Annotated in this window: 53 protein-coding genes, 2 tRNA genes and 1 pseudogene (2 of these 56 cut by a window edge); 42 read left to right on the forward strand and 14 right to left on the reverse strand. The window is 63.2% G+C overall.

Annotated elements, in window-relative coordinates:
* The 9 genes from MTHMO_RS03005 to MTHMO_RS03045 form a co-directional block, all read left to right on the forward strand.
* Positions 1-396 carry the 3' portion of a 1-acyl-sn-glycerol-3-phosphate acyltransferase gene (locus MTHMO_RS03005; protein WP_202213468.1) on the forward strand. Its footprint begins 207 nt before the window's first position, so the window shows 396 of its 603 coding nt (coding positions 208-603); the start codon falls outside the window, past its left edge; the stop codon is at positions 394-396.
* A 109-nt stretch (positions 397-505) separates the two neighbouring features.
* Entirely contained in the window at positions 506-892 is a 387-nt protein-coding gene (locus MTHMO_RS03010; protein WP_202213469.1) for a FeoA family protein, read from the forward strand.
* A 3-nt stretch (positions 893-895) separates the two neighbouring features.
* The gene (gene feoB, locus MTHMO_RS03015) at positions 896-3004 is read left to right on the forward strand and encodes a ferrous iron transport protein B (RefSeq protein ID WP_202213470.1); all 2109 of its coding nucleotides are present in this window, start codon (positions 896-898) and stop codon (positions 3002-3004) included.
* A 39-nt stretch (positions 3005-3043) separates the two neighbouring features.
* Positions 3044-3208 carry a hypothetical protein gene (locus MTHMO_RS03020; protein ID WP_202213471.1) on the forward strand — a complete coding sequence of 55 codons (165 nt, stop codon included), beginning with the start codon at positions 3044-3046 and terminating at the stop codon, positions 3206-3208.
* Between the two features lie 84 nt (positions 3209-3292).
* Positions 3293-4969: a 30S ribosomal protein S1 gene (locus MTHMO_RS03025; RefSeq protein ID WP_202213472.1), complete on the forward strand. Its 1677-nt coding sequence runs from the start codon at positions 3293-3295 to the stop codon at positions 4967-4969.
* A gap of 188 nt (positions 4970-5157) precedes the next feature.
* The gene (locus MTHMO_RS03030) at positions 5158-5421 is read left to right on the forward strand and encodes a hypothetical protein (protein WP_202213473.1); all 264 of its coding nucleotides are present in this window, start codon (positions 5158-5160) and stop codon (positions 5419-5421) included.
* A gap of 126 nt (positions 5422-5547) precedes the next feature.
* Positions 5548-6042 (forward strand): cytochrome c oxidase subunit II, encoded by a 495-nt coding sequence (locus MTHMO_RS03035; protein ID WP_202213474.1) that lies wholly within the window; start codon positions 5548-5550, stop codon positions 6040-6042.
* A gap of 12 nt (positions 6043-6054) precedes the next feature.
* Positions 6055-7737: a cbb3-type cytochrome c oxidase subunit I gene (locus tag MTHMO_RS03040; protein ID WP_202213475.1), complete on the forward strand. Its 1683-nt coding sequence runs from the start codon at positions 6055-6057 to the stop codon at positions 7735-7737.
* A gap of 558 nt (positions 7738-8295) precedes the next feature.
* Entirely contained in the window at positions 8296-8988 is a 693-nt protein-coding gene (locus MTHMO_RS03045; protein WP_202213476.1) for a hypothetical protein, read from the forward strand.
* A gap of 70 nt (positions 8989-9058) precedes the next feature.
* Here the strand turns inward: MTHMO_RS03045 and MTHMO_RS03050 are convergent, their stop codons facing one another.
* Together MTHMO_RS03050 and MTHMO_RS03055 are read right to left on the reverse strand one after the other, a co-directional pair.
* The gene (locus MTHMO_RS03050; RefSeq protein ID WP_202213477.1) at positions 9059-10345 is read right to left on the reverse strand and encodes a sorbosone dehydrogenase family protein; all 1287 of its coding nucleotides are present in this window, start codon (positions 10343-10345) and stop codon (positions 9059-9061) included.
* Positions 10346-10387: 42 nt separating this feature from the next.
* Positions 10388-10834, reverse strand: coding sequence for a YbhB/YbcL family Raf kinase inhibitor-like protein (locus MTHMO_RS03055; protein ID WP_202213478.1), 447 nt, complete (start codon positions 10832-10834; stop codon positions 10388-10390).
* Between MTHMO_RS03055 and MTHMO_RS03060 the strand changes: the two genes are divergently transcribed.
* The 3 genes from MTHMO_RS03060 to MTHMO_RS03070 all read left to right on the forward strand — a co-directional run bounded on the left by MTHMO_RS03060 (position 10833) and on the right by MTHMO_RS03070 (position 11834).
* Positions 10833-10991: a hypothetical protein gene (locus MTHMO_RS03060; RefSeq protein WP_202213479.1), complete on the forward strand. Its 159-nt coding sequence runs from the start codon at positions 10833-10835 to the stop codon at positions 10989-10991. The two genes, MTHMO_RS03055 and MTHMO_RS03060, sit on opposite strands and share 2 nt — an antisense overlap.
* Positions 10992-11112: 121 nt before the next feature.
* Complete coding sequence (locus MTHMO_RS03065) at positions 11113-11394, forward strand: hypothetical protein (protein ID WP_202213480.1); 282 nt, start codon at positions 11113-11115, stop codon at positions 11392-11394.
* A 146-nt stretch (positions 11395-11540) separates the two neighbouring features.
* Positions 11541-11834 carry a hypothetical protein gene (locus tag MTHMO_RS03070; RefSeq protein WP_202213481.1) on the forward strand — a complete coding sequence of 98 codons (294 nt, stop codon included), beginning with the start codon at positions 11541-11543 and terminating at the stop codon, positions 11832-11834.
* Here the strand turns inward: MTHMO_RS03070 and MTHMO_RS03075 are convergent.
* Positions 11806-12084 carry a DUF4242 domain-containing protein gene (locus MTHMO_RS03075; RefSeq protein ID WP_202213482.1) on the reverse strand — a complete coding sequence of 93 codons (279 nt, stop codon included), beginning with the start codon at positions 12082-12084 and terminating at the stop codon, positions 11806-11808. The two genes, MTHMO_RS03070 and MTHMO_RS03075, sit on opposite strands and share 29 nt — an antisense overlap.
* A gap of 646 nt (positions 12085-12730) precedes the next feature.
* Here MTHMO_RS03075 and MTHMO_RS03080 point away from each other — a divergent pair.
* The 5 genes and pseudogenes from MTHMO_RS03080 (at position 12731) to MTHMO_RS03100 (ending at position 20393) form a co-directional block, all read left to right on the forward strand.
* A pseudogene (locus MTHMO_RS03080) lies at positions 12731-14163 on the forward strand (ammonium transporter).
* A 313-nt stretch (positions 14164-14476) separates the two neighbouring features.
* Positions 14477-17335 carry a ribonucleoside-diphosphate reductase subunit alpha gene (locus MTHMO_RS03085; RefSeq protein WP_370568198.1) on the forward strand — a complete coding sequence of 953 codons (2859 nt, stop codon included), beginning with the start codon at positions 14477-14479 and terminating at the stop codon, positions 17333-17335.
* A gap of 131 nt (positions 17336-17466) precedes the next feature.
* Positions 17467-18528 carry a ribonucleotide-diphosphate reductase subunit beta gene (locus tag MTHMO_RS03090; protein ID WP_202213483.1) on the forward strand — a complete coding sequence of 354 codons (1062 nt, stop codon included), beginning with the start codon at positions 17467-17469 and terminating at the stop codon, positions 18526-18528.
* A 4-nt stretch (positions 18529-18532) separates the two neighbouring features.
* A complete protein-coding gene (gene lysA, locus MTHMO_RS03095; protein WP_202213484.1) occupies positions 18533-19879 on the forward strand; it encodes a diaminopimelate decarboxylase in 1347 nt (448 codons plus the stop codon).
* A complete protein-coding gene (locus tag MTHMO_RS03100; protein WP_202213485.1) occupies positions 19860-20393 on the forward strand; it encodes an isochorismatase family protein in 534 nt (177 codons plus the stop codon). The genes lysA and MTHMO_RS03100 overlap by 20 nt, the downstream gene beginning before the upstream one ends.
* Here MTHMO_RS03100 and MTHMO_RS03105 read toward each other — a convergent pair.
* The gene (locus tag MTHMO_RS03105; RefSeq protein WP_202213486.1) at positions 20385-20828 is read right to left on the reverse strand and encodes a P-II family nitrogen regulator; all 444 of its coding nucleotides are present in this window, start codon (positions 20826-20828) and stop codon (positions 20385-20387) included. The two genes, MTHMO_RS03100 and MTHMO_RS03105, sit on opposite strands and share 9 nt — an antisense overlap.
* Before the next feature lie 135 nt (positions 20829-20963).
* Between MTHMO_RS03105 and MTHMO_RS03110 the strand changes: the two genes are divergently transcribed.
* Complete coding sequence (locus MTHMO_RS03110; protein ID WP_202213487.1) at positions 20964-21194, forward strand: zinc ribbon domain-containing protein; 231 nt, start codon at positions 20964-20966, stop codon at positions 21192-21194.
* Between the two features lie 32 nt (positions 21195-21226).
* Here the strand turns inward: MTHMO_RS03110 and MTHMO_RS03115 are convergent, their stop codons facing one another.
* Positions 21227-21688: an OsmC family protein gene (locus tag MTHMO_RS03115; protein WP_237394731.1), complete on the reverse strand. Its 462-nt coding sequence runs from the start codon at positions 21686-21688 to the stop codon at positions 21227-21229.
* Positions 21689-21764: 76 nt separating this feature from the next.
* Positions 21765-22820 (reverse strand): UDP-N-acetylmuramate dehydrogenase, encoded by a 1056-nt coding sequence (locus tag MTHMO_RS03120; RefSeq protein WP_202213488.1) that lies wholly within the window; start codon positions 22818-22820, stop codon positions 21765-21767.
* Positions 22821-23033: 213 nt separating this feature from the next.
* On the opposite strand from MTHMO_RS03120, the gene MTHMO_RS03125 reads away from it, so the two are divergent.
* From MTHMO_RS03125 to ispD, 4 genes are read left to right on the forward strand one after another with little or no spacing between them, the layout of a single operon-like run.
* Complete coding sequence (locus MTHMO_RS03125; RefSeq protein ID WP_237394733.1) at positions 23034-23816, forward strand: ABC transporter permease; 783 nt, start codon at positions 23034-23036, stop codon at positions 23814-23816.
* A complete protein-coding gene (locus MTHMO_RS03130; protein ID WP_202214823.1) occupies positions 23816-24565 on the forward strand; it encodes an ABC transporter ATP-binding protein in 750 nt (249 codons plus the stop codon). The genes MTHMO_RS03125 and MTHMO_RS03130 overlap by 1 nt, the downstream gene beginning before the upstream one ends.
* A gap of 3 nt (positions 24566-24568) precedes the next feature.
* Positions 24569-25384 (forward strand): MlaD family protein, encoded by an 816-nt coding sequence (locus tag MTHMO_RS03135; RefSeq protein ID WP_202213489.1) that lies wholly within the window; start codon positions 24569-24571, stop codon positions 25382-25384.
* Positions 25385-25386: 2 nt separating this feature from the next.
* Positions 25387-26106: a 2-C-methyl-D-erythritol 4-phosphate cytidylyltransferase gene (ispD, locus tag MTHMO_RS03140; RefSeq protein WP_202213490.1), complete on the forward strand. Its 720-nt coding sequence runs from the start codon at positions 25387-25389 to the stop codon at positions 26104-26106.
* Between the two features lie 40 nt (positions 26107-26146).
* Here ispD and rpmG read toward each other — a convergent pair whose 3' ends face one another.
* Positions 26147-26314 carry a 50S ribosomal protein L33 gene (gene rpmG / locus MTHMO_RS03145; RefSeq protein WP_202213491.1) on the reverse strand — a complete coding sequence of 56 codons (168 nt, stop codon included), beginning with the start codon at positions 26312-26314 and terminating at the stop codon, positions 26147-26149.
* 31 nt (positions 26315-26345) lie between these two features.
* Between rpmG and MTHMO_RS03150 the strand changes: the two genes are divergently transcribed.
* Positions 26346-27224, forward strand: coding sequence for a CHAD domain-containing protein (locus tag MTHMO_RS03150; RefSeq protein ID WP_202213492.1), 879 nt, complete (start codon positions 26346-26348; stop codon positions 27222-27224).
* A 60-nt stretch (positions 27225-27284) separates the two neighbouring features.
* Here MTHMO_RS03150 and MTHMO_RS03155 read toward each other — a convergent pair whose 3' ends face one another.
* The gene (locus MTHMO_RS03155) at positions 27285-28637 is read right to left on the reverse strand and encodes an exo-beta-N-acetylmuramidase NamZ domain-containing protein (RefSeq protein WP_202213493.1); all 1353 of its coding nucleotides are present in this window, start codon (positions 28635-28637) and stop codon (positions 27285-27287) included.
* A 448-nt stretch (positions 28638-29085) separates the two neighbouring features.
* Between MTHMO_RS03155 and MTHMO_RS03160 the strand changes: the two genes are divergently transcribed.
* From MTHMO_RS03160 to rpoC, 16 genes are all read left to right on the forward strand, one after another.
* Positions 29086-29958: a PPK2 family polyphosphate kinase gene (locus MTHMO_RS03160; protein ID WP_202213494.1), complete on the forward strand. Its 873-nt coding sequence runs from the start codon at positions 29086-29088 to the stop codon at positions 29956-29958.
* On the forward strand, positions 29942-31372 hold the full coding sequence (fumC, locus tag MTHMO_RS03165; protein WP_202213495.1) for a class II fumarate hydratase: 1431 nt from the start codon (positions 29942-29944) through the stop codon (positions 31370-31372). Before MTHMO_RS03160 ends, fumC begins: the two co-directional genes overlap by 17 nt.
* Complete coding sequence (locus tag MTHMO_RS03170; RefSeq protein ID WP_370568199.1) at positions 31369-31851, forward strand: adenylyltransferase/cytidyltransferase family protein; 483 nt, start codon at positions 31369-31371, stop codon at positions 31849-31851. Before fumC ends, MTHMO_RS03170 begins: the two co-directional genes overlap by 4 nt.
* Entirely contained in the window at positions 31848-32459 is a 612-nt protein-coding gene (gene purN / locus MTHMO_RS03175) for a phosphoribosylglycinamide formyltransferase (protein WP_202213496.1), read from the forward strand. The genes MTHMO_RS03170 and purN overlap by 4 nt, the downstream gene beginning before the upstream one ends.
* Complete coding sequence (xseA, locus tag MTHMO_RS03180; protein WP_202213497.1) at positions 32438-33871, forward strand: exodeoxyribonuclease VII large subunit; 1434 nt, start codon at positions 32438-32440, stop codon at positions 33869-33871. The genes purN and xseA overlap by 22 nt, the downstream gene beginning before the upstream one ends.
* Positions 33872-33951: 80 nt before the next feature.
* Positions 33952-34024: transfer RNA gene (locus MTHMO_RS03185), tRNA-Thr, on the forward strand.
* A 63-nt stretch (positions 34025-34087) separates the two neighbouring features.
* A complete protein-coding gene (gene tuf, locus MTHMO_RS03190) occupies positions 34088-35272 on the forward strand; it encodes an elongation factor Tu (RefSeq protein ID WP_202213498.1) in 1185 nt (394 codons plus the stop codon).
* 65 nt (positions 35273-35337) lie between these two features.
* Positions 35338-35410 (forward strand) — tRNA-Trp (locus MTHMO_RS03195).
* A gap of 5 nt (positions 35411-35415) precedes the next feature.
* The gene (locus MTHMO_RS03200; RefSeq protein WP_237394734.1) at positions 35416-35721 is read left to right on the forward strand and encodes a preprotein translocase subunit SecE; all 306 of its coding nucleotides are present in this window, start codon (positions 35416-35418) and stop codon (positions 35719-35721) included.
* An 8-nt stretch (positions 35722-35729) separates the two neighbouring features.
* A complete protein-coding gene (nusG, locus tag MTHMO_RS03205; protein WP_202213499.1) occupies positions 35730-36356 on the forward strand; it encodes a transcription termination/antitermination protein NusG in 627 nt (208 codons plus the stop codon).
* A gap of 63 nt (positions 36357-36419) precedes the next feature.
* Positions 36420-36845 (forward strand): 50S ribosomal protein L11, encoded by a 426-nt coding sequence (gene rplK / locus MTHMO_RS03210; protein WP_202213500.1) that lies wholly within the window; start codon positions 36420-36422, stop codon positions 36843-36845.
* A 54-nt stretch (positions 36846-36899) separates the two neighbouring features.
* Positions 36900-37601 (forward strand): 50S ribosomal protein L1, encoded by a 702-nt coding sequence (rplA, locus tag MTHMO_RS03215; protein ID WP_202213501.1) that lies wholly within the window; start codon positions 36900-36902, stop codon positions 37599-37601.
* A gap of 18 nt (positions 37602-37619) precedes the next feature.
* Positions 37620-38147: a 50S ribosomal protein L10 gene (gene rplJ, locus MTHMO_RS03220; protein WP_202213502.1), complete on the forward strand. Its 528-nt coding sequence runs from the start codon at positions 37620-37622 to the stop codon at positions 38145-38147.
* Positions 38148-38327: 180 nt separating this feature from the next.
* A complete protein-coding gene (gene rplL / locus MTHMO_RS03225; protein WP_202213503.1) occupies positions 38328-38723 on the forward strand; it encodes a 50S ribosomal protein L7/L12 in 396 nt (131 codons plus the stop codon).
* 90 nt (positions 38724-38813) lie between these two features.
* On the forward strand, positions 38814-42656 hold the full coding sequence (gene rpoB, locus MTHMO_RS03230) for a DNA-directed RNA polymerase subunit beta (RefSeq protein ID WP_202213504.1): 3843 nt from the start codon (positions 38814-38816) through the stop codon (positions 42654-42656).
* A gap of 72 nt (positions 42657-42728) precedes the next feature.
* A complete protein-coding gene (gene rpoC, locus MTHMO_RS03235) occupies positions 42729-46913 on the forward strand; it encodes a DNA-directed RNA polymerase subunit beta' (protein WP_202213505.1) in 4185 nt (1394 codons plus the stop codon).
* 65 nt (positions 46914-46978) lie between these two features.
* On the opposite strand, the gene MTHMO_RS03240 is transcribed toward rpoC, so the two are convergent.
* A complete protein-coding gene (locus MTHMO_RS03240; protein ID WP_202213506.1) occupies positions 46979-47866 on the reverse strand; it encodes a bifunctional 5,10-methylenetetrahydrofolate dehydrogenase/5,10-methenyltetrahydrofolate cyclohydrolase in 888 nt (295 codons plus the stop codon).
* A gap of 11 nt (positions 47867-47877) precedes the next feature.
* Positions 47878-48759 carry an NAD-dependent epimerase/dehydratase family protein gene (locus MTHMO_RS03245; RefSeq protein ID WP_202213507.1) on the reverse strand — a complete coding sequence of 294 codons (882 nt, stop codon included), beginning with the start codon at positions 48757-48759 and terminating at the stop codon, positions 47878-47880.
* A gap of 278 nt (positions 48760-49037) precedes the next feature.
* Between MTHMO_RS03245 and proB the strand changes: the two genes are divergently transcribed.
* Complete coding sequence (gene proB / locus MTHMO_RS03250; protein WP_237394735.1) at positions 49038-49850, forward strand: glutamate 5-kinase; 813 nt, start codon at positions 49038-49040, stop codon at positions 49848-49850.
* The gene (locus MTHMO_RS03255; RefSeq protein ID WP_202213508.1) at positions 49847-51109 is read left to right on the forward strand and encodes a glutamate-5-semialdehyde dehydrogenase; all 1263 of its coding nucleotides are present in this window, start codon (positions 49847-49849) and stop codon (positions 51107-51109) included. The genes proB and MTHMO_RS03255 overlap by 4 nt, the downstream gene beginning before the upstream one ends.
* A gap of 24 nt (positions 51110-51133) precedes the next feature.
* On the opposite strand, the gene MTHMO_RS03260 is transcribed toward MTHMO_RS03255, so the two are convergent.
* Together MTHMO_RS03260 and MTHMO_RS03265 are read right to left on the reverse strand one after the other, a co-directional pair.
* The gene (locus MTHMO_RS03260) at positions 51134-51754 is read right to left on the reverse strand and encodes a YrhA family protein (RefSeq protein ID WP_202213509.1); all 621 of its coding nucleotides are present in this window, start codon (positions 51752-51754) and stop codon (positions 51134-51136) included.
* Between the two features lie 46 nt (positions 51755-51800).
* Positions 51801-52925 carry a hypothetical protein gene (locus MTHMO_RS03265; RefSeq protein ID WP_202213510.1) on the reverse strand — a complete coding sequence of 375 codons (1125 nt, stop codon included), beginning with the start codon at positions 52923-52925 and terminating at the stop codon, positions 51801-51803.
* A 187-nt stretch (positions 52926-53112) separates the two neighbouring features.
* Here MTHMO_RS03265 and MTHMO_RS03270 point away from each other — a divergent pair, with 187 nt between their 5' ends.
* The gene (locus tag MTHMO_RS03270) at positions 53113-53886 is read left to right on the forward strand and encodes a DUF502 domain-containing protein (protein WP_202213511.1); all 774 of its coding nucleotides are present in this window, start codon (positions 53113-53115) and stop codon (positions 53884-53886) included.
* Here the strand turns inward: MTHMO_RS03270 and MTHMO_RS03275 are convergent.
* Both MTHMO_RS03275 and MTHMO_RS03280 read right to left on the reverse strand, forming a co-directional pair.
* Complete coding sequence (locus tag MTHMO_RS03275) at positions 53810-54610, reverse strand: undecaprenyl-diphosphate phosphatase (protein WP_202213512.1); 801 nt, start codon at positions 54608-54610, stop codon at positions 53810-53812. The genes MTHMO_RS03270 and MTHMO_RS03275 overlap by 77 nt on opposite strands.
* Positions 54611-54656: 46 nt before the next feature.
* Positions 54657-54961 carry the 3' portion of a D-alanyl-D-alanine carboxypeptidase family protein gene (locus MTHMO_RS03280; protein WP_237394736.1) on the reverse strand. 484 nt of this gene lie beyond the right edge of the window, so only the last 305 of its 789 coding nucleotides appear in the window; its start codon lies beyond the right edge, outside the window; its stop codon occupies positions 54657-54659.

A 54961-nucleotide genomic window follows, 5' to 3' on the forward strand; every position in this document is an offset into this window, starting at 1 on the left:
CCGATGGCCGTGTTGCTCGCCAGCGTGAACACGATACCCACCGCCCGAGATCAGCCGGAGCCGTCGGCATTGCGCAAGATTCTCGGTCTTCTGGCCGCCGGCCACGGCGTGCTGATCTTTCCGGAGGGAACCAGGAGCGCCGACGGAAAATTGCAGCGGGCGCAGCCGGGGGCCGGCTTCCTGGCGGCCCAAGCCCGGGTCCCGATTTTGCCCGTGCGCGTCTTCGGTTCCTTCGAGGCCTTGCCCCGCTCCGCCCGATTTCCTCGGTGTGTCCCGATTCGTGTCGTGATCGGATCCCCTTATCTACCCCGGCCGATCCGGGAGGGAGAGAGCAAAAAGGACTACTATCGCTCGCTGGCCGATGAGATGATCCGGCGAATCGGAGAGCTTCGCTAGAAGCCGGCGAAGGAGGTCTCCTTCGCGGCCGGAGGATCGGAACCGGACGCGGGAGCGGGAGTGGAATTTGACTTTGAGAAGTCAAGAGCCAGAGCATAGATTGGCAACAATGCACGTGCGCCCGGAACAGCCCATCGGCACCGCTCCGCGAGCCTTTCCTTTATCGGAAGCCTCGGTCGGGGCGCAGCTCCGGATTCATTCGGTTGCGGGCAACCCGTGCGAGTCCCATCGGCTCCACGAAATGGGCTTTTGCCGGCGGGCCGAGCTCGTGAAGCTATGCCACGGAGCGATGACCGTCTGCTTGGTTTGCGGAGCGCGCGTCGGCTTAAGCGCTTCGGTCGCGCAGCGGATCCTCGTCACCGCGTCTCCGGATGAATCGGGGAAGGAGGAAGGCCCCTCCGAGGTTGGTTCCCTTCGCTCTTTTTCCGGCGAAGGGACTTTCTTTTGCCGCATCCTGGACCGCTTTCGCCGAAACAAAGGCGGCCGAGCCGGATAGGAGATGAAGCCTGCGCCCGGGGCCCGAGAGCCTCCTCGACTCGCAGTGCCGAAGAACATCGCCCTGGTCGGCAATCCGAACAGCGGCAAGACCACGATCTTCAACGCGCTGACCGGGTTGAGGCAGAAGGTCGCCAATTATCCCGGCGTCACGATCGAGAAGAAGATCGGATTTTTCTTCGACCTGCACGGCCGGAAGTGCCAGCTGATCGACCTTCCGGGCACCTACTCCCTGCTGCCGAGCGCTCCGGACGAAGAAATCACCTGCGAAGTCCTCTTCGGAGCGCGGCCCGACACCCCGGCGCCCGACGCGGTGATCTGCGTGATCGACGCGACCCATCTGGAGAGGAGCCTTTATCTTGTCGCTCAGGTTCTCGACTTGGGCCTTCCCGCGATCGTCGCGCTCAACATGATGGACCTTCTCGAGGAGGGCGGGAGCCATGTGGACGTTGCTGCTCTCTCGGCGAGGCTGGGCTGCCCCGTGATTCCTTGCCAGGCATCCAAGCGCAAGGGATTGACCGAGCTTCGCGCCGCCCTCTCGCTCCAGACTTCCTGGGCGGGCCCGATCTGCCGGCGGTTGCCGGAGGCGGTCGAGGAAGCCCTCTCCCGCATCACGGCCGACTTTCCCGAAGCGAAGGTAGAGAGAAGGGCGCTTTGCTCGCTTGTCCTGGGGGCTCCGGATCCGCGGCGGCTGGCGGAGCTGCTGGCCGTCACGCACCTGCTGCCTTCTCTGGAAAGAGAGCAGCAAAGGCTCGAAAAAGAGCTTCCGGATTGGCGCCAGCAGACCATCGCCATGCGGCAGGGGCAGATCCGGGCGCTCCTAGCGGGCGTGTTTCGAGAGCCTCGGGTCATGACCGGGAGCGCAACAGACTGGCTCGACCGGTGGGTGACCCATCCTTTCTGGGGCTGGGTGATCTTTCTCGGGATCATGGGGGCGATGTTCCTCGCCGTCTTTCAAATGGGCGCGGGTCCGAAGGATGCGATCAACGGCCTATTCTCGGCGCTGGCGGCGAAGATCGACAAGCTGCTTCCCGCCGGCGATCTTCGGGACTTGCTGACCCATGGAGTGATCGGCGGAGCCGGGAACGTCATCGTCTTTTTGCCGCAAATTCTCGTTCTCTTCTTTTTCTTGGGGTTGTTGGAAGAAAGCGGCTACATGGCGCGGGCCGCCTTTCTCATGGACAAGCTGATGAGCCGGGTCGGGCTGCAAGGCAGGGCGTTTATCCCCCTGCTGGCCAGCCATGCGTGCGCTATCCCCGGCATCCTCTCCGCACGAACGCTTTCCGATCCGCGGGATCGGATGGTCACGATCCTGGTGGCTCCCTTCGCCAGCTGCTCCGCGCGGCTGCCCGTCTACGTGCTCATGATCGCCGCCTTCTTCGGCGGCGGCCGGAGTGCCGGAATCGCCGAGGCGGGGATCGTAATGGCCCTCTATCTGCTGGGTTTGGCGGCCGCATTCGGGTTCGCCTGGATTTTTAAGAGGAGCCTTTTCCGGGGCAGGCCGGCGCCGCTGGTGCTCGAGCTGCCTCCGTACCGGCGGCCTTCGCTCCGTGTGATCGCGACGCAGATGCTCTTCCGGGCAGGAGCCTTTCTCCGCCGGGCGGGGACCACGATTGTCGCCATCTCGGTGATCCTCTGGTGGCTGACCGCCTATCCGAAAACGACCGGCGGAGATCGGGCGGCGCAGCTGGCGGGGAGCTTCGCCGGACAAATCGGCCATTGGATCGAACCGGTCATCCGGCCGCTCGGGTTCAATTGGAAGATCGGCATAGGCTTGCTCAGCGCGCAGGCCGCGCGGGAAAACTTCGTCAGCACCATGGGGGTACTCTATGCGGGCCAGCCGGATCCCGAAGGAAAAGCCGGGCCGGTATCTCTTTCTCGGGCGCTGCTGGCCGATCGCTGGCCCGACGGGCGCCCCGTCTTCACGCCGCTTGTCTGCGTGACCATCCTCCTCTTCTTCGTCTTTTCACTGCAGTGCGTCAGCACCGTGGTCACCGTCCGCCGGGAGACCGGCTCCTGGAGGTGGGCGTTTTTTCAATTTGGCTATATGACTCTCTTTGCTTATACTATTTCGCTGGCTGTGTATCAGGCGGGCCGGGCGTTTGGCTTTTGAACGGAAGCCGCGGCGACGGCTGGTGCGCAGGAAAGAAAGATGGGCGGAAACTGGCAACAGTGGGTGGCGCTGCTCCTGGTCGGAGCCAGCCTCCTATACATCGCTCGGGATCTTGTGCGCGGCGTGCGGGGGCGGAAGAGCTGCTGCAGCGCCTGCTCTTCCCCGGTCCATCCCGCGAAGAAACCGGCTGCGGAAAAGACATAGCCCGACCGATCCCGGCTCCCCGCCGATCGGCGGCGCCGTTCGGATTCGCGGGAATCGTTTCTGAAAAGAAGGAAATTGAAAGGCATGGAGCAAGGATTGTTGGCATCCCTTCCGGTGTTTACGGAAGGCAGTCTGGTAAAGGGCCGGGTGGTCGAAAAGAACCCGAAGACGGTCCTGATCGATATCGGCTACAAATCGGAGGGGCTCGTCCCGCTGGAGGAGTTCGAGGACCCGGAGGCGGTTCAGGTCGGCGACGAAGTGGAGGTGCTGCTCGAGCAGCTCGAAGATGAAGAGGGCAACGTCGTCCTTTCCAAGCAGAAGGCAGCGCAGAAGCAGAACTGGGACAAGGTCGTCAAGATCTTCCAATCGGGTGGCACCGTCGAAGGGAAAGTTCGGGGAATCGTCAAGGGCGGCCTGATGCTCAACATCGGCGTGGAGGCCTTCCTTCCGTCCTCGCAGATCGATATCACTCCTCCGAAGAACCTGCGCGATTTCGAAGGGAAGACTTTGACGTGCAAGATCGTTAAGCTCAACGAAGAGCGGCGCAACGCCGTCCTTTCCCGGCGCGAGCTGGTGGAAGCGGAGAGGGCCGAAAAGCGCGCCCGGTTTCTCGAAACGGCGAAAAAGGGGCAGATGGTCAAGGGAATCGTCAAGAACCTCACCGACTTCGGGGCGTTCATCGACTTGGACGGGATCGACGGGCTCCTGCATATCACCGACATGAGCTGGCGGCGCCTCTCCCATCCGTCGGAGATGTTGTCCGTAGGGCAGGAAGTCGAGGTGATGGTGATCGAAGTCGATCGGGAGAAGGAAAGAATATCCTTGGGCCTCAAGCAGAAGTCCGAAAATCCCTGGGAGAGGATCGCCGAAAAGTTTCCGATTCAATCGAGGGTGAAAGGGAAGGTGACGAATTTGACGGCCTACGGAGCCTTCGTGGAGCTTGAGCCGGGAATCGAGGGGCTGGTCCACGTTTCGGAAATGTCCTGGACAAAACGGATCACCCGTCCGGCGGAGCTGCTATCCGTGGGGCAGGAGGTCGAGGTTGTCGTTCTCGACATCAATCGGGAGGAGCAGAAGATTTCCTTAAGCCTCCGGGCACTGGAGCCGAATCCCTGGGAGAAGGTCGCCGAGCAATATCCGGTCGGCTCGATCGTCAAGGGAACGGTACGCACCTTTACCGCCTACGGAATCTTCGTCGAGCTGCAAGAGGGGATCGATGGCTTTGTCCACATCAACGATCTGTCTTGGACGCGAAAGATCAGCCATCCTTCCGAGGTGTACAAGAAGGGGGACCCGGTCGAGGCGAAAGTGCTGGAGATCGACTGGCCGAATCAAAAGATCCTCCTGGGGATCAAGCAGCTTTCCGAAGACCCCTGGAAAAGCCTCGTCTCCCGATATAAGGTCGGCGAGATCGTGACCGGGAAGGTGAGCAAGATCGCCAGCTTCGGTGCCTTCGTCCAGTTGGACGGAGAGATCGACGGGCTGGTGCACATTTCGCAGATCAGCAACGATCGGGTGACGAAGGTGAAGGACGTGCTGAAGCTCGGCCAGGAGGTTCGGGCGCGGATCATCAAGATCGAGCAGGAGGAGAGGCGCATCGGCCTATCCATCAAGGCGCTGGCCTATTCGGACGAGCAGCTCGAGAAGGAGCGGGAGCGGATGGACCTCTCTTCCCATTCGGGCGAGGAGCTCGGCTCGATGGAGGACGCCTTCTCGCGCGCCGAGGAAGATTACCGCCCCGGCGACTCCCGGCGCGGCTGAAGCCTTCCGGGGCCTACATCTCGACGAAGCCGGCCTGGATCGGACGAACGGACCGCCGCAAAGGGTGGGCGCCGCTCCGGCGCGCGCGGGCTCCGTGTGCAGCTTGTGTCCGGATGGATCGAGAGCGCGGAACGGTGAGAGAATCTTTCTGCTTGTCCGCTTTTCCTAGTTGTAGCTACAATGTGGACATGAACGTGCAGCCGGTGCGCGAGGAGCAATCGGAAGGCCGGCTGCTGGGAATTTTAGCCGTTTTTTTAATCCTTACGGCGTCCGTCGTCTTCTCGGGATGGGGATATCTCAATGCCTGCCTGGAAGCCAGCGGGGGGATCGGCGACGGGATCGGCTCTCTGGTCTGCCTTGGGCTTTTTCTCTTACTGGCGCAGCTTTTCGGGCAGTTTCTTCTTCGATATGCGGAGGCTGGCGATGAATTCCGACGAAGGCAAGAAGGGTAAGGAGATGCCGGAGGCGGTTCCGCCTCCTCTGGGCACCATGTTCGTTCTTATCCTCTTTCTGTCTGTGCTCGCCGGGATGTGGGCCTACCTCTACAAGGAAATGGTGACACGCTAGCTGGGGACCGGATGGAGACGCTGGCCGAGAAGCTGGAGAAGGGATACGTCTGGCTGTCGGTGATCGTGCTTGTCGCGTTCCTCGCGGCCCTGGTCTATTCGGCCATCGTCCTGGCAATCGTGGTTCCGGGCAACGACGGGCAGATCGTCCCCAGGAAAGGCGAGACGCTTTTCGCCGCCGTCGCCCGCACCAAGCCCTTCGATCAGCCGGGCGTGCACCGGACCGGGCCGAACCGTTTCGATGTCGTAGTGCTCGGCCAGGCCTGGATGTTCAATCCGCCCGCGATCGAGCTGCCGGTGGGGGCCGAGGTCACCTTTTGGGGCACGTCGATCGATATCGACCACGGGCTGGAAATCCCCGGCACGACCGTGAACCTCATGCTGCTGCCCGGACAAATCGGGAAGCAGCAGTACCGGTTCACCCGCCCGGGCGAGTACCGGATGATCTGCCATGAGTATTGCGGAATGCTCCATCACCAGATGACCGGGACGCTCACGGTCAAGTAGGGAGGGCTCGCCATGCCGACAGCCGAGGCCAGGGTTTCGATCGTCGAGGATCCTTCCGGATTCGCCTTGCCGGAGAGCCACCGGCGCTACATCCTCTGGAGCATCCTCCTCGGGTTCGCGGCGCTCGCCGTTGGTGTCTTCCAAGGCTTCGTCCAGGGCCTGAATTACGGCGGGATCAATATCTTCAGCAACCTCCCCGGGATGCGCACCTATTATCAGGGGCTCACCCTGCATGCGGTGTTCAACGTCTTCGTCTTCCCCTTCGCGGCGGCCAACGGCTGGCTGGCCTTGACGGTGGCCCGCAGCTTGGGAAGACCTCTGAGCGGCTTCCTGCTGGCCCTCTCCTTTTGGCTGCTGGTCGGCGGAACCTTGCTGAGCGGGTATTCGATCGCCGCCGGAAAGGCGAGCGTCCTCTACACCTTCTATCCGCCGCTCCGGGCGGAATGGACCTTCTACGCGGGAGCGGTGCTGCTCGTCTTGAGCACCTGGACGATCTCGGTCGCGCAGCTGCTGGCCCTTTCGGCCTGGAAGAAGGAGCACCGCGGCGAGAGGATTCCCTTGCTGGCCTTCGTCTCGATCGCCACCTACGTGATGTGGGACATCGCCTCCATGGGGGTGGCGATCGAAGTCCTGACGCTCCTTCTTCCGTGGTCGCTCAACCTTCTGCCGGGCTCCGACCCCCTGCTGAGCCGAGTCCTCTTCTGGTACACCGGCCACCAGATCGTCTACTACTGGCTTCTCCCGATCTATGTCTCCTGGTACACGATGATTCCCCGGCAGGTGGGGGGGAAGCTCTTCAGCGACACGCTGGCGCGGATCGCCTTCATTCTCTTCATCGTGCTGATGCCGGTCGGCTTCCACCACCAGTACGTCGATCCGGGGATTTCCGGGTATTTCAAATGGAGCGCCGGAATTCTCACCTTCGCGATCTTTTTCCCGAGCCTCCTCACGGCGTTTTCGGTCATGTACGCCCTTGAGATGGGGGGGCGGGCGCGCGGAGGAAAGGGGATGCTCGGCTGGCTTTGGCGTCTGCCTTGGGGCGATCCCTCGGTAAGCGCCCAGGTGCTGGCGATGATCACCTTCCTGCCGGGAGGGATCACCGGACTCATGAACGCAAGCATCGAGATGAACCGGATCATCCACAACACGACCTTCGTCCCCGGCCATTTCCATCTAACCGTCGGGAGCGCTGTCGCTCTCTCTTATTTCGGGCTCGCCTACTGGCTCATCCCTTATCTGACGGGACGGGAGCTCTGGGGAAGGCGTTTGGCGGTCTGGCAATCTTGGCTCTATTTCGTCGGAGTGCTGATTTTCGCCCGCGGGGAGATATCCGGAGGGTTGCTGGGGATGCCGCGGCGGACCGCAATCTCCCTCATCAACTACGCGCCGTTGCCCGGCTGGAAGCTCGCGGGGGCGTTGACGGCGATCGGCGGCACGTTGATGTTCGCGGCCGCCCTGCTCTTCTTCCTGGTTCTGATCATGACCCTGCTGGCGGGCCGGAAGACCCGGCCGGTAGCCGATCTCCCTTTCTCCACCACCGTCCAAGGGGCGGCTCCGAGCGGGAATCAGCTCATTCTTGACCGGATCTCCTATTGGGTGGTTCTCTCGCTGGTTCTCGTGGGGCTCGTCTACGGGCCGTTCCTCTTGACCCATTTCCCGCCGACGCTCAGCGCGCCGCCCTTCATGGGCTATTGACCGGCGGCTCGCCGCCTCGCAGCAAGCTGGGACCAGGGAAGAAAATTGTCACCAAAATGTCACAGAGTTCCCGCTTGTCTTACTCGACGCCGGCTGGGTAAAGTCCGCTTGCTGAGCATCGGTCAGTCCGTAGCCGCGGGCAAGGGGAGGCAACAGGTGAGGCGAGGAGGTCATATGACGCAAGTGCGCGAAAACCGAACCGCGAGCGCTCCTGACGGCGCGAACCGGAACAATGCTTGGATGGCATCGCTGGCTTTATTTTGCTTTTGGGCGCTCGCGCTAAACGGGGCGACGACCGCTCGGGCGGAAGAGTCTTCATCGGCTGCTCCGGAAGCGACGCCGGCGGGGTCGCCCGGGAGCGCCACGGAGCAAGGGGAACAGGCTTCCGGCTCCTCTCCGTCGGAGGCGACCGTATCGGGATCTTCGTCCGGCGCCGAGCCCGCGGCGGCACCGTCATCCGCTGCGGCTCCGGCAGGCAGAGGAGAGGCCGCCGCCCCGTCAAGCGAGGGAACGACGGGAGCGGCGACGGCAGTCGGCGCGCAGGGGCCGAAGGAGGCCATGGCTCCGCAGGAGGCTTTCGGTCCCAAGACCGGGCTCTATTTCGGCATCTTCGGGGGCGCGGCCTTCGGCATGAGCAACGGGGTGAGCGCGCTCGACTCGCCTCCGCTTTTCTCCGCAGGCGGACGGGCGACGCCCGGAACCGCTGCGGTGGGCGGCGTGGAAGTGGGCTATAACTTTCGGAGCTTCGCCCTGGACAGCGCCAAGAGCTATTGGCTCCAGCCGGCGGCCCAGTTCGAGGCGTTCTACCTCGGACAAGCGACGGAAAGAGGTACCTTAACCGGGGGAGTGGCGGGAACACCCGCCATTGCACCCTACCAGTTCGGATCGAACTTGAACATGGGCGTCTTCCTCGTGGACGGAGTGGCGAAGTTTGTGACTCCGATCGGATTGGTCCCCTACATCGGGGGAGGGATAGGCGGAGCCTACCTTGCCTCCTCCGGAACGAGCTTCACGGGACCCACCGGCAACCTCCTCACGACCGGCGGGTATGAACAAGGAGCCTTTGCGGGCCAGGGACTGGTCGGGCTTCAGTACAACATCAGCGAACACTGGAGCATCTTTGCGGAATATAAGATCCTCTACATCAAGGAGACGCAGTTTTCCTACCTGATGACCAGCGGCAACACGATGTTGATCAAGTATCCCGAGTACTACAACATCGCGATTGCGGGGCTCCGCTTCAATTTTTAACATCCGGCCGGGGATCGGTCGGCGCCGTGCTGTGCATTGGGGGGGAAGTCCGACCCCGCCGACCGACGGCTTACGAGTCGGCATCCTTTTCATAAGTAATTCGGTAGATAACGCCGTTGGCGTCGTCGGAGAAGAGGAGGCTGCCGTCGGGGAGGAAGAGAAGGCCGACCGGCCTTCCCCAGGTCTTGGGGTGCTCGCCTTCGGTTAAAAATCCGGTAAGAAAGTCTTCGTAAAAGCCCAGCGGCCGATAATTCTGTCCGAACGGAACGAAGACGATCTTGTAGCCTGTGGGCGCGCTGCGATTCCAGGAGCCGTGCAGGGCCACGAAGGCGCCGTGAAGATATCGCTCCGGAAATTGCGCTTTGCCCGAGGGAAACGCTAAGCCGAGCGGCGCCGAGTGCGCTTGGAAGAGCACGTCCGGGGTGCGGGTGGTATCAACTAGGTTCGGCTTCTGCACGCGGTGGTGGACGAGCAGCCGGGGATCGAGGAGACGGGGGGAAAGATAGGCATAAGGCCAACCGAAAAAATCCCCTTGCCGAATCCGCGTCAAATAGTCGGGCACGAGATCATCCCCGAGTTCGTCCCGTTCGTTGACGACCGTATAGAGCGTGCCGGTGTTCGGCTCGAAAGCGAGGCCGACCGGGTTGCGCAGGCCCGAAGCGAAGAGCTCCGGCTTCCCTTTGGGCAGAGGAATCCTCATTACCGAAGCCCGTGGAGGCGGCTCCACGTCGACGTTGCTGCGAGAGCCGATGGAGACATACAGCCAACGCTCGTCCGGGGAGAGGGCGAGCGCCCGGGTCCAATGCCCGCCTCCCGGAAAGGAAGCGATGCGCTCGCCACGGCCTCCCAGCCGCCGTTGGCCCCGCCGGTAGGGGAAGGAGAGGATCGAGTCGGTGTTGGCCACGAGGAACCGGTCGCCGACGAAAACCATTCCGAACGGGAGATGCAGGCCGTTTTCCGGAGTGGCGAAAACCGAGCTGTGCTCCGCACCCCCGTCTTCCCCCGGTCCTTCGAAGAGGCGGATTCGGCCTGCGTCGGATTCGGCCACGAGGACCCCACCCTCCGGGGTGAGCGCCAGCCATCGGGGGCCCTCGAGGTCGCGGGCGAAGACGGATACCTGAAAGCCGGCCGGCAGCCGGAGGGAAGGCCGTCTGGGCGGAGGCACGATCGGAGGCTCATAGGCGGCGCTCGGCGTGGCGAAGGGCTTGGGAAGATCGGCCAGGCGGATGGAAATCGGGGTAGGCGTGAACGGTTCGGTAAAGATCTCTGCGGCGCGGGCGGAAAGGACGGCGGCGATAGGAAGGGCTAGCGCTGCCGAAAATAGCGAGCGGAAGCGACGTGGGGACCAGAGGTTCATCGGAAGGTCGGCATGCGCCCGTGAGGGAAAGGCCTGCGGCCTTCAGCTGCCGCCCGCCGCGAACGTTCCCATCAAGGAGGCTTCGTCAAGGACGTGTCCTCTCATGGCTTCTTCCAGCTCCCGGCGGCCGGCGCCCGGAGCCAGCGCGAGACGTTCGTCGAGCGCAAAGAGCCGAAAGAAGTAGCGGTGAGTTCCGCTCGGGGGGGCCGGCCCGTCGTAACGGTCGTTTCCGAAGTCGTTGCGTCCGGTGCGGGCTTCAGAAGGCAGCTTGCCCGGAAGAAGCTTGACTGTGGTCGGAGGCAGATTCCAGACGAGCCAGTGGACGAAGGTGCCGCCGGGGGCGTCGGGATCCTCCATGATAAGGGCGAGCGACCGCGTGCCGCCGGGGACACGGGAGATCCGAAGCTCGGGATTTTGATTTTCTTCCCGATAACCGCAGGCGCGGGGCAGCGGATGACCGTCGGAAAAGGAGGGAGAGCTAAGTTTCATGGCAAAAGCACCGGATGCGCAGAGGAAAACCAGCACGAAAGGGGCGATGAGAAGCCTGCCGGACATCGCACCGGCGATTGTGGGCAAAACCATCCCGGAAGGCAATGCGCGGGCGATGCCGGCCGCCGCGGTCCCGCTTCGGTCTGATTGTTTATGAGTCAATTGGAAGGGGGAAGAGCAATCGATCTTCATCCTTGCGCCGGTCCCTCCGCCGGCGATAAGCTTTTGCTCCTTCACCAAGCAGCAACATGCGATGCCGAGGGTTGGCGGTTCTTCTGATGGCTCTGGCCTGGGTGCCGGAGCTTTTCGCCGGACTGGTTCAGACGTCCAAGGGGCTCCGCTTATCCATCCTCTCTCCGCCTGAGGCTTCCGCCGCCGCGGGACGGGTGCCCGCCGATCCGGTCGCGGAGAAGGGTGGCCAGGACAAGCGGAGACCGCGTCTGGTCGCCACGAAAGGCGCTCCGAAGGGAAGGGTCAAGATTCAACCCATCGCTAGCGGCAGGGCTAGGAAAGCGCATCGGGCGGCGTCGGAGGCGAATCCGGTGGCCGCTCGGAAATAATCGGCAATCCGGTCATCGGAGCAAAAAAGCCGTTCTTCTCGTGAGAATCCGCTTACCGGAAAAGGGAGCAGGCGGGCGCAAACCTCGATTGCTTTCTTCACGGTCTATGCGTAGACTGAAATCAACGGCCGAAGAGGAAGGGAAAAATGAAAAGACAGCTTATGGCGCTTGGCCTTGCCTTGGCGATCGGGTTTCCGGCCGCCTTCGCGGAGGTGTCGGTGATGAACACCACGAAAGGCTTGCGGTTGACCATCCTTCCGGTGATGGGGGCAACGCGGGAAGAGAAGCCGGCGCCGACCGGCAGGGTGCGAGTCGCGCCGGTCGCTGTGAATAAGGCGGTTTCCGGACGACAGGTGGCGCATGGCGCCAAGCGTTCGAAGACGCGGCAGGTGTCCGCGCCGCGCAAGCCGCCTAAGCCGAACGTGCGGAATAAGGGCTGATCAGGTCCCGGATCTCGGAGATCCGATCGGCGGGGAATCCGCCTTTCTGGGCATGCTCGCGGATGGCTTGCTCGCTGGGAGCCAGGTAGACACAGTAGATCTTGTCGTCGGTGACGTAGCTGTGTAGCCACTGGATCTGCGAGCCCATCTCGTTCAGAATCGAACACGACTTGGCGGAAATTCCCGCGAGCTCCTGGGGAGAGAGTTTTCCGGCGCCGGGGATTTCTCGTTCAATAAGGTAGCGTGGCATGGTCTCCTAGTTCTCGGTTTTCGTTTCCCCTCCCTTCTTCCGACGGTCGGGCCCCTGTTATATAACGCCGCCGCGCTCCTGCTTGCCAAGCCTATTCGAGCGGGGCCGAAAGCGGCCGAGGTCCCGGCGGCCGACCGGCCCACCACTCCCTCATCGCCCGGGTCCGCCGCAGCCCTTTTCGCGCACCGCTTCCTTTCCTTTGCCTTCGAAAGGAGCGACGGACGCCCGAAGGAGGGGAGGAGCGAAAAAACGCGGCATTTCTGGCACGCCGCCTGCTTTAAAAGGAGCCGCAGGAGGAAACGCGATGAGAAATGCGAATGCTGGGGAGGGATCGGAGACTGTCTTGGCCGGATCGACCGCGGTTGCCGGCGGAGCCCCCGGGGCGGCCGAACGGGAAGGCCGAAGAGCAGTTGCCGCCGGTAAGGAGGGGATCAGGCTTCGTACGTTCCCCTACGCTCCGCGCGGGAACGGCAGGCCGGATGCGGTCGGACTCGCGGAGCCGCGTCACAGAAAGCATTGGTTCGGGAACCAAAGGAGAATCAGAATGGCGGGCGATTGGTTCCGGCGCTGCTGGCTCATGCCCGTTCTTTGCTTCCTGGCGGGCGGCGTGCTTCCGTCCCGAGCCGAAGCGGCGGGGGCATTCGGGATGGGTGACGGAATTCTTGGTCCGATAGGATGGCAGGGAATAGCCTTCTTCGCGGCGGAAGCGCCAAGCCTGGAAGCGCGGGTGAACGGGCTCGAGGCCTATATCCTCAACGCGGATCCTTCCGGGAGCAAGGTGAGCGGGGTGCCGGGACCGGGACACAACGCTTGGCTGATGACCTCTGCGGCCCTGGTGCTCTTCATGACACTGCCGGGCCTCGCTCTTTTTTACGGCGGCCTGGTCCGATCCCGGAACGTCCTGTCGGTCTTGGCGCAATGCCTGGGGATTGCGGGGCTCGTGACGATTCTCTGGTGGGCGGTGGGCTACAGCCTGGTCTTCGGGACCAACTTCAGCCAGAGCCCGATAGGCCCGTTTCTGGGCGGCACCGAGTTCTTTTTTCTCAAGGGCGTCGATTCGGTTCCCAACACCGGATACTCGATCTGGGTGTCGCAGAACGTCTTCTGCATGTTCCAGCTCATGTTCGCGATCATCACGCCGGCCCTGATCCTGGGCGCGATCGCCGAAAGGATGAACTACGGGGCATTGCTCCTCTTCATCGCCTTTTGGATGCTGGGGGTCTACTTTCCGCTCGCCCACATGGTCTGGGGAGCCACCGGCCTGATGAACGGCGCGTTCAACGCGGCGGCCCGAATTCCCGCGATCGATTTCGCCGGAGGGACCGTCGTGCACATGTCCTCGGGCTGGTCGGGACTGGTTCTCTGCCTGCTGCTCGGGCGGAGGAACGGCTATGATAAGGAGCCGATCGTGCCGCACAGCATAGTTCTCTGCATGGCGGGAGCGGCGATGCTCTGGGTCGGATGGTACGGCTTCAATGCGGGAAGCGCCGGAGCGGCGGACGTAATTGCAGCCAATGCCTTCACCACGACGACCCTGGCCACCGCGGTGGCGTCGTTCACCTGGGGAATGCTCGAATATGCCTTGAAAGGAAAGCCAAGCGTCCTCGGGTTCAGCACCGGGGCCGTGGCCGGCTTGGTCTGCATTACGCCGGCCTGCGGGTATGTCGATTCGACTGGAGCGGTGATCATCGGAGTGGCGGCCGCGGTGGTTCCCTACCTAGCTTGCGTCAAGCTCAAGAAGGCCTTGGGATATGACGATGCGCTCGATGCGTTCGGAGTGCATGGGGTGGGGGGACGCTTGGGGCATTCCTGACCGGGGTCCTGGCGACGGCCAAGGTCAACGGCAACCTGAGCAACGAAGCCGTAGCGGGGAAGAACGGGCTGGCCGCCCTCGTCAGCCATCACGCGCTTTATTGGGCGCAGCTCAAGGCGATAGTGATCACGATCGGGCTGTCGGTGGGCATGAGCTTGGTCTTGGCGCTGCTGGTGAGGCTCTTCGTAAGCCTGCGCGTGCCGGCCGAGATCGAGACGCAGGGCCTCGACATCGTGCAGCACGGCGAGCAGGGCTACGCGATGTAGAGCGTGGCGGGATCGTTTTCGGCGGATTCTTCGAGCGAGGTGCCGGGATCGGCCGGCGGTGTCGCCGCGCCGCTCCGGATTTGGCCGGCAGCCGGCTAAAAGATAGCTTTCTTCGCGGCCGCCATCCCGATAGAAAAGGGTAGCCAAAAATCCTGGAAATTACGTTATACTTCTGACTAATATTCGTTCCGCCCGTTGTAAAAAAAACGGGAAAAGAGATTGACTCGGCGGGGGTACGATCGCCTGTAATTGCCCAATATTTTGTGGTATAGGACCGACATAGGCACAATATCTTGAACATCTGGAGGCAGCCATGATTTCCCTGGAAGACCCCTGGCAGATGGAGTTGATCGGCATCGATCCTCTCCCGAAGAAGACCTTCACGGTTCGGAAGCGGAACGGCACGGTCGTCGCGTTCGAGCCCGAGCGCATCTCTTGGGCCATCGAACGAGCGTTTCGCGCCGAACAGGGAGTGCCGGCGGAAAAAGGCCTCTCGGAAGAGACAAGACAGGCGGTGGAGAAGGTGGCGCGGGCCGTGGTGCGGCGCGCCGTCGCCGCGGCCGTCGCCGGAGAGACGCTCGAAGTCGAATTGATCCAAGATTGGGTGGAGGCGGCTCTCATGGAAGCGGGCTACCACTCGGTGGCCCGGCGCTACATCCTTTACCGGGCGGAACGCCGGAGGGCCCGCACGTTGCGCGCGGCGACCCTATCCGGCACGGCTCCGCTTACCTTCGTGCTGCGATGCGGCGAACGGGTTCCCTTGGATCCGGAAGGCCTCAGGAGGGAGCTCGAGGATGCCTGTCGGGGCCTAGAGGATCGCTGCTCGTGGGAGAGCTTGGCCGAAGAAACGCTGCGGAGCCTGTACGATGGAGTAACCGAAGAAGAGATCGACCAGGCGATGATTCTGGCCGCCCGCTCCCGAGTGGAGCGGGAGCCGGCCTATACCTATGTCGCGGCACGGCTCCTGTTGGCCAAGATCTATCGGGAAGTCTTGCCCGAGATCCGCGCACGCGAAGAGCTGGAGGCGGTGCACAGGAAGTTCTTCCCGATCTCCGTCCGCCACGGCGTCGACGTCGGCCGACTTTCGCCCGATCTATTGGGCTTCGATCTCGAAAAGTTGGCCGGTGCCCTCCGGTTCGAGCGCGACCGGAACTTTACGTACATGGGCCTGCAGACCGTATACGATCGCTACCTGCTCCACCACGAGGAGCGGAGGATCGAGACTCCGCAATACTTCTGGATGCGTGTGGCGATGGGGCTCGCCCTTGCCGAGAAGGAGAATCGCGAAGAGCGCGCTATCGAGTTCTACGAGCTGCTCTCCTCCTTTTTGTTCCTTTCTTCGACGCCGACCCTATTCAATGCGGGGACAAGGCATCCTCAGCTTTCGTCCTGCTACCTGCTCACCGTCTCCGACGATCTGGACGGAATCTTTCAAGTGATCTCCGACAACGCCCGGCTTTCGAAGTGGGCGGGAGGCTTGGGCAATGACTGGACCAATGTCCGGGCCACCGGCTCCTTGATCCGGGGGACCAATGGGCGGAGCCAGGGAGTCATTCCCTTTCTCAAGGTCGCCAACGACACCGCTGTCGCCGTCAATCAGGGAGGGAAGAGGAAGGGCGCCCTCTGCGCCTACCTGGAAACCTGGCACCTCGACATCGAGGACTTCCTCGAGCTGCGGAGGAATACGGGGGACGAGCGGCGCCGGACCCCGGACATGAATACGGCCAACTGGATTCCCGACCTCTTCATGAAGAGAGTCGCCGAAGGAGGGAATTGGACGCTCTTCAGCCCCAGCGACGTCCCGGATCTTCACGATCTCTACGGAAAGGCCTTCGAGCGGCGGTATTGCGAGTATGAGGCGATGGCGGATCGCGGGGAGATTCGCAACTTCCGGCGCGTCGCAGCCGTCGCTCTTTGGAGGAAGATGCTCACGATGCTCTTTGAGACGGGCCATCCGTGGATCACCTTCAAGGATCCGTGCAACATCCGATCTCCCCAGGATCATGTTGGGGTGATTCACAATTCCAATCTCTGCACCGAGATCACGCTGAATACTTCGGCGGACGAAACCGCGGTCTGCAACTTGGGCTCGATCAATCTGGCCGCCCATGTGAAGGACGGCGAACTCGACGAGGATCGGCTGGCCAAAACGATTCGCGTGGCGGTCCGGATGCTCGACAACGTCATCGATATCAATTTCTATCCGACCCCGGCGGCCAGGAACTCCAATCTGCGCCATCGGCCGGTGGGCCTCGGCTTGATGGGCTTCCAGGATGCGCTCTACCGCCTGAAGATCCCCTATGGGAGCCAAGAGGCGGTGGAATTTGCGGATCGGACGATGGAATCCATCGCCTACCATGCGCTTCTCGCATCGTCGGACTTGGCGAAGGAACGAGGAGCCTATGCCACCTTCCGGGGCTCGAAATGGGACCGCGGCCTCTTGCCTATTGATACGCTCTCTCTGCTGGAAGAGGAGCGCGGCGGGTATCTTGAAGTGGACCGAACGGTGCGGAAAGATTGGGAGAAGGTCCGGGCGGCGATTCGGCGGAATGGCTTGAGGAACAGCAATCTGCTCGCGATCGCGCCGACCGCGACGATTTCGAACATCTGCGGGGTCTCCCAATCGATCGAGCCGACCTATAAGAATCTTTTCGTGAAGTCGAACCTCTCCGGGGATTTCACGACGATCAACAGCTATCTCGTCGAGGAGCTGAAGCAGGCGGGGCTGTGGGATCAGGAGATGGTGGACGATCTCAAGTTTTACGACGGGTCGGTTCTGCCTATCGAACGCATTCCCCGAGAGATCAAGGAAAGGTACCTCACGGCCTTCGAGCTCGATCCCTATTGGCTGATCGAGTGTGCCAGCCGGCGCCAGAAGTGGATCGACATGGCGCAGTCGCTCAATCTCTACATCGCCGAGCCCAATGGGAAGAAGCTTTCCGACATGTACCTCCTGGCTTGGCGGAAGGGTCTCAAGACGACCTACTACTTGCGGGCTGTGGCAGCGACCTCCGTGGAAAAATCGACCCTGGATATCAATGCTCGAGGGCTGCAACCACGGTGGATGAAGAGCGTCAGCCCCTCGTCCCGTGTCCGCATCGAGCGGGCGGCGGAGGAGCGCAACGGGAGGGCCTGCTCTCTCGATAATCCCGAATGCGAGAGTTGCCAATGACCGGCAACGGGACCCGGCCCGCTCGGCGGCGCACTTGAGCCCGCTCGATCCGAGCTCGGGAAGCGGGCATCGTCAGGTGGAGGAACGAAGAGAAAAAAGAGAACGGAAGGAAAGGAAGGAAAGGAGAAACCATGTCCTGCTGCTACTCGTCGGAGAGAGGTCGGGAGCCCTACGACCTCACCAGGAGATTCAACGCGGAGGAAAAGCGGCTGATCAACTGCCGGACGGTGGACGTGAATCAGCTCATGCCCTTGAAATACAAATGGGCCTGGGAGCACTACCTGAACGGGTGCGCAAACAACTGGCTGCCCTCCGAGGTGCCGATGCAGAGGGACATCGAACTCTGGAGGTCCGATAAGCTGAGCGCGGCGGAGAGGCGTGTGATCATGAGAAACCTCGGCTTTTTCGCCACCGGCGAGAGCCTTGTCGGCAACAATATCGTGCTGGCGATCTTCAAGCACATCACCAATCCGGAAGCGCGCCAGTACCTGCTGCGCCAAGCCTTCGAGGAGGCGGTCCATACTCATGCTTTCCTCTACATCGTCGAAAGTCTCGGCCTCGACGAGCGCGAGGTGTTCAACATGTACCACGAGATCAACTCGATCCGGAACAAGGACAGCTTCGAGATGGCCTTGACGGAGGACATCCTGCGCGAAGGCTTTTCGACCGAAACCGAGGCCGGGATTCGGCAATTTCTCAAGAACCTGGTGGGATTTTACGTGATCATGGAGGGAATTTTTTTCTACAGCGGGTTTGTCATGATTCTCTCCTTCCACCGGCAAAATCGAATGACCGGAATCGGCGAGCAGTTTCAGTACATTCTCCGGGACGAGACGATCCACTTGAACTTCGGCATCGACTTGATCAACGGAATCAAGGAGGAAAACCCGGAGGTCTGGACCCCGGATTTTCAAGAGGAAATCAGCGAAATGATCGCGCAGGCGGTCGAGCTCGAGGCGCTCTATGCGCAGGACTGCCTGCCCAACGGGATTCTCGGATTGAACGCCGGCTTGTTTCGTGACTACGTCCAGTATATCGGAGATCGGCGATTGGAGCGGATCGGCTTGAAGGCCCGATACGGTTCGCGCAATCCTTTCCCGTGGATGAGCGAAGCCATGGATCTCCTTAAGGAGAAGAACTTCTTCGAGACCCGCGTCACCGAGTACCAGCACGGAGCGCTGCTTCAGTGGTGAATAGATGCATCGCTTCCGTTATCAAGGGGACGTTCTTTTCGTAGAGGAGGTCTCGACCGCCGTCCTTGCCGAGAAGTACGGCACTCCGCTCTACGTGTATTCGGCCGGCACGGTTCTCGATCACTACGACCGGCTCGTCGCCTCCCTGCGCGCGCTCGATCCGCTGGTCTGCTACGCGGTCAAGGCCAATTCCAATCTGGCGCTGCTGCGCCTGCTCGCAGCTCGCGGTTCCGGTTTCGACCTAGTCAGCGGCGGAGAACTGTACCGTGTCCTTCAGGCCGGCGGGGATCCCGCCCGGTGCACGTTCGCCGGCGTCGGCAAGACGGACCGGGAGATCGAAGAAGCTTTGGAAGCCGGCATCTACAGCTTTATCGTGGAGAGCCGGGAAGAGCTGAGCGCTATCAATAGGGCGGCCGTGCGCTTGCGGAAGAAGGCCCCGGTCGCTCTGCGGGTCAACCCCGATGTGGGCGCCAGGACTCACGCCAAGATCAAGACCGGGGTGGCGGAGAGCAAGTTCGGCATCCCGGCCGAAGAGATCGAAGAGGTCTATCGGGAACTGCCCCGTTTCTCCCATCTTCGGTTGCGCGGGATGCAAATCCATATCGGCTCGCAGATCCGCGACGTTGAGCCCTTCGCGGAGGCGGTCGGCCGAGTGATTCCCTTGGTGGCGATGGCGCGCGATCGGTTCGGCGCGGAGTTTTTCGACATCGGGGGAGGGCTCGGAATCGCTTACGAGGAGGCGCTGCAGAGCGGAGATCCCGGCTGGTGGGAAAGCAAGACCGGTTGGGCCACCCCCGCCCGCTACGCGCAGCGGCTGCTTCCCTTGCTTAGCCCGCTCGGGCTACGCACCATTGTGGAGCCGGGCAGGCTGCTTGTCGGCAACGCGGGCATTCTCCTCACGAGGGTGCTCTATCGGAAAGATGGGCCGAGCCGAAAGTTTGTGATCGTCGATGCGGGAATGAACGACCTGATCCGCCCGGCCCTGTATGGATCCTTTCACCAGATTGTACCGGTGATCCGGCGCGGGGGGGATCCGATCGAGGCCGACGTTGTGGGGCCCGTTTGCGAGTCGGGCGACCGGTTCGCCGAGTCGCGGCGGATGCCGCCGGTAACGGCGGGCGATCTTCTGGCGATATTCAGCGCGGGAGCATACGGATTCTCCATGGCTTCCCAGTACAACTCGCGGCCGAGGCCGGCCGAGGTTCTCGTGGAAGGGGCGAAGCACCGGCTGATCCGCCGGCGGGAGAGCTATGAAGATTTGGTCCGGGGCGAGCCGGGCGCAGAGGAAGAGCCCGGCGGCCCGCAAGGCGAACGGACACCAAAGGAGAGTCATGAGCTGGCGAATGGATAGCCGGAAGGCGGGAATCGTTTTGGTGGATGTGCAAGAGCGGATCATCGCCGCTGTCGCCGCCGCCGGCGGAATTCTCGGGAAAATCGATCGCCTTCTCGATATCGGGAAACTTTTCTCCATTCCGGTCCACCTCACGGAGCTAGCTCCGCAGAAGCTCGGCCCGGTCTCCGCGCCGATTCTCGAGAAGCTCGGGAGCGGCATCCCCCGCTTCACGCGGAATGTCCTCTCGGCAGGCTCCGTATTGCCGAAAGAATTGCCGCAATTTCTCCTTCTTGCGGGAATGGAAACCCATGCAGCCGTCCGGCAGGTCGCCTACGATCTCCGGGAGCGAGGGCATCTGGTGTATCTGCTGGCGGATGCCGTCGGCTCCCGCAACTCCCTGGATCACCAGGTGGCCCTGGACGAAATGCGACAAGACCGTGTTGTGGTCACGACGCTCGAGGCAGCGGCCTGCGAGCTCGGAGCCGAGGCGGAGGAGCCGATTCTCGAGAAGCTGCTTCCTCCGCTACTGTAGAGTGGGGACCGCCTCCGCTTGCTGCTCCCCGGAACGGGCCGGGCTGCTGCCCGCCGGCATCGGCATGCCGCAGGGAGCGTCGATCGCGATGACCCGAAGCACCGGGCTCAGAACGATCCGGTCGTGGCGGCCTCGGATCCGGGCTGTTCGGAGGATCGTCTGCACCACCGCGGGGACTTGGTCGACGGGAAGAATCAACTCGATCTTAGTCCGGGCCAGAAAGTCGGGGAAGTAGTCGTTGCCCAAGTAACGTTCGACGTCCTCCGGCTTTTTTTCGAGCCGTTTTACCCGACTAGCCAGGGCTCCTTCGATCCGGTAGTGTTGGGCTAGGGCCTCGCGGAGCTCGCCCAGACAAGACCGCGGAATGACCGCTTCGACTTTTTGAAAGCCTTTCAGGGAACGGAGCGGGTGGGATGTCGTCGGCTGATCCGGCATGCTTCCTTGGGAGAAGCATCTCGCGTGCCATTTTCCGCCGGCGGGAGAAGGGCCGAGTGGACCGGGGTGGTCGGCCTTGCGCAAGCAACGACTATGCGGCAGATTCCCTCCGTAACGCAAAATTCCTACCTTCCTATGATCACCTATCTTTACGAGACGGTCCCCTCCGGAAACGGGGAAGAGCCCAAGGTCTACGAAATCCGGCAGCCGATGGGCGCTCCGGCATTGACGCACCATCCGGAAAGCGGAGAGCGGCTGCGCCGCATCATTGCGGGAGGAGCCGGCATCCGGACCACTCGGAAGAGCGAATCCGCTCGGCCGTCCGGTTCCTGCGGCTGCGGCCATGGCGGTTGCGGCTGCCATTGACTGGCGGCGGCGCGAGCGATTCGACCCGCAAATCAGGAAGCCGGATCTTCCGCGAACTCGATCGAAGCCGCAAGGCTCACACCGCCCGAGAGCGAGGCGGTGATCAGACAACGTTCCTCGGCTTTACGAAGGAGTTGTTCGGCTTTTCCGGCATCCGCCCCCTTGGGTAGCTTGAGGGTGGGGCGCAGGTAGAAGCGGGTGAAGCGGCGCTTGCCGTCGGCCATTTCAAGGATGCCTTCGGCGGGGCAGACGATCTCGATCCAAGGCAGTCGGGAGAGCTCGGCGATGGTGTCGAAGGTCAGGATGAAGCAGCTGGCCACCGACGCCACCAGCAGTTCTTCCGGAGACCAGACGTTCCCCGGACCGCCGAATGGAGCCGGGGCAGCCGCCGCTAGAGTCGGCAGATTCTTCGCTGCGATCGAGAGAAGACCTGTCGGCCCTCCACGGGCGACGACATCGTATCGATGCGGGAGCGGCTGCACCGGATCCAACATAGCGGCTCGTTCTCTGTCATGACAAGCCCCATCGTGCTTCCGGGCGCCGAAAGGCTTTCCGAGACCGGTGGGTTACCTACCGATCCCCGAAGCCGACGAATACGGGTTCCGGCTCGAGCCGGACCGCGAAGATCCGCTCGACGGCGCGTTGAATCTCGCCCATGAGGGCGAGGATTTCCGCCGCCGTCGCATCCCCCCGGTTGATGATCGCCAGTGCGTGACGGCGGGAAATTCCGACCGCTCCGCGGCGGAAGCCCTTCGGAAAACCGGCGTTTTCCACGAGCCAAGCGGCCGGGATCCTTCGCCTGCCGTCGCCCTGCGGGTAGGATGGCGGGACGAGCCCCAGCGCCTCGGCGCGCCGGCGCATCTCGGCGAAGGCCGCTGGTGCCAGAACCGGATTCTTGAAGAAGGAGCCTGCGCTTCGGGAGTCTTCCTCCTCCCCCGGCGCGATCATCCCCTTGGCCCGACGAATCCCGAGCACCGCTTCGCGGATCTCGGGCGCGGTGGGCGGACCTTCCTTTCGAGAGAAAAAGGAGACCAGGTCGGGGTAGCGAAGCTCGGGCGTTTCCTCTTCCGAGAGCGAATAGCAGACGGTCAGAATCAGATAACGGTCTTTCTGCTCCGTATTGAAGATGCTTTTCCGGTACCCGAACGAGCAGGCGGAGGCGGGCAGCTCCACGAAGCGACCGTCCCGTCGATCGATCGCCCGGACCGTTCGGATCGAGGTTGCGACCTCCGCACCGTAGGCACCCACGTTCTGGATCGGCGTTCCGCCGGCCGTCCCGGGGATTCCGCTCAAGAGGACAAGACCAGCCAAGCCGGCGGCGACGGTCCGGCCGACGAACGGGTCCCAGGGCTCTCCGGCCCCGACCCAAAAAAGGCGGCGCCCGTTATCGCGTCGCTCGTCGACGCCCGCAATCGATATCTTGAGGACGAGGCCCGAGAAGCCCCGGTCAGAAATCACGACGTTGCTGCCGCCGCCGAGAACGAAGAGGGGGAGGTCGCGATCCGACGCCCACGCCAGCGCCTTGTGTGCTTCCGATTCCGACCGCGCTTCAACGAAGTACCGGGCGTTTCCTCCCACCCCGAGCGTGGTCAGTGGAGCCAAAGGGACGTTTTCCTGAACGCGCATGAGCGGCTAAAGGGAGTCAACGGGCCCCGGAAAGGACATCCGGCCTGCCGATCGGGGGCCGGAGGAGGAACGGCAGGCGAAAGCCGTCGCCGCGAGAGGCTGCGGCCCCCGGCAAGGAAAAGGTTTGCTTGTTGCCGGACCCATTGGTTTTGATGAAGGCCGTCGGCTTTGGGCTCCGCGGAGGTTCCCTGCGGCTGGTGCGATCATATCCGTGTGAACCTACTTCGGCATCTGGTGAACAGCTGGGTGGGGCTCTTCGAAGCCACCGGCGCGCTCTGCTTTTTGTTCGCCGACGTGCTCTACAGTATTTTCCGCTACCGGCTCCGTTGGGAACTGTTTTTCGAGCAGATCGTCCGCATCGGGATGCGCTCCCAGGGCATCGTCTTGATCACCGGGGCCTTCACCGGAGCGGTCTTTGCCGCCCAGACACAGTTTCGCTTCGGCAAGCTGGGGCTTTCGTCCGCCACCGGACCGGTCGTGTCGATCGCCATGCTCCGGGAGCTGGGACCCGTCCTCTGCGCGCTGATGCTTTCCGGGCGCGTGGGATCGGCGATGGCGGCCGAACTCTCGACGATGCGCGTCACCGAGCAGATCGATGCGCTCCGGGCGCTGGCGGTCTACCCGACCCAATATCTAATCGCGCCTCGATTTCTCGCCGTGCTGGTCTCGATGCCCATACTGGTCGCCCTGACGAGTGGAACGGGCATCCTTCTCGGCTACTCCGTTTCGGTCTACCTGCTGGGCGTCGATCCCACGTTCTACTGGGAGAACACGGTCAAGTTTACGAGCGCCAAGGATATCTGGATGGGGGAAATCAAGGCGCTTTTCTTTGCGGTGATCATCGCCTTGATCAGCTGTTACCGCGGCCTCAACTGCCATCTGAGCGCCGAAGGGGTGGGAATCGCAGCGACCGAAGCGATGGTCTTCTCGGCGATCACCGTGTTGATTTCGAATTTCTTTTTTAGTTTCCTCATGAACCTCATCTTGTCTTCGTGATGGTGCTCCGTCTGGTGGAAGTGACCAAGACCCTGGGGAAGCAGCGGGTGTTGGAAGGAGTGTCGCTGGAGGTCGCCCGGGGCGAACGGCTCTGCATCGTCGGGCGGAGCGGGGCGGGAAAGAGCGTCCTTCTGCGATTAATATTGGGATTGATCAAGCCCGATTCCGGGGAAATCTGGTATGGAGATACCGACATGGTGCCGCTTTCCGAGCGGGAGCTGGCTCCTCTGCGGATCGAGATGGGCATGGTCTTCCAGAATGGGGCGCTCTTCGACTTCATGAGCGTGGAGGAGAACGTGGCCTTCCCATTGCGCGAAAGGAGGCTTCCGGAAGCGGAGATCCGCCAGAGGGTCGCCCGGATTCTCGAGCGGCTTTTCCTCAAGGGCCACGAGAAAAAGATGCCGGCGGAGTTGAGCGGCGGAATGCGGAAGCGGGTGGCGCTGGCACGCGCGATCATCTCGCGGCCGAAGCTGGTCCTCTACGACGAGCCGACCACCGGGCTCGATCCTATCGGGTCGGCCGAGATCACCGAGCTGATCCGGTGCCTGAACGAGGAGTTCGGCGCCACGACGATCGTCGTCTCGCACGACATGCGGAGCGTCGAGCAGATCGCGCAGCGGGTCGCCTTTCTCCACGGGGGGCGGATTTACAAGGTTTGCTCGCCGGAGGACTTCCTCTCCTCGAAGGAGCCTGTGGTCAATGCGTTTGTTCACGGGCGGATCGAGGAGTCCGCCCTCGGAACTTGTTGAACTATGGGAACCAAACACGCGGAGTTCCAGGTCGGCTTCTTTCTGCTGACGGGGCTGGTTGTGATCGGCGTCCTGATCGTCCTGTTGGGGCGGTACGGGGAGAAGTTTCGGCCGACCTACGAGATTACCGTCGAATTTCCGAACGCTTACGGGCTGGTGAAAGGGGCACCGGTTCAGTTCGCCGGAGCGCCGGTCGGCCGGGTAGCGGCGAGTCCCTACCCGATTCGCGAGGGAAGGGCGGTGGAAGTCCGGCTCAAGCTCTATGCGGATGCCAAGATCCGGAAGGATGCCCTCTTTCAAATCGTCGACGTCGGCATGCTCGGTGATAAGTCGATCGAGATCACCCCTCGGGGGACCTCGGCGCCCTTTCTCAAAGCCGGGGATCATGTTCGTGGCAGCCGTCAAACGACGATCGTCGATCTGGCCGGAGAGTTCCGGCCGGTGGCGGAGTCGGCCGGGAAGGTCGCCGACGAGATCGGAACCCTGATGGGCCGGATCAACGAAGAGGTGCTCACCCCGGAGGTGGCCGCGGAGATCCGCGCGACGATCAAGGACCTGCACAGCGTCATCGCACGGACCGACCACATCCTCGAAGAAGCGCAATACGGCCGGGGACCGATCTCCCGCCTCCTGAACGACCCCGCCCTCGCCACCGACTTGCGGGACTTCATCTACAACCTCAGGAGAAAAGGGGTTCTTTTCTATTCCGACGTGGCGGGGCGGCAGGAGCAGGAGGGGAAGCCGCTGCCGGTGCCCGCGACCCATCCGGTAAGCGCCCAGCGGCCGGGAACTCGTCCCGCTTCCTCGGGGCACCCATGAGCATGAGCGATCCGCCAGCAAGTGGAACCGGGGCCCGGAATGTCGGAGCGATTCTCGTCGCGGCGGGCCGGAGCCGGCGGATGGGCTTTGACAAGATCTTCCGTCCGTTGACCACGCGAAGCGCCCTTGAGCTCTGTCTGGAAAGGGTTTCGGCCTTTCCGCGTCTCTCCGAGATCGCGGTCGTCGTCGCGCGCCAACGGCTGGAGGATGCCCACCGGCTCCTCTCTCCTCTGGCGCTTCCCGTGCCTATCCGGATCGTGGCAGGGGGAGAGGAACGACAGGATTCGGTCGTGGCGGGCCTCGAGACGCTTTCGCCAAGGTCGGAATTCGCGCTCGTTCACGACGCCGCTCGTCCGTTCGCGACGGTGGAGCTAATGGAAGCGATCTTCACGGTGGCTCAGCGGGAAGGTGCCGCCGCTTGCGGGAATCCGAGTTCGGACACCGTTAAGGAGGCGGACGAGCAAGGGAAGGTCGTGGCGACGCTCGACCGGCGGAGGGTCTGGAACGTGCAGACCCCGCAGGTGTTCCGACGGGAGCTGCTCCAGGAAGCCTATCGAAGACTAAGGGAGAGCGGAAAGATCGCCACGGATGATGCCGCCGCGGTGGAAGCCATCGGTCACCCGGTCCGTTTGGTTGCCTACAGCGGCTTTAACGGGAAGATGACCCGGCCGGAGGACTGGGAACTGGCTCGCCAGCTTCTCCTCGGGAAACGGGTCTTGTAAAGCAGAACCCTCCGGCCAACGAACCGGATGCGTCGCCGCTTTATTTGATCTCCCGGTGAAGCGTGTGCCGACGCAGGAAGGGGTTATACTTCCGGAACTCCAGGCGGCCTGTCTGGAGCTTCTTGTTCTTGGTGCCGAAATACCGCGACGCGGGCTTCTTTTCCGCTTTGGCCTCCGTGCACTCCAAAATGACTTGTTCCCTGGGCATCCTCGCAAGAGAATAAAAAGGGAGAGGGTGGATGTCAACGTGGTTCCCTGCCGTGGGGAGAAAGCCGGCCCTTCGGCCGGAGGAGGGCGGCGCGGGGGCGGATGACTTCCGGCAGCGCTGGATGGTGGTAGTCGGAAAAGCGACTCGCCTCGAAGAGGGCTTGTCCGAGGCTGAGGAGGTCCACCGGATCCGGGTCATCGTCAAGAGGCTCCGCGCATATCTTCGTCTCCTGCGCGGCAGTGTTCCGGAAAAGTTGCTCGTAGAAGAGGATAAGCGCATCAAGCGGATCGCGGTCGGCCTCAGCCCGGCGCGCGATGCGGTCGTCTGCCGCCAAACCGTCGAGTGGCTGGCGGCCAGGGAAAAGAAGGAGAGCCGCCGGGAACGGCTGCGGGCCGTTCTGGCGCGCTTCGCCGATCGGGCCGGAAGCGGTGTGGACCCGCGGAAGATCGCCCGCGCCCGAGCCGTGATCGAGGCGAGCCGCCGGCGGCTGCTCCACTGGATCGAGAAGCGGCCGCCGGAAGAAGAGACGGTCGAAGAACGGCTGAAGAGGGAATACGGGAAGGGCCGACGCGGGATGCGGGACGCCCTCCGGGAAGGCAGCCCGGAGGCTTTTCACCGTTGGCGCAAACGGGTGAAGCGGCTCGGCTACCAAGCGGAAATGTTCAGCGTCCCCTCCCGGCAAAGATTGTCGCGGTTGGAAAAGAGGCTCGTCCGGCTCGGCAGGCTTTTAGGCAGGCTGCAGGATCTGCAGATTCTAAAAAGCCGGATCGAAGCGCTTCCCGGACCGCCGGAGCGGGAGCTCCTCGGACGGATCGACGCCTGGACGGCTCGCTACCGGAAAGAAGCCGAGAGGGAAGGAGACCGCTGCTTTCGGATGCCGAAGAGCGAGTTCCTCTCGCTTTTGCAGTGAAAGGCGCATTTGCGCACCGGACGCAAGGACGCAAGCGGGGGGCGTTCCAAGCCGCGCAGGCTATTCCACTCGGGTCGACACGGGTATTGCGCGGGGGTAGCCCACCCCCGGTTCCCCCCGTGGGGAGTCGGGATACAGGAGGTAGGGCCGGCGTGCTTGCGCGAAGGCCTGTTCGAAACCGCGCCATTGCGCGGCGATCTCTCCCACGCTCCGGCGCCTGTTCAGCTCCGCCAGGATCGAGGAGTTCCCGTAGAGCTTGCAAAGCATCTCCTTGCCGCCGGCCGACGCCGTGCGCAACAGCGCCGGGTGGGAGGCCTGGTTGAGCCGGGAAGCTAGATAGACGCCCAGAGCGGTAAGATTGGTACTGGTCCGAGGGCTGATTTCCAGGCGCACCGCCCCGCCGCATCCTCCGTCGGGAATCGCCTGGACGCCGGCCAAGCCAAGCCGGTTGATCTCGGCGGCGAACGCAAAAGGGTCGACGCCGCGGCTACCCGCGTATTGGAATGGGTAGGCGGACGAGCCTGCCCCCGATTCGGCACCCAGGTCCCCCAGGAAGCCCGTCACCACGTAATAAACAGGGGAGGTCGGCCAAGGGATGTTCGGCGAGGTCTGCACCCAGCGCAGGCCGGTATCCTCCCACAGCATGCTCCGCCGCCATCCCTCCATGGCGATCACCCGGAGGGCGCACCGATGGGGTACCCATCCCTTTGCGTTAGCCATCCGAGCGATCTCTCCGGCGGTCATTCCGTGGACATAGGGGACCGGAATGCGCCCGACGAAGGATTGCCACTGGGGATGGACCGGCGGCCCTTCTACCCTCCGGCCCCCTAGCGGATTGGGCCGGTCGAGGACGAAGAAAGGAATGCCGAGCTCGCCGGCGGCGTCCATGGCTTCCACCATGGTGCTGATATAGGTGTAGCTACGGCAGCCGATGTCTTGCAGCTCGAAGACGAGCGCGTCGAGCCCGGCGAGCATCGATCGGGTTGGGCGGCGCGTGTCCCCATAGAGCGGAAAGACGGGCAGACCCGTCAGCCGGTCGTGAACGAAGGAGACGCGCCTTCCCGCGCGGAGGTCTCCCGAAATCCCATGCTCGGGGGCGAAGAGGCGGACGAGCCGGACTCCCGGGGCGTGCAGCAAGACGAGCCGCGTCGGCCTCCCTGCCGAGTCGACGCTTGCCTGATTGGTGATGAGGCCGACGCGTTTCCCCTGCAAAGGCGCGAAGTGCGTCCGTTCGAGCACGTCGATCCCGAGCAGGACAGGGGCGGCTTCGGCATGCGCCGTCAGGAGGTGGGTGAGGATGAGGGCTAGGAGGAAGGCGGCCTTCTTGACAATCGAGGGTAGCGGGCGACTGCCCGCTCCGGATGCCGCCGACGGGAGCGCCCCGCCAAGCGCTTCGCCCTCGCTCCGTCTCACCAAGCCCGCCTCCTATTCGTTCGAACACCCGCACTGGGCGAGCCGCCCGCGGCGGCGAATCCTCCGATCCTCTCGCCGGGATGTTCGGGGAATGCGCAGATCCTACCTCCCAAGGCCGATGGGAGGCCAGCGCAACTTCGCGGGCTTTTCCGAAGGGCCCGACCGGGTCTTGGGCCGGCATCCGGCTTTCCGGAACGCGTCCGCCGGCGCAACGTCCCTTACACCAGTAAACCAGACTCCGGCGCTCGGCGGTGATGGGGAGGGCAGGCGTCTATGCGGGCGGGAGGCGAGGGGCATGCTCTGCCGCAGGCCCTCTGGCCCGGCGTAGAGGTTGTTGCCGGAGTGCCTGCTCCCGGACTATTTTTGGTCGCAGCGGCGAATGCCCAGCCGGTTTCGGCTTGCGAAAAGCGCCAGGTTGGGGAAAGCCCGAGACCGGATGGGAGCGAAGATGCGTGCCGCCGATTTTGCCGTCAGTCCGAAGGAAGCGCATCCGCTGCGCGGGCGGAACCCCGGGGAGACGGCCGGCTTCCGATCGAAGGAGGAAGCCAGGGAAAAGCTGGAATCGGATGTCAGGAAGCTGGCGCAGCGGCAAGAGGTCTTTTTCGCCGCGCGGTCGTTCGCGCTGCTGATCATCCTTCAGGGAATGGACTCCTCGGGCAAGGACAGCCTCATCCGGCACGTGCTCACCGGGCTCAACCCGCAGGGGGTCGAGGTGTCGAGCTTCCGTCGGCCGACGGAGGAGGAGGCCGCTCACGACTACCTTTGGCGCTGCGCGAGGCGCCTCCCGGAACGGGGAAAGATCGGGATCTTCAACCGATCCTACTACGAAGAAGTGCTGGTCGTCCGGGTGCATCCGGGCCTCTTGGCCTCGGAGGGCTTGCGAAGGCGCGCGGCGAGCCCATCCTTCTGGTCGGAGCGATACGAGGATATTTTGGCCTTTGAGCGGCATCTCCTCCGGAACGAAACGATCATCGTCAAATTTTTTCTCCACCTCTCCCGGAGGGAGCAGGCCAAGCGCCTTCTCGATCGAATCGATCGACCGGAAAAGAGGTGGAAGTTTTCCCTGGCGGATATCCAAGAGCGCGAGCGGTGGTCGGACTACCAATCGGCTTATGAAGAGATGCTGGCGGCGACCAGCACCCGGGAGGCACCGTGGTATGTGCTGCCCGCCGATCATAAATGGTTTACCCAGCTGGCGGCGGCAGGCATCCTGCTCGAGCGGCTGGTGGAGCTGCCGCTCCGGTATCCGGAGCCGCGACCGGAGAGTGAGGCGGAGCTGCGCCGGGCGAAGGAGATCTTACAACGTGAACGGGACCGGTGAGAAGGCCGCGGAGGAAACCCCGACGCGCCAGGAGACAGACAGCTTGGGCTCGATCCCGGTCCCGGCCCATCGATACTACGGGGCCCAGACCGCGAGATCGCTGATTCATTTTGCGATCGGCACCGAGCGGATGCCGATCGAGGTGATTCGCGCGCTGGCGCTGCTGAAGAAAGCAGCGGCGCTGGTCAATCGAGACTTGGGAATCCTTTCCGAGGAGAAGGCCAAGTGGATCGTGGCGGCCGCCGAGGAGGTCGTGGCGGGAAAATTCGACGAGGAGTTCCCGTTGCGGGTCTGGCAGACGGGGAGCGGAACGCAATCCAATATGAATTGTAACGAGGTGATCGCCGGCCGTGCCAACGAGTTAGCGGTGGGGAGGAGGGGAGGAAAGTTTCCGATCCATCCCAACGACGATGTTAATCGCTCGCACTCCTCGAACGACGCGTTCCCTTCAGCTATGCATCTGGCTGTCGGGCTCGCCCTCCGCGACGGTCTCCTTCCGGAATTGGAAAGGATGCTCGATTGCCTGCGGCGACGGAGCCGGGAGTTCTCGGGAATCATCAAGATCGGCCGGACCCACTTGATGGATGCCGTGCCGCTCACCCTCGGGCAGGAGTTCGGCGGGTACGCAGGCCAGCTCGAGCTGGTCTTGGCCGACCTCCGCGGTCGGATGCCCGCTCTCTACGGCCTGGCGATCGGGGGCACGGCCGTGGGGACCGGGCTCAATGCGCCGGCCGGGTTCGCCCAGGGAGTCTGCGCCAAGCTGGCCGAGTGGACAGGGCTGCCCCTCTACTCCGCTCCCAACAAGTTCGCCGCGCTCGCTTCCCATGAGCCCCTTTTGGGCGTCAGCGCATCCTTGCGCAACGTGGCGGCTGCGCTGTTCAAGGTGGCTAACGACATCCGCTGGATGGCCTCGGGTCCGCGATGCGGCCTGGCCGAGCTGCGCTTGCCCGAAAACGAGCCTGGGTCCTCGATTATGCCGGGAAAGGTCAATCCGACGCAATCGGAGGCGATGACGATGGTCTGCATCCAGGTCATGGCCGCGGACGCGGCGGTCGGCTGGGCCGGCTCTCAGGGGAATTTCGAGCTCAATGTGTTCAAGCCGATGATCGTGTTCAACATCCTGAACGCCATCCGGCTTTTGCGCGACAGCTGCCGATCCTTCCGTGTTTTCTGCCTGGAAGGACTCCAACCGAACCTCGAGGTGCTCCGCAGCGAAGTGGAGCGGTCGCTCATGCTGGTGACGGCGCTGGCGCCCCGGCTGGGTTACGATCGGGCGGCGAAGATCGCCCAGGAGGCCAATCGCCGGCAGAAGACCATTCGGGAGATCTGCGTAGAGGACGGCCATCTGTCCGCGGAGGAGTTCGACGCGCTGGTCCGGCCTGAAAGGATGGTCGGCAACGGAGGCGGGGCGTGAGGGCGGACCGGGCCCGAGTGGTTCCGATGGGGGAAGTTCCCCGCATTCGGAGAGAGCTGGAGGGCAAAAGGTTCGTCGCCACCAACGGCTGCTTCGACCTGCTGCACGTCGGCCATCTCCGCTGCTTGGCCTTCGCCCGGTCGTTGGGGGATCTGCTCTGGGTGGGAGTCAACGACGACGAGTCGGTGCGGGCGCAAAAAGGAGAGAACCGGCCGATCCACCCCGATGTGGAAAGGGCGGAGCTTCTGGCCGGCCTGCGCGTAGTCGATCTGGTGACCATCTTCTCGGGAAGGCGGGCGACCGCGTTTCTTCGGGCGGTCCGGCCGGCGGTTTATGTGAAAGGAGGGGATTATCGGCCGGAGACGCTCGATCCGGAGGAGCGCCAAGCCTTGGAAAGCATGGGAGTCGAGATACAATTCTTCCCGCTGGTTACGGGTAGATCGACCACCGCGGCCTGGGAAGCATGGCGGAAAGGATGAGCGAGGAGCCCAAAGCCACGCTGGGAATTCTCGGATCGGGACGAGGGAGCAACTTCGCCGCCATCCGGGATGCGATCGCCTCGGGGAGGCTTTCCGCCTCGATTGCCGTCGTCATCAGCGACCGGGAGGACGCGCGGATCCTGGAATTGGCCCGCCAAGCGAATATTCCGACGGTGGTCTTGCGCCGAGGGAAGTTCCGGACTCGGCTCGAGCCCGACATCGAGGAAGAGCTTGCCGAATGCCTCCGGCGCTTTCGGGTCGACTTGGTGATCCTGGCGGGATTCCTGCGGGTTCTCAAGGGTCCGCTCCTGGCCGCGTACGCGGGAAGAATCCTCAACATTCATCCTTCCCTCCTCCCGGCCTTCAAAGGGAAGGACGCCTGGAAGCAGGCTTTGGCGGCGGGTGTCGCCGAAGCGGGTTGCACGGTCCACTGGGTGGAGGCCGAGGTCGACAGCGGACCGATTCTCGGACAGGCGCGGGTCCCTGTTCTGCCCGGAGATACGCCGGAAAGCCTGCACGCGAGAATTCAGGAGGCCGAGCACCGCCTCTACCCGGAGGTGATCCAGCAAGTGATCGATCGGAAGCTATGGCAGCAGATCCATTCGTAGAAGAGCAGGAGCTCGACCTTTGGAGGAAGCCCGAACCCGAAACGGCGGCCGCCGGCCGGAGCGCGGAAAGACCCCTTTCGGTCAGCGAATTGAACCGGCGGGTGCGCTCCCTTCTGGAGGCGGGCTTTTCGCAAGTGTGGGTCGAAGGGGAGATATCGAACCTCCGGAGCCCGAGCTCGGGGCATGTCTATTTCACCCTCAAGGACGAGCAGGCGGTCGTCCAGGTGGTCCTCTTCCGCGCCGATGCGGCTCGGCTGTCGATCCGGTTGCGGGAGGGGGCGGCCGTTGTGGTCCGCGGGCGGCTGACCGTGTTCGAGGCCCGCGGTCAGTACCAGATCATCGCAGCGGATGTGCAGGCACTGGGGGAGGGGGCGCTGCTCGAAAGGCTAGAGGCGCTGAAAAGAAGGCTGGCCGCCGAAGGGCTCTTTGACGCCTCCCGCAAGCGGCGGCTGCCGGAATTCCCGGAAAGAGTCGGTCTGGTCACTTCCCTCAAGGGTGCTGTCATCCAGGACTTTCTCCGTATTTTGCAACGCAGGGCGCCAGGAATCGAGATTTGCGTGAGGGATGTTCCGGTGCAAGGGGCTTCGGCGGCGAAGGCGATCGCCGGGGCGATCCGCGCCTTCGGCGGGCCGCCTCCGGTCGATGTTTTGGTTGTCGCCCGCGGGGGCGGCAGCCTGGAAGATCTTTGGCCCTTCAACGAAGAGGTCGTCGCACGGGCGTTGGCCGAATGCCCCGTGCCGACCGTGTCGGCGGTAGGCCACGAAACCGACTTTACGATCGCGGATCTGGCCGCCGATCTGCGAGCGCCCACCCCCTCCGCCGCTGCGGAGCTGATCGCCCGCGATTGGAACGACTGGCGCGCGGAGGTCGCCCAACTGCGGAGAAGGGCGGAGCGGGCCATGTCGCGGGTGCTCGAGCTGGCGCGGGAAAGGCTGGCGCGGCTGGCCGGCAGCCCGTTTTTCCATGAGCCCTCCCGCCTCATCCTCCGCTGGGAGCAGCTGGTCGATGAGGAGGAGGAGGCGCTCGGCCGCGCGCTCCGGCGAGCCGTGGAGATCAAGAGGGAGAGGTGGGAATCCTTCATGCGTCATTGGAGGGCGTTGCGATTCGACGAGCAGATCCGCCGCCGCTCGGAGCAGGTAGCCCAGTGGGCGGCGCGGCTGGCCGCCTTGAGTCCGGAGGCCACCTTGCAGCGCGGGTATGCCATCGCTTTCGATCGGCAAGGCCGTATCCTTCGCAGAGCCCATCCGGAGATGGTCGGCAGCGAGGTGCGGGTGCGGGTCGCCTCCGGAGGTTTCGGCGCGCAGGTCCTCCGCCTTTGTCCGGAGGAGCCGTGGACTCAGAACGCGGCGAATCGCGTGCGGGGCCAGGAGGCACCTGAGAATAATTCCGATACGGAGTGTGGCGGGGCTTGACATTCGGGGGCTGCCTGGCGATGTTTATCGTTCTCTCACGGACGGGGTCTTGTACCAGGAAAGAAAGGGAAACGGCGAGTGCCCATGTAGCTCAGGTGGTAGAGCACGTCCTTGGTAAGGACGAGGTCACCGGTTCAAGCCCGGTCATGGGCTCGGCCGCAGCGAAGGCCGTGTAGCGAATCGGAAGGATTAAGGACAAAGAAGCGAGGAGTATTCATGGCGAAAGACACTTTCGTGCGTTCGAAGCCGCATGTGAACGTAGGCACCATCGGACATGTGGATCACGGGAAAACCACGCTGACCGCGGCGATTACCTCTGTCCTAGCCAAGCAGGGTCTTGCGGAGAAGAAGGCATACGATCAGATCGACAACGCGCCGGAAGAACGTGAGCGCGGGATCACGATCAACACGACACATGTCGAATATCAGTCCGAGCATCGGCATTATGCGCACGTGGACTGCCCGGGCCACGCCGACTACATCAAGAACATGATCACCGGTGCCGCGCAGATGGACGGAGCCATTCTCGTGGTGAGCGCTCCGGATGGTCCGATGCCGCAGACGCGCGAGCACATCCTGCTGGCCCGGCAAGTCGGGGTTCCGGCGATCGTGGTCTTCCTCAACAAGATCGACATGGTCGACGACGCGGAGTTGATCGATCTGGTCGAGCTCGAGGTCCGCGAGCTGCTCAGCAAGTATGAGTTTCCGGGCGACAAGGTTCCCATCGTCCGGGGGAGCGCGCTGAAGGCGCTGGAAGGAGATCCCGCGGAGGAGAAGAACATCCTGGCGCTCATCGCCGCGATGGACGAATATATTCCGATTCCGGAGCGCCCGAAGGACCAACCGTTCCTTATGCCGGTAGAGGACGTGTTCAACATCGAAGGTCGCGGCACGGTGGTGACCGGCCGTGTCGAGCGAGGGGTCCTCAAGCGGATGGAAGAGGTCGAAATCGTGGGGATCCGGCCTACCACGAAGACCGTGGTGACCGATATCGAAATGTTCCGCAAGCTGTTGGACTCGGCGGAGGCGGGCGACAACGTCGGCATTCTGCTCCGGGGCATCAAAAAGGAAGATGTCGAACGGGGGCAGGTCGTCGCCAAGCCCGGGACCATCACCCCGCATACGAAGTTCCGGGCGCAGGTCTACGTGTTGACCAAGGAAGAGGGTGGACGGCACACCCCCTTCTTCTCGGGATACCGGCCGCAGTTCTACTTCCGAACGACCGACGTCACTGGCAATGTAAAGCTGAAGGAAGGGGTCGAGATGGTCATGCCGGGGGATAACGTCGAGATCGATGTCGAGTTGATCACTCCGATTGCGATGGAAAAAGCGATGCGGTTTGCGATCCGAGAAGGCGGCAAGACCGTGGGAGCCGGAAGAGTCGTTGAAATCCTGGCCTAGCCAAAGAAGGGAATTCTTTCGGCAATCGGCTTGCGGGTGTAAATTTTGAACAGGTTCTCGAAAACAGGGCAGTAGCTCAATTGGTAGAGTAGCGGTCTCCAAAACCGTTGGTTGGGGGTTCGAGTCCCTCCTGCCCTGCGGCTATGCGAACCATTTCCTTAACAACGTGGGTTGCGCTGGGGCTCGCCATGGCGGGCCTCGTTGCGCTGGGATGGCTGTGGAGGCGGCACGGACAACGAGTGGTGGTCTTCCTCAACGAGGTCGTTGGAGAGCTCAAGAAGTGTTCGTGGCCATGGGAGCCGCAGGAAAAGGGAGCGCGTCGCTACCGGGAGCTGATCGATTCGACCGTGGTGGTGGCGATCTCTTCGGTCCTGCTGGCTGCTGTGGTCACGCTGGCGGACTTCTTGTTGGTGAAAGTGGTGGGATTCCTCACTAGGCTGCAGTTATAGGACGCTCGATGAAACCGCGGGAAGGGGCGCAAGGAACCGTGTTGACCGAGAAAGAGGGCCGCGAGGCGCAGCAGGCGCCCGAAGAGCAGGGGCAGTGGTATGTCCTTCATGTGCTTTCCGGCCACGAAGGGCGGGTCAAGAAGAGTATCGAAAAGCGCATTCAAACCGAGGAGATGGGGGATCTGGTCGGGCAGGTGGTGATCCCGGTGGAGCGGATCTCGGAGATCCGCAGGGGCAAGCGTGTCCAAATGGATCGGAAGATCTATCCCGGTTATGTGTTCGTCCGGATGCGGCTGCGCGACGCCCAGAACAAGCTGATCGAAAAGAGCTGGTACTTCATTCGCGAGACGCCGGGAGTGATCGGATTCGCCGGCGGCGAAAATCCGATGCCGATGCCGCCCGACCAGGTTAAAGATATCCTGCGCCAGATGGAAGAGGGGCGCGAACGCCCCACGCCCAAGACTTCCTTCGCCGTCGGCGATCGGGTGAAGGTCGGCGACGGCCCCTTCCTCAACTCGGAAGGCGTCGTGGAAGAGGTGGACCTCGAGCGCGGGAAGCTCTGGATTTCGGTCAACATGTTCGGACGCTCGACGCCGGTGGAGCTCGAATTCTGGCAAGTGGAAAAAGCGGCGTAGGCCCGGTCGTGACCATGAGCCGGCGCTGAATGCGAAACGACGGGTGAGGGAGACGAGAAGAAGATGGCCAAAGAAGTGCAGGCGATCGTCAGGCTGCAGATACCGGCCGGGCAGGCGAATCCCGCTCCGCCGGTGGGTCCGGCTCTCGGACAGCACGGCGTGAACATCATGGGGTTTTGCAAGGAGTTCAACGCGAAGACGCAGAAGGAAGCCGGGATGCTCCTTCCGGTCGTGATCACGATCTATAAGGACAAGTCCTTTACCTTCGTCACCAAATCCCCGCCGGCGGCGGTGCTTTTGAAAAAGGCGGCCAACATTGCCACGGCCTCGAAGGAACCGAACCGCGTGAAGGTCGGGAAGGTCACCAAAGCGCAGGTGATGGAAATCGTCCGCTTGAAGAGGAAAGACTTGAACGCGGGCTCCGACGAGGCGGCTTTCCGCATCATCGCCGGAACGGCGCGGAGCATGGGAATCGACATCGAGGGATAGCCCGCCTATTGCGCCGGCCTTCGGGCCGGGTTCGAGAAACGAAGGGAGAGCGAGGTGAAGACGCGACGAAGCAAGCGCTACCGCGAGGCGGCAAAGCTGCTCGAGCCGGGGAAGTTCTACGGTATCGGCGAAGCGATCCAGGTTTTAGGCAAGATGCCCAAGACCCGCTTCGATGAGACGGTCGAGCTCTCGGTGCACCTCGGCGTCGATCCGAAGCAGGGCGATCAGATGGTGCGCGGCAGCCTTCGACTGCCGCACGGCTCGGGCAAGAAGGTGCGCATCGCCGTGTTCGCCCGCGGATCGGCGGCGGAGGCGGCCAAGGCGGCGGGCGCCGATTTTGTCGGCTTCGAGGATCTAATCAAAAAGGTCTCCGAGGGATTCACCGGATTCGATGTGGCGATCGCCACCCCCGACGCCATGCAGGAGGTGCGCAAGCTCGGCCGGGTGCTCGGGCCCCGGGGCCTGATGCCCAATCCCCGCACGGGAACGGTCACGGACGACGTGGCCGGCGCAGTGGCCGAATGCCGGGCCGGGCGAGTCGAGTTTAAGATGGATAAGAGCGCGAACCTGCACATCGTCATCGGCCGTCGTTCCTTCTCCGAGGCGGCGTTGCAGGAGAACGCCGCGCAGGCGATCGATGCGGTGCAAAAGGCGAAGCCGGCTGCGGCGAAAGGTCGCTTTATTGAGTCGTTGGTGCTTTCCGCGACGATGAGCCCGGGCGTTCCGCTCGATCTTGCGGCGCTGCATCGCAAGTAAAAGGGAGAGGAGCAGATCATGAGGCCGGAAAAAGTATTTCTATCGAATGAGATCCGGGAGTGGCTGAACGGGTCCGACTACATTCTTTTCATCAACTACACGGGCCTGCGGGCGGAGGAGTTCCGGGAGCTGCGCGGACGGCTGGCCGCCGGCGGGGCGCGATGCCGGGTCGCCAAGAACCAAGCGCTGATCCGTGTCCTGCGGGAGACTCGAGAGTTGCCCGAAGAGTGGTCGATTAAGGGACAGGTTGCGGCGATCGCCCATGGCGACCCGGTGGCAGCCGCGAAAGTCCTCAAGAACTTTGCGGCCGAATTCAGCCGTCCCCAGCTCGTGGGCGGCATTCTCGATCGACGGGTGCTGGGCGCCTCCGAGGCCGCGGCGCTCGCGGACCTCCCGGGGCGGGCGGAGCTGCGGGCGAAACTGCTCGGGCTGCTGCAGGCGCCGGCCGCCCGATTGCTCAGCGTCCTGGCGGAACCCTCGCGGGCCCTGGCGCGAACCCTGGCCGCCCGGGCGGAAAAGCTGGGAGGCGGCGCGTCGGAGGGGTGAGCGGGAGGAGAGGGATCATCGGCGCATCTAGTGGAATAACAAGCTTCGGACAACGGCCGAAGAGGGCGATCCGGGATCGCCCGAAGAGAAGAAAAAAAGAAAAGATCCTGCTAGCCTCGGAGCCCTCCGGGGAGAATCGCTGACGCGGGTGCGTCGCGCTACAGGATCGGAAAGGAAATCATGGCGGACTTGAATGCGGTAGTGGAACAGTTGAGCAGCCTCACGGTTCTCGAAGTGGCCCAATTGGTCAAGCAGCTCGAAGAGAAGTGGGGCGTGAGCGCTGCGGCGCCCGTGGCGGTGGCGGCCGCCGCTCCGGCGGGCGGAGCGGGAGGCGAAGGCCAGAAGCCCGCGGCGGAAGAAAAGACGGCCTTCAACGTGATCCTCAAGCAAGTGGGCCCCAATAAGATCGCGGTCATCAAGGAGGTCCGGGCCGCCGTGTCGGGTCTCGGCCTCGCGGAAGCCAAAGCCTTGGTGGAGAGCGCTCCCAAGCCGATCAAGGAGGGGGTCACCAAGGAGGAAGCCGAAGCGATCAAGAAGAAGATCGAAGCGGTCGGCGCGCAGGTAGAGATTCAGTAGGAGAACCGGGCGGTACCGGGATGGGCATCGGAGCCCGAGGGGGAAACCGGTCGGGCTGGCCGGATCAGTCGGGACAATGCGGATAATGGCATGAGCACAAGAGGTTGGCAGCGGATAAACTTCGGTAAGATCGTGGAATCGGTGCCCCTGCCGAATTTGATCTCGCATCAAATTCGGTCCTATGAGGAATTTCTCCAGCTGGGAGTTCCTCCCGAGGAACGGAAGCCGGAAGGCCTGCATGGCGTCTTCCTGGAAGTCTTCCCCATCGAGAGCTATGACGGCAAGGTCTGTCTGGAATATGTTTCCTATGACATAGCCCCGCCCAAGTTTTCGCCTCTTTATTGCCTGCGAAACGGCGAGACGTATGCCGCGGCGCTCTACGTGACATTCCGCCTGCGAGACGAAAACGGGATCAAGCAGGAGCGGGTCTACATGGGCGAGCTGCCGTTGATGACCGAGCACGGGAGCTTCGTCATCAACGGAGCCGAACGTGTGATCGTCAGCCAGCTGCACCGTTCTCCCGGAATCTGTTTCGAATCAAGCCTCCACCTCAACGGCAAGGTTCTCTATTCCTTCCGCGTCATCCCGGATCGGGGCACCTGGCTCGAAGTCGCTTTCGACACCAGCGATCTCCTTTACGTCCACCTGGATCGCAGAAAGAAGCGGAGAAAGTTTCTCGTGACGACGCTGCTCCGGGCGCTGGGGCATGGGAGCGACGAGGAGATCCTGGGGCTGTTCTATCCGATGGAGGACCTCGATCTCGAAGCCGCCCCGCCGCGCGACGAGGATCTGCCCAATACGGTCCTCGTGGGCGAGGTGCGCGACCCCCGTGATGCGGGCAAGGTGCTGGTGCGGGGGCTCGAGCCCCTCACCAAGACGGCTGTCCGCCTGCTCCGCGAGGCCGGCGTCAAAAACATCCGAGTGGTCAACATCCGGGAGGACGATACGATCGTCAAATGCCTGCGGCGCGATACGGCTCGCGATCAGAGCGAGGCTCTCAAGGAAATCTACCGGCGCCTGCGACCCGGGGATCCGCCGACCGAGGCCAACGCGAAGCTCCTGCTCAAGAGGCTTCTCTTTGATCCCAAGCGCTACGACGTGGGAAGAGTCGGAAGATACAAGCTCAATCAAAAGCTGGGGATCGAGGCGAGCTTAGACACGCGCACGCTTACTCCGGAGGACATCGTCGCGGCCACGCGCTACTTGATCTCCCTCCAGCATGGGGAGGGGACGACCGACGACATCGACCATCTGGGCAACCGGCGCGTGCGGAGCGTCGGGGAGCTGGTGGCCAGCCAATGCCGGATCGGCTTGGCTCGGACCGAGCGGCTCGTCAAGGAGCGGATGACTCTTTTCGACGTCAACGCGGAGGGAATGACGCCGCAGAAGCTCATTAATCCCAAGGCCCTTTCGGCGACGATCCGCGATTTCTTCGCCCGCAGCCAGCTCTCCCAGCTAATGGATCAGATCAATCCGTTGTCGGAGATCACCCACAAGCGGCGCCTTTCTGCGCTCGGGCCGGGCGGTCTGTCCCGGGAACGGGCCGGTTTCGAGGTGCGCGATGTTCATCCTTCCCATTACGGGAGGATCTGCCCGATTGAGACTCCGGAGGGGCCGAATATCGGGTTGATCGCCTCGATGGCCTGCTTCAGCCGCTTCAATGAGTACGGCTTCCTGGAAACTCCCTACCGGAAGGTGGTCAACGGCAGGGTGACGAACGAGATCGTCTACTTGTCGGCCGATCAGGAGGAGAACGTGATCATCGGCATGGCGACCACTCCTGTGGACGAGAACGGGCTCATCCAGGCCAAGCGGGTCGCTGTCCGCTTTCGCGGAGAGTTCATGGAGGTCGATCGCGAAAAGGTCAACTATCTGGACGTCTCCTCCAAGCATATGGTTTCGGTCGCGGCGGCTCTCATTCCCTTTCTGGAGCACGACGACGCCAACCGGGCCCTCATGGGCTCGAACATGCAGCGGCAGGCGGTGCCGCTCTTGAATCCCGAGGCTCCGATCGTGGGGACGGGGATGGAGCGCCGCGTCGTGGAAGACGTGGGCGCTGTGCTCCTCAGCGACGTGGACGGGAAGGTGATTTCGGTCACCAGCACCGAAATCGTCATCGAGCCTTCGCCCGCCGCCGGCGAAGCCGAGAGGAAGACGAGCGAGAAGCCCGAGAACGGGCTGCGAATGTATTCCCTGCGGAAGTTCATGCGTTCGAACGCGGGCACCTGCATCAACCAGAAGCCGATCGTCCGCAAAGGGGATGTCGTCAGGCGGGGAGAGCCGCTGGCCGACGGCCCCTCCACCGCCAACGGCGAGCTGGCCCTGGGGCAGAATCTGCTGGTCGCCTTCATGCCCTGGAACGGGTACAACTTCGAGGACGCCATCGTCCTCTCCGAGCGCTTGGTCAAGGAGGACCTGTTCACCAGCGTCCACATCGACGAATTCGAGATCGTCGCGCGCGACACCAAGCTGGGATCCGAGGAGATCACCCGCGATATTCCGAACGTGGGGGACGAGGCTCTCAAGAATCTGGGGAGCGACGGCATCGTGCGGATCGGAGCCGAGGTCAAGCCGGGCGACATCCTGGTCGGCAAGATCAGTCCGGTCAGCGAGACCGAGCTGGCTCCGGAGGAGCGGCTGCTGCGCGCCATCTTCGGCGATAAGGCTGCCGACGTGAAGGACTCGTCCTTGCGGGTGCCTTCCGGCACCAGCGGGATCGTCATGGACGTCCGGGTGAGCAGCCATCAGTCGAAGGCGGACAAGGAAAAGCTGGGCCTGGGCGAGGCTAAGCAGAAGATCAAGGAGATCGAAAGCCGCTACGAGCAGAAGGAGAACGAGCTCAAGGAGGAGTTGACCCAGGCCCTCTCCAACATTCTTCTCAACGAGAAGATTCCGCTGGATGTCGTGGATGCGGAAACCGGAGAGATCCTGATTCCGGCGAACCGCAAGATCACCAAGACCCTTCTGCGGAAGATGGCGTCCTGCTGGGACCATATCGAAATCGATCCCAGCCCGATCCGCACCAAGATCTTCGAGATCATCGGCGGCTTCGAATCGAAGTTCGAGCAGCTGCGCAACGACAAGGAAACCGAGCTCGACCAGGTAGAAAGCCGGGAGGATATCGAGCCGGGAATCGTCAAGCAGGTCAAGGTCTACATCGCCAGCAAGAGAAAGATCTCGATCGGCGACAAGATGGCCGGACGTCACGGGAACAAAGGGGTCGTCTCCCGTATCGTCCCTGTCGAGGATATGCCTTTCCTGCCGGACGGAACCCCCGTTGACATCGTGCTCAATCCGCTGGGTGTGCCATCCCGGATGAATGTCGGCCAGGTGCTCGAGACGCACCTGGGCATCGCCGCCCGCAAGCTGGGCTTCGCGGTCGCCACCCCCGTTTTCGACGGCGTGAAAGAGGAGGAGATCCGGAAATTCCTTCGGGAGGCCGGCCTCGCCGAGGACGGCAAGACCTATCTTTACGACGGCCGCACCGGAGACCGTTTCGATCAGCGGGTGGTCGTAGGCGTCATCTACATGATGAAGCTCAACCACATGGTAGCCGACAAGATTCACGCCCGCGCGGTAGGTCCCTACGCGCTGGTGACCCAGCAGCCCCTAGGGGGTAAGGCGCAGTACGGCGGGCAGCGCTTCGGCGAGATGGAAGTATGGGCGATGGAGGCCTATGGCGCGGCGTATACTCTTCAGGAAATGCTCACTGTGAAATCGGATGACGTTTCCGGGAGGACGAGGATCTACGAGGCGATCGTGAAGGGGGAGAACTACCTCGAGCCCGGTCGACCGGAGTCGTTCAACGTTCTGATCAAGGAGCTGCAGGGCCTCTGCTTGGACCCGAAGATCGGGGTTGTTCGGAGCACACCCGAGCTCGGCCTGGCGGACGGCGCGGCCCCCAGGGCCGCCGCCGGTCCGGAAGCGGCTTGATCCCGGGCGGCCCGGGCCCGATGGCAGAGGAATTGCGACCGCAAAAAAGGCGGAACGCTGTGGAGGCATAGTATGGTTAGCGAAAGCATGACGGCTCGAGAAATTCTCGGGTTGGAACGGTCGAGCGATTTCAACGAAGCCTGCATTACAATCGCTTCGCCGCAGACCATCGAATCGTGGAGCAAAGGCGAGGTCAAAAACCCCGAGACGATCAATTACCGGACCTTCAAGCCCGAAAAAGGAGGCCTCTTCTGCGAGCGGATCTTCGGCCCGACGAAGGATTGGGAGTGCGCCTGCGGGAAGTACAAGCGGATCAAGTATAAGGGTGTGGTTTGCGATCGATGCGGCGTCGAGGTGACCCTTTCCCGCGTCCGGCGACAGCGGATGGGGCATATCCGGTTGGCCGTGCCTGTGGCGCACATCTGGTTCCTCAAGTGCATGCCGAGCCGGCTCGGGCTTATGATGGACATGACCGCCCGCGACCTCGAGCGGGTGATCTACTACGAGGATTATCTCGTCGTCGATCCGGGGCGGACCCAACTCCGCCACAAGCAGCTTTTGACCGAGCAGGAGCACCGGGAGGCGGTGGCCCAATACGGGGAGGGCTCCTTCGTGGCCAAGATGGGAGCCGAGGCCGTCAGGGACTGTCTCAAGCAGATCGATCTGGAGGCGCTCGCCAGAGAGCTCACCCAGGCCATGGATCAGACCCGGAGCAAGCAGCTCCGGAAGAAGATGGCGAAGCGGCTGAAGCTGATCCAGGGATTCTTGAGCGTCGGCACGCGTCCCGAGTGGATGATCCTGGAGATCCTTCCGGTGATTCCGCCGGATCTGCGCCCGCTCGTTCCCTTGGAAGGGGGGCGCTTCGCGACCTCCGATCTCAACGATCTCTACCGGAGGGTGATCAATCGGAACAACCGCCTCCGCACCCTTCTGCAGCTCAAGACTCCGGAGGTGATTATCCGGAATGAGAAGCGGATGCTGCAGGAAGCCGTCGACGCCTTGCTCGACAACGGCAGGCACGGCAGGGCCGTGACCGGGGTGGGGAACCGGCCGCTCAAGTCGCTCTCGGACATGCTGCGCGGGAAGACGGGCCGCTTCCGCATGAACCTTTTGGGCAAGCGGGTCGATTACAGCGGCCGCTCGGTGATCGTGGTCGGGCCGGAGCTGAAGCTCAACCAGTGTGGCTTGCCCAAGAAGATGGCACTGGTGCTTTTCGAACCGTTCATGATCCGGCGGCTCCGGGAGCTGGGGCATGTGCACACGGTGCGCAGCGCCAAGAAAATGATCGAAAAACAGGATCCCCTTGTCTGGGATATCCTCGATCAGGTTACCCAGGGGCATCCAGTGCTCTTGAACCGGGCTCCGACGCTACACCGCCTCTCGGTGCAAGCTTTCGAGCCGGTCCTGATCGAAGGGGACGCCATCCGGATCCATCCGCTGGTCTGTACCGCCTACAATGCGGACTTTGACGGGGATCAGATGGCCGTTCACGTCCCTCTTTCGATCGAGGCGCAGCTCGAGGCGCGCCTGCTCATGCTCTCTTCCCAAAACATCTTTTCGCCTTCGAGCGGGCGTCCGATCATGACGCCTACGCAGGACATCACGCTCGGCTGCTACTACCTCACCCAGGCGCCTCATCGGCTCCCGCCGGGCTCCCCGCCGTCCAGGCGGCCCATCTTCGCGGACGCCGACGAGGTGCTCTTTGCCTTGGCCGAGGGAGTGATCCGGACCCACGACCCCATTCTCTTTGCCAATCCCGACTTCGGGCGGGATACGCCGTTCGGAGACAAGGAGAAGAAGCTCATCGAAACGACTCCGGGAAGGGTGATCTTTAACCAGATCTGGCCGAAAGGCTTGGGGTTCTATAACAAGACGGCGGGAAAGAAGCAGCTCGGCGAGATCATCCTCCGTTGCTATCAGCTTGTGGGCCGGGAAGAGACGGCAGCGTGCCTCGACCGGTTGAAGCAGGTAGGCTTCCAGGAAGCGACGCGGGCGGGCATTTCCATCGGAATGAGCGACATGATCATTCCGGAAGAGAAGGCCCGGGTCGTGGCCAAGGCCCAGGAGCGCGTGGCCGTCGTGGAGCGCCAATACCGGTCGGGCGCGGTCACCGACGGAGAGCGCTACAACAAGATCGTCGACATTTGGACACAGGCCACCGACGAAATCTCCAACATGATCTTCCGGACCCTGGAAAGCAGCCGGGATCGAGGCGAATTCAACCCGCTTTACCTGATGGTCGATTCGGGCGCGCGGGGAAACCGCCAGCAGGTACGCCAGTTAGCGGGGATTCGGGGACTGATGGCTAAGCCCTCCGGAGAAATCATCGAGCGTCCGATCACCTCGAACTTCCGGGAAGGGCTTTCGGTCCTCGAATACTTCATCAGCACCCACGGGGCGCGGAAAGGGTTGGCGGACACCGCGCTCAAGACGGCGGACGCCGGCTACATGACGCGGAAGCTCCACGACGTGGCGCAGGACGTGGTGGTTACCGAGGAGGATTGCGGAACGACCAACGGGCTGATCGTCCAGGCGATCTATGAGGGAGACGAGGAAATCGTCAAGCTGAGCGATCGGATCTACGGTCGGATCTCGTGCGAGGACATCACCGATCCGGTTACTCGGAACAAGCTGGTGGCGAGCGGGGAGATGATCGACGACGCCAAGGCACGCGCCATCGAGCAGCTCGGTGTGGAGAAAGTCCGCATCCGCTCGGTCCTCACCTGCGAAAGCAAGTGGGGGGTATGCGCTAAGTGCTACGGGCTCAACCTGGCAACCAACCGGATGGCGAAGCTGGGCGAGTCGGTCGGGGTGATCGCCGCGCAATCGATCGGAGAGCCGGGCACGCAGTTGACGATGCGAACGTTCCACATCGGGGGGACCGCTTCGCAGATCTTCAAGCAGCCGCAGATCCGCGCCAAGAACGACGGGATTGTCCAGTACTCGGACTTGCGGGTGGTACGCTCGCTCGACGGCAATTTCGTCGTCCTGAACAAATCCGGATTCCTTTCGGTCGTCGATCGGTCCGGCCGCGAGCTCGAGCGCCATACGATCGTCATGGGCAGCCTCATCTCCGTGCCGGATGGAGGCGAGGTGAAGAAAGGCCAGGTCTTCGTGCAATGGGATCCGTACAACGTGCCGGTGTTGACCGAGAAGGCGGGCATCGTCGAGTTTCACGACATCATCGAAGGAGTGACGGTCAAGAGGGAGCTCGACGAGGCGACCAAGCAGATCGGAACGGTCGTCATCGAGCATAAGCACGACCTCCACCCGCAGATCGTAATTCGCGATCCGAAGACCGGGGAGGCCCTCGCCTTCTACGGCATTCCGGCGGGAGCCCGAATCGAGGTCAAGCCGCAGGAGGAGGTCGCCGCCGGGCAGCGAATCGCCCGGACCCCGCGCAAGCTCGTCAAGACCAAGGACATCACCGGGGGCCTGCCCCGCGTGGCCGAGCTCTTCGAAGCGCGGCGCCCGAAAGATTCGGCGGAAATCGCCCGAATCGACGGGGTCGTCGAGGACGGCGGCATCGTCCGCGGCAAGCGGCGCCTCTTGATACAGGACCCGCAAACAGGGCAGGAAGAAGAGCACCTGATCCCGCTCTCCAAGCATCTGATCGTCTTCAAGGGCGACGTGGTGCGCAAGGGGCAGCAGCTCACCGAGGGTCCTATCGTCCCGCAGGAGATTCTGGAGGTAGGCGGAGTGCAGGAGCTCCAGGAGTATCTTCTCAACGAGGTGCAGGAGGTCTATCGGCTCCAAGGTGTCGAAATCAACGACAAGCATATCGAGATCATCATCCGGCAGATGCTGCGCAAGGTGAAGATCCTCGACGCGGGGGACACCCCGTTCCTTTGGGGGGAGCAGGTCGAGCGGCTGGAGTTCGAACGGGTCAACCGGGAAGTGGAGGCCAAGGGCGGCAAGCCGGCCGAAGGGATCCCCGTGCTCCTCGGCATCACCAAAGCCTCGGTGGAGACCGAAAGCTTCATTGCGGCGGCGAGCTTCCAGGACACCACCCGTGTCCTTACCGAGGCCGCCACGCTCGGGAAGATCGACAAGCTCCGCGGCTTCAAGGAAAACATCATCATGGGCCGCTTGATTCCGGCGGGGACGGGATTCCAAAAGTACCGCCATCTCCGGCTGATCGAGCATGGCGAGCCGCCCGCGCAGCAGCCCGCGCTCGAGGAGGAGGCTTCCTCCGATCGGCCGCAGTGGAGTCAGCTTCTCCAACGGGCTTCCGCCGGCCGCTCGGGCAGCGAGTAGCGGATGGCCCGCCTCGGTTTGCCGCCGGAAGCGCGGCAGCGGCCGAGGTCCGGTTCCCGGCGGGATCAACCGGCGAGCCGCTCGGCGGCCTCGACCGTGTTGGCCAGGAGCATCGCGATGGTCATGGGGCCGACTCCTCCCGGATTCGGGGTGAGCCAGGCGGCGATCCGAACCGCTTCGGAGAAATGCACGTCGCCGACGATCCTGCTTTTTCCCGGGACCGAGGGGAGCGGCAGTCGGGTGACGCCCACGTCGACGACGACCGCCCCCGGCTTGATCATCGAACCCCGGACGAATTCGGCTTTGCCGATAGCGGCGATCAGAAAGTCCGCCCGCCGGCAGTGCTCCGCTATGTGCCGGCTCTGCGAGTGGAGCACCGTGACGGTCGCATCGCCTTGCGATCCTCTGGCCAGCAGGAGAGCCGCAAGCGGCTTTCCCACGATGTTGCTCCGCCCCAGGATCACGACTTCGGCTCCGGACGTCACGAGGCCGTAGTGCCGGAAGAGCTCGCAGATCCCCGCGGGCGTGCACGGAGCGAATCCCGACGGATCGCCGAGAAGCAGCTTCCCGGCGTTGACGGGATGAAAGCCGTCGATATCCTTCGCCGGATGGATCGCTTGGCAGACGGCCTCCGCGCGGATCTGCTGGGGAAGGGGCATTTGCACGAGGATGCCGTGGATCCCGGGATCGCGGTTCTTCTCCTCGATGCGATCGAGGAGCTCCCGTTCCGTGCTCGGTGCGGGCAGGACGACGGTTTCCGAGCGGATACCGAGTTCCCGGGCCTGCTTTTCCTTCCTGCGGACATAGAGTTCCGAGGCGGGGTCGTCGCCGACCCGGAAGAAAACAACCGCCGGTTCGATCCCTCGGGCGCGCAGCTTCCGGACTCGAGCCCGGGTCCGCTCATGAACGGCGGCCGCCGCCTGCCGGCCGTCGAGCAATTTGGCCTGATGCATCGTGCTCTCCTTTAGGATGGCTTCGGCAGGACCCGCCCGCGTACGAGGGGAAGCAGACCCTCCCGGAACGACGGGTAGAGCGGCTTCCACCCCAAAGCGTGAGCCTTGGCGTTGGACACCCGCTTGTGTGTTCGTTTCCGCTTTCGACCGGGAAAGTCGGATTCTCCTCCGGGGGGAGGTGTCGGCATCGCCAATGTGTCGGCCAACCAGCCGTAAAACTGGCTCTCCCTGACCGGGGCATCATCCACGATGTTGACCGTTTCGCCCCGAAGAGGCAAGGAGAGGAAATGCAGGATGGCGGAGACGATGTCGTCGCGGTGGACCTGGTTGATCCACCGGTCGACGGCCGAGATCGTCGCTTCCCCGCGCAAGAACCGGTCGAGAAGATGCGTCCGGCCCGGACCGTAGATCCCGGCGATCCGAAGAACGACTCCGCCGGCCTCGAGCACCATCCGCTCGGCCTGCCGGAGGATTCGGCCGGTTTCCGATTCGGGCTCGGCGACGGATCGCTCGTCGACGAGCTCGCCCGTCACCTGGCCGTAAACCGAGGTCGAGGAGAGAAAGAAAAGAGGCGATCCCGGAAAGCGTCGAAGAGCGTGGGCGAGCCCGTCGACGAAGACGTTTTGGAACTCCTTAGGTCCGCCGCGGGAGGAAGAGGGGCCGTAGATCAGGAAATCGGGAGCGGCGGCCGGCCTCTCCCACGCCGCGCGGGAGCCGACGTCTCCCGCCAGCGCCGGGATGCCCAGAGAGACCAGCCGCGCCCGGCTCTCCTCGCTTCGGACCCACGCGCGGACTCGAGCCCTTCGATCCCGGAGGCTCAGCGCGAGGCGCGTGCCCACGTAGCCGCAGCCGACCAGAAGAATTTCTGCGGGAAGCTCCGCGTCGGGCGTCATGGAGCCAATCTGCCTCGATTCGGCGGAGGAGAAAAGGGCGCTTTTCCAGGGACGCTCCTCTCAGGGAGGGAAGTGACATCCGGGCTGCACCCGGCCCGGAAGGACAAAGCCGTTGCGGGAAGGCGGGCGAGCATCCATATATGAATGATAACGATGCGTCGGATGTTCCCTGCGGGCCGTGTCCGCCCAAGGCCTGCGGTTCTCCCGAAGGAAGAACGGGAGGTAAGGAGGGCGCCCCGGGCGGCTCGCACGGCCTTCGAGCGCACGGCAGGGTGCGTATGACCGAACCGGGCGGGGAAAAGGCGCGGGCGGGACGGGTGCATCCGCGTTGGGTGGTCAAGCTCGGGACCGGGGTTCTGAGCACCCCCGAGGGCGACCTGGATTTGCCGCAGATTCGCAGGCTGGTTGAACAGGTTGTCGGGCTCAAGAAGGACGGTTGGGAGATCGTCTTGGTCAGTTCCGGCGCCATCGGCAGCGGCATGGGCCTTTTAGGCTATGGCCGCAGGCCGACGGCGATCGAGGAGCTGCAAGCCTGCGCGGCGGTCGGGCAGCCGCAGCTCATGCGCTTGTACGAAGAACTCTTCGCCGAATGCGGCTATCATGTCGCGCAGTTTTTGCTGACCTACCTCGATCTGGATAGTCGCACCCTCTACGAAAACGCGCGCAAGACGATGGAGCATCTGCTCTCGAGGAAGATTTTCATTCCGGTCATCAATGAAAACGACGTGGTTTCCTATGAGGAGATCAAATTCGGAGACAACGACCGGCTCTCGGCCCATGTTGCCTCGATGGTGAACGCGGACAAGCTGATCATCCTCTCGAACGTCCCCGGCCTGCGGGAACGCGACCAGGAAGGAGGAAAGATCATCCCGCTAGTCGAAGAGATCACAGAGGAGATCGAGGCCATGGCGGGACAGACCCGTAGCGAGCGTTCGGTGGGCGGCATGGTGACCAAGGTGGAAGCGGCCCGGATCGCCGGGAGCGCAGGAATCCCTATGCAGATCGCCGACGGACGGGCCAAGGCGGTTCTCCGGAGAATCGCCGCCGGGGAGCCCGTCGGTACGCTTTTTCTTGCGCGGGGACAGCGATGAATACCTTGGAAGCGCAGATCGAAGCGGTCTGCCGGAAGGCGAAAGAAGCCGCCCGGAAGGTTGCGCGGCTCTCCGCGGGGGAGATCGACGGGGCTCTCGCCGCGATCGGAGAGGCCCTAGAAGAGTCACGGCCGCGGATCGAAGAGGCCAATCGGCTCGATCGGGAGCTTGGGTGCACCCAGGGACTTTCCCCCGCGCTGCTCGACCGCCTGACGCTTTCGCCGAAGGCGTTTTCGACGATGCAGCGCGGGATCGAGGAGGTCCGGAGGCTGCCCAGCCCGCTCGGCCGGGTCCTCGAAGAGCGGATCCGCCCGAACGGACTTCGGATTCGGAAGGTGCGGGTTCCCATCGGCGTCATCGGGGTGATCTACGAGAGCCGTCCCAACGTCACGGTCGACGTAGCGGCGCTCTGCCTGAAAGCCGGCAACGCGGTCGTGCTCCGCGGCGGCAGCGAAGCCTTTTACTCCAACACGGCGCTCGCGCAAGCCGTGCGGAACGGCCTCGATCGGGCGGGACTCCCGCCGGAGGCGGTTCAGCTGCTCCCCACGGTCGACCGGGCTTCCATTCCCATCCTCTGCCGGCAGCGCCGCTATCTCGATCTCCTGATCCCTCGGGGGGGCCCCGGCCTCATCGAGGCGGTTGTCACGCACGCCCAAGTGCCGGTCATCAAGCATTTTCAGGGCATCTGCCATGTTTTCGTGGAAGCGGCCGCCGATTTGGAGATGGCGCGGAAGATCGTGCTCAACGCGAAATGCCAGCGCCCTGCGGTCTGCAACGCGATGGAAACCCTGCTGGTCGACCGGAGGATCGCCCGCGCGTTCCTCCCCGGAATGGTGCGGGAGCTGCGCGCGCGCGGCGTGGAGGTCCGCGGCGACGAGGAGACGCAACGCCTTGGGGGAGCCGAGGTGGTTCCGGCGTCACCGGAAGATTGGGCGACCGAATACCTCGACATGATCCTCTCCGTGCGGGTGGTGGATGGGTTGCCCGAGGCGCTCTCCCACATCGAGCAGTTCGGTTCGAGCCATTCGGACGCCATCGTGACCGAGGATCGGGACGCGGCGGAAGAGTTCCTCCGCTCGGTCGATTCGGCGGTGGTCTACTGGAACAGCTCCACTCGCTTCACCGACGGAGGAGAGTTCGGCTTGGGCGCCGAAGTCGGGATCAGCACCGACAAGATCCACGCACGAGGCCCGATGGGGGTCGAGGAGCTGACTTCGTACAAGTACGTCGTGGTCGGCTCCGGCCAGATCCGAGAGTAGCCTGCCGCCCACGGACGGGCTTGCCTATCCCCCTTCCGGCGGAGGGTCTTTCCTCTTCGATTCTTCCTCGGAGCCCGGCTCTTCCCGGAGGGACGGGTCGCAAGTCCGGTCGTCCTCTTCGGTGAAGCCTTCCTCCTCGTATTCATCGAGAATCTCGTCTTCTCGAGCCTCCCCGGGCTCCTCGTCCTCGTCGAAGAGCCCCAGCGCTTCATGTTTGAGGGCGTTGATCATCAATTCGTTGAAGTTGGAAAATTCCGCGGCCGGCTCCAGGGTGTCGGCGTCCAGGGCATAGTATTTCCGCTCCGGATAACAATAGGCGTAGCGAAAGAGGTCCGAATGGCCCAGTAGGAGATACTCGGGCGGCTTCTGAAGGCCCTGCGCCGTTAGATTTTCCGCGATCAGGCCGGGAAGAAATTGGTCCTCCTCTTCTTCTTGGTCCATCGCGTAGAAGACGACCCCGTTATGCGCAATGCCGTCGGCCAGCAGCAGAAAATCGAGATAATCCGGGGGAATCACGATTCCGTACCGTTCTTCCGCCTCTTGCGCAAAGGCCGTCACCCGGGACGCCGGGCGTCCAACGAAGGGTTGAAAGCCTGCCGCTTGCTCTTCCTCATTGATCAGGGCGACATAGGTTTTGTAGTTCATAGGGAAACTGGCGGTTTCTGTTCGTTGGTGCGTTGACCGTTGACGCTCAGCGCTGGAGGGATCGGCCGTCAGGGTTCTGGTAGGATCTGCCTGTCGAAGCGGGCGTGCTCCCGGGCTTGCCGAGAACATTGCCACGAGCGGGTAGGATCGGCAATCGGAATCTCGGCGCATGGTCGAAGGGAAGGGCCTTGCCCTCGACCCGGGCTCCGGCGGGCAGAAACCAGCGGGCGAGCACCGCCCCTTCGGCGGCCGCCTCGGTCCTGGCTCTTTGCTCTTGTTCCGGCCTCCGGTTTTCCGGCTGGTAATAGATGTTTTGATAGGTGCGCACCGCCGACCGGCACTCCTCGGGCACCTCATACGGCAGCTTGCCCGCGGCACGAGAGAAAGCGACCAGGCGCCTCTGCCAGCTCGGCGGAAGCTCGGCCTTCGGATCGAGCCTCTTCAGCTCCTGCCGGACTTCTTCCACGCTCGCGAAGGCTTTCCGAGTCGGAGGGTAAAACGGGAAGAGCGGACGGGGGATGTACGCATCGGTCACCGAGCCCGGAGGAAGATGAAGCTGTGGATGCAGAATGGCGGCGTGGAGAAAATGGTGGGCGTTCTCCCGATTGTTTCCGCTCGTGAAGGTCGAGATCACCACGAGGTTGCTCGGGTCATTCGGATTTCCCCCGTCGAGCGGGAGAGCGCTTTTTTGGACGACGTGGTGGCAATTCCACCGGTCAGCCGGTTTCTCGAGCGCGGCGGCAACGCGGCGCACGCTTCGGGGAAGGATCGCTCGAACCTGAAAGAGCGTGGTCCGGTCGCGCAAGACCCCGTCCCGGTCGACCGCCTCTCCCCACTTCCTCTTGGGCACCTGTCCGCGCTCCATCATCTCCACTCCTTCCTTGCCGACGGAGAGCAGGGCGAGCGCGCGCGTGGTCGGGTTCTTGGCCAGAGCAGCGAGGAATTCCGGCCGGATCCGGTTGTATTCCCGGACGATTCTCCTGTAGGCCTTCCCTTCCCGGTCCAGGGTCTTCACGCGCACTCGTTCTAACGCGATTCCGGGCGCCTCGGGCGGGGTTTCGAGGATCCGTTCGACGGTGCCGACCCGTTCGAGCATCTCCACCATCGCCGCGACCCGCCCTTGCATGGCCGGGGACGGACGGACGGAACGGCGGCGGGGGGTCTTGCTCATGACCGGACGTGGGCTCTTCCCGTCTCCTTGTTAGGCGATCGGGTCGTTGTTTGCACCCGGTGCGCGCTTGCGCGATCTTTGGGCTCGACTTCCCCGCCGGAAGATCGTTGATGGTCGCGGTTGGAGAAGAGGACGACGAGGGGCGGAGCCGGGAAGCGAGGACCAATAGGCTCGGAAAAGAGGAGCGATGGCGGCGGAATCGGAGGAGCGGGGGCGGATGCTCTCGGCGGGATCGGGAACGCATGCCGGGCCCGGAGCGGTCTGGCCGTGGTTGCGCGGGAAGTTTCTCGCGGGGCTTTTCGTCCTGCTCCCCGCCGTGGTGACCCTTTGGGTCATCCAGCTGGTCTACGGCATCGTCAACGGACCGGCGGACGCGTTTCTCACCCTTCTGGTCCGGGCACGCCTTCTGCCCGGGTCGAACTTCCTGCGGGAACACTTCGGAGGGCATATTCCGGGAGCCGGCTTCGTGATCAGCCTGCTTATCGTCCTCCTGGTCGGATTCGCGGCGGGGAACTTCGTCGGCTCCTCTCTTCTTCGGGCCGTCGAGCGGATCGTCCGGCGGGTTCCGTTCGTCAGCCCCATCTATCAGACGGCCAAGGAGGCTGTCGAAGCGCTCCGCAACCTGGGAAGATCGGATGCCCGGGCCTTCCAATCGAGCCCGGTCGTCTACGTTTCTCTCTCGGAGAGGGGACCGAGGGCGCTCGGCTTCGTCACCGGTCGGTTGCCGGTCGAGTCCGGCGAAGGAAGCCTCTGCACCGTGTTCATCCCCACCTCTCCCACTCCTTTCAGCGGGTTCCTGGTGGTGGTTCCGGAGGCGGAGCTGACGACCGCTCCGGGGCTCACCTACGAGAGCGTCCTCAAGCTCTGCTTTTCGTACGGTCTGCTTAGCTCTTCCAAGGAAAACCGAGCAGCGCGACCAGCGCAGAACCCAGGGCAAGCCGGTACCAGGCAAAAGGGATGAAGGTGTGGCTCTGCACGTAGCGCAGCAGCCAGCGGACCGCGGCGAAGCCGGTGATTCCGGAGACGAGGAAGCCGAGCAGCAGCGTTTCCCAGGAATCGGAGGGAAGGTCGCGGAAAAAATGGGTCTCCCGGACGAAAGAAAATGCGCTGGCGGCGAACATGGTCGGAATGCCCAGCAGGAAGGCGAACTCCGTCGCCGCCGGACGCTCGACGCCGAAGAGGAGGGCGGTGAGGATGGTGGCCCCGGAACGGGAGAGGCCGGGAAAGACGCCGGCGAGCACTTGCGCGATCCCTACGGCGCACGCGGTCGACCAGCCGATGCGGTCGGTCGGCTTAATCAAGCGCAATCGCCTCTCCGCCAGAAAGATCCAAACCGCTCCGGCGAAGACGGCCAACAGCACGGGAGCGAGCTGGTCGGGCAGCTTCCAGCCCGCTTTCTTCGCGGCGAGCCCGAGGATCGAGGTGAGCGCGAAGGCCGCTGCGAGCTTGAGCACGTAATCGAGGTTCTGCGGCTGGTCGATGCCCGTGATCAGGCCGGCGATCTTCTGCCGATACAGCAGCGTGACCGCGAGCACGGCACCCAGCTGGATGAAAATGTTGAAGGTTTCCGAGCGGGCGCCGAGCCAGTGTTCCGCGATCAGCAGGTGGCCGGTGCTGGAAACGGGAAGGAACTCGGTGAGGCCTTCTATGATCCCTAAAAGTATGCTGGCCAGGACCTCATTCATAGCCTGTGCGTCTGCGCGATTGCGCCCGGCCGCAGGAAGCTTGCGCTCAAAGCGGTCGATAGGAGGGCGCGGTCACGGTGCCGGATTTGACCTGTCCGAAGCCGTAGTTGAAAAGGACCATGGCGTCCTTCCACTTGTCCGGGCTGTGCAGGAGGATTAGCAGAAGGGGGTGGCCGTCCCGTTGGCAGGCCGCGGCGTAGGTGTGGCGCGCTTCGCGAGTCCATCCGGTCTTGGCCGGACCCATCCCCGTATACTTTCCGAGCAGGCGATTGTGGTTGTGGAGAATCCGCAGTTGATTCCCGCTCCGGGTGGCTACGGTGCGGGTCATGAGGATCTGGCGCAGGGAGGGCA

The sequence above is a fragment of the Methylacidimicrobium sp. AP8 genome (assembly GCF_903064525.1).
In the GTDB taxonomy this organism is placed as follows: Bacteria; Verrucomicrobiota; Verrucomicrobiia; order Methylacidiphilales; family Methylacidiphilaceae; genus Methylacidimicrobium.

Bases quoted from the DNA above. Each gene is read 5' to 3' on its own strand.
- MTHMO_RS03010 (WP_202213469.1), top strand. From the start codon at position 506: ATGCACGTGCGCCCGGAACAGCCCATCGGCACCGCTCCGCGAGCCTTT.
- feoB (WP_202213470.1), top strand. From the start codon at position 896: ATGAAGCCTGCGCCCGGGGCCCGAGAGCCTCCTCGACTCGCAGTGCCG.
- MTHMO_RS03020 (WP_202213471.1), top strand. From the start codon at position 3,044: ATGGGCGGAAACTGGCAACAGTGGGTGGCGCTGCTCCTGGTCGGAGCC.
- MTHMO_RS03025 (WP_202213472.1), top strand. From the start codon at position 3,293: ATGGAGCAAGGATTGTTGGCATCCCTTCCGGTGTTTACGGAAGGCAGT.
- MTHMO_RS03030 (WP_202213473.1), top strand. From the start codon at position 5,158: ATGAACGTGCAGCCGGTGCGCGAGGAGCAATCGGAAGGCCGGCTGCTG.
- MTHMO_RS03035 (WP_202213474.1), top strand. From the start codon at position 5,548: ATGGAGACGCTGGCCGAGAAGCTGGAGAAGGGATACGTCTGGCTGTCG.
- MTHMO_RS03040 (WP_202213475.1), top strand. From the start codon at position 6,055: ATGCCGACAGCCGAGGCCAGGGTTTCGATCGTCGAGGATCCTTCCGGA.
- MTHMO_RS03045 (WP_202213476.1), top strand. From the start codon at position 8,296: ATGGCTCCGCAGGAGGCTTTCGGTCCCAAGACCGGGCTCTATTTCGGC.
- MTHMO_RS03050 (WP_202213477.1), bottom strand. From the start codon at position 10,345: ATGAACCTCTGGTCCCCACGTCGCTTCCGCTCGCTATTTTCGGCAGCG.
- MTHMO_RS03060 (WP_202213479.1), top strand. From the start codon at position 10,833: ATGGCAAAAGCACCGGATGCGCAGAGGAAAACCAGCACGAAAGGGGCG.
- MTHMO_RS03055 (WP_202213478.1), bottom strand. From the start codon at position 10,834: ATGAAACTTAGCTCTCCCTCCTTTTCCGACGGTCATCCGCTGCCCCGC.
- MTHMO_RS03065 (WP_202213480.1), top strand. From the start codon at position 11,113: ATGGCTCTGGCCTGGGTGCCGGAGCTTTTCGCCGGACTGGTTCAGACG.
- MTHMO_RS03070 (WP_202213481.1), top strand. From the start codon at position 11,541: ATGAAAAGACAGCTTATGGCGCTTGGCCTTGCCTTGGCGATCGGGTTT.
- MTHMO_RS03075 (WP_202213482.1), bottom strand. From the start codon at position 12,084: ATGCCACGCTACCTTATTGAACGAGAAATCCCCGGCGCCGGAAAACTC.
- MTHMO_RS03085 (WP_370568198.1), top strand. From the start codon at position 14,477: ATGATTTCCCTGGAAGACCCCTGGCAGATGGAGTTGATCGGCATCGAT.
- MTHMO_RS03090 (WP_202213483.1), top strand. From the start codon at position 17,467: ATGTCCTGCTGCTACTCGTCGGAGAGAGGTCGGGAGCCCTACGACCTC.
- lysA (WP_202213484.1), top strand. From the start codon at position 18,533: ATGCATCGCTTCCGTTATCAAGGGGACGTTCTTTTCGTAGAGGAGGTC.
- MTHMO_RS03100 (WP_202213485.1), top strand. From the start codon at position 19,860: ATGAGCTGGCGAATGGATAGCCGGAAGGCGGGAATCGTTTTGGTGGAT.
- MTHMO_RS03105 (WP_202213486.1), bottom strand. From the start codon at position 20,828: ATGCCGGATCAGCCGACGACATCCCACCCGCTCCGTTCCCTGAAAGGC.
- MTHMO_RS03110 (WP_202213487.1), top strand. From the start codon at position 20,964: ATGATCACCTATCTTTACGAGACGGTCCCCTCCGGAAACGGGGAAGAG.
- MTHMO_RS03115 (WP_237394731.1), bottom strand. From the start codon at position 21,688: ATGTTGGATCCGGTGCAGCCGCTCCCGCATCGATACGATGTCGTCGCC.
- MTHMO_RS03120 (WP_202213488.1), bottom strand. From the start codon at position 22,820: ATGCGCGTTCAGGAAAACGTCCCTTTGGCTCCACTGACCACGCTCGGG.
- MTHMO_RS03130 (WP_202214823.1), top strand. From the start codon at position 23,816: ATGGTGCTCCGTCTGGTGGAAGTGACCAAGACCCTGGGGAAGCAGCGG.
- MTHMO_RS03135 (WP_202213489.1), top strand. From the start codon at position 24,569: ATGGGAACCAAACACGCGGAGTTCCAGGTCGGCTTCTTTCTGCTGACG.
- ispD (WP_202213490.1), top strand. From the start codon at position 25,387: ATGAGCGATCCGCCAGCAAGTGGAACCGGGGCCCGGAATGTCGGAGCG.
- rpmG (WP_202213491.1), bottom strand. From the start codon at position 26,314: ATGCCCAGGGAACAAGTCATTTTGGAGTGCACGGAGGCCAAAGCGGAA.
- MTHMO_RS03150 (WP_202213492.1), top strand. From the start codon at position 26,346: ATGTCAACGTGGTTCCCTGCCGTGGGGAGAAAGCCGGCCCTTCGGCCG.
- MTHMO_RS03160 (WP_202213494.1), top strand. From the start codon at position 29,086: ATGCGTGCCGCCGATTTTGCCGTCAGTCCGAAGGAAGCGCATCCGCTG.
- purN (WP_202213496.1), top strand. From the start codon at position 31,848: ATGAGCGAGGAGCCCAAAGCCACGCTGGGAATTCTCGGATCGGGACGA.
- xseA (WP_202213497.1), top strand. From the start codon at position 32,438: ATGGCAGCAGATCCATTCGTAGAAGAGCAGGAGCTCGACCTTTGGAGG.
- tuf (WP_202213498.1), top strand. From the start codon at position 34,088: ATGGCGAAAGACACTTTCGTGCGTTCGAAGCCGCATGTGAACGTAGGC.
- MTHMO_RS03200 (WP_237394734.1), top strand. From the start codon at position 35,416: ATGCGAACCATTTCCTTAACAACGTGGGTTGCGCTGGGGCTCGCCATG.
- nusG (WP_202213499.1), top strand. From the start codon at position 35,730: ATGAAACCGCGGGAAGGGGCGCAAGGAACCGTGTTGACCGAGAAAGAG.
- rplK (WP_202213500.1), top strand. From the start codon at position 36,420: ATGGCCAAAGAAGTGCAGGCGATCGTCAGGCTGCAGATACCGGCCGGG.
- rplJ (WP_202213502.1), top strand. From the start codon at position 37,620: ATGAGGCCGGAAAAAGTATTTCTATCGAATGAGATCCGGGAGTGGCTG.
- rplL (WP_202213503.1), top strand. From the start codon at position 38,328: ATGGCGGACTTGAATGCGGTAGTGGAACAGTTGAGCAGCCTCACGGTT.
- rpoB (WP_202213504.1), top strand. From the start codon at position 38,814: ATGAGCACAAGAGGTTGGCAGCGGATAAACTTCGGTAAGATCGTGGAA.
- rpoC (WP_202213505.1), top strand. From the start codon at position 42,729: ATGGTTAGCGAAAGCATGACGGCTCGAGAAATTCTCGGGTTGGAACGG.
- MTHMO_RS03240 (WP_202213506.1), bottom strand. From the start codon at position 47,866: ATGCATCAGGCCAAATTGCTCGACGGCCGGCAGGCGGCGGCCGCCGTT.
- MTHMO_RS03245 (WP_202213507.1), bottom strand. From the start codon at position 48,759: ATGACGCCCGACGCGGAGCTTCCCGCAGAAATTCTTCTGGTCGGCTGC.
- proB (WP_237394735.1), top strand. From the start codon at position 49,038: ATGACCGAACCGGGCGGGGAAAAGGCGCGGGCGGGACGGGTGCATCCG.
- MTHMO_RS03255 (WP_202213508.1), top strand. From the start codon at position 49,847: ATGAATACCTTGGAAGCGCAGATCGAAGCGGTCTGCCGGAAGGCGAAA.
- MTHMO_RS03260 (WP_202213509.1), bottom strand. From the start codon at position 51,754: ATGAACTACAAAACCTATGTCGCCCTGATCAATGAGGAAGAGCAAGCG.
- MTHMO_RS03265 (WP_202213510.1), bottom strand. From the start codon at position 52,925: ATGAGCAAGACCCCCCGCCGCCGTTCCGTCCGTCCGTCCCCGGCCATG.
- MTHMO_RS03270 (WP_202213511.1), top strand. From the start codon at position 53,113: ATGGCGGCGGAATCGGAGGAGCGGGGGCGGATGCTCTCGGCGGGATCG.
- MTHMO_RS03275 (WP_202213512.1), bottom strand. From the start codon at position 54,610: ATGAATGAGGTCCTGGCCAGCATACTTTTAGGGATCATAGAAGGCCTC.